Here is a 57,671-nt window from a genome sequence, read left to right on the forward strand (position 1 = left end):
GCAATGCGATTACATTTGGGCGTCAAGCTAATGGCGCTAACCCTGGTGCTTCCAAACAGCTTAGATTTTCTCAAATAAAAAATGGCGCTCAAATAGATAAAAACTACGATGACCCAGTGGCTCCTGCGGATATCTACTTGAAAATTGAAAAATCCGGAACCATTTACAAGGGCTATTATAGCAGCGACGGTACAAAGTGGACTCAGGTTGCCGATATGTTCGACATGGCGATAACGAATCCCAAAGTAGGCATTTTTACAAGAAAATTTAATATGGCTATTCCTGTAAAAACTGCGGAATTTACGAATTTTACTTTGAACGGCAGCACGATACCATTTGCATCTCCGAATTTAGTTGCCAACATAAACGTATCCGGAGCGGGCGGAGCATCAGCGATAACGACGAAAGGCGGCACACTGCAAATGTCTGCAGATGTATGGCCTGCAAATGCCGTTGATAAAACATTCACTTGGTCCGTCGTCAACGCGGACGGAACGGCAACGGATAAAGCGACCATCAGTGCTGGAGGCTTGTTAACCGCTGTTAAGGAGGGAGTGGTGAAAGTCATCGCGACAGCCCATGACAGCTCAGGTGTTAAAGGAGAAGCGAATATCACCATCAGCGGACAAATTGAAAATGTAACTGCAGCTACATTAATCGGTCCGAATGCAGTCTATCAGCAACAGCAATTCGATTTGACTGTTGGCGTGAGCAGCTTGGTCTCCAGCTTCACTACGGTCGATGTCATTCTGAATTATGATCCGAACTTGCTGGAGTTCGACACAGTAATCAATAGCAACGGTTCTCTCTCCTTGACTGACGGTGCCCTGAGCTCACTAAGAAATCATTTCAACGTGTTGGGGACCGCGATCAAGGCCGATAAAGGCCAGATTCTAATCATTATGGCCAGCGAGGGAAATGACACCGCGATAAGTACGATCGGAAATCTGTTAACCATACACGCCAAAACGAAAGCGGGGGTTGCAGCAGGGGAAACAACGGTGTCGTTATCCGACTTTATGGTTTCCCTCGCGGGTTCGGGTACGCCAGTTACCGGAGCATCTCTCAGCATTCAAATTAAAGATGTGGATAAAGCGGAATTGAACGCTGCGATTATTGCCGCGCAGAACAAGCATGATGCAGCGACGGAAGGAAACAATATCGGCCAGTATTCGAACGGATCGAAAGCGATATTACAATCAGTAATTAACAACGTCAAAGCGGTACGCGATAACGCAGCATCAACCCAAACGGAAGTCGCGGATGCAATGAGTGCTCTAAATGCGGCGTTGACAACGTTCAATAATTCAGTACACACCGATCCTGGTACTGTAGATAAATCTGCATTGAGCAAAGCAATTAGTGCTGCGCAAAGCAAGCATGATGCAGTGACTGAAGGCACCAAAATCGGTCAATACCCGGCGGCTGCGAGAACGGCATTGCAAGCGGCTATAACAAGCGCTAACGCAGTATTAAGCAGCTCGGCAGCAACGCAGACGCAAGTGAACACGGCGACAACAGATGTGAATACGGCACTGCAAACATTCCTGACGAAGATTGTTACGCTAGTTCCGGGTCAAACGAGTGTCACCATCAATGATCTGTCCGTCATCTCCAAGTATTATGGAACGAAGTCAACAGATGCCAACTGGATTGAAATCGAAGCAGCCGATATCTTTAATAGTGGCAAAATCGATATTCAAGTCCTTGCGGCAGTAGCAAGAATGCTTCTTGACGACTGGCTTTCGGAAAATTAATTCTTAATTCGGTTGTGGAAGCAGTTTGAATCAGCAATCATTTTACTAACAGTAAGATGGTAGTTAAAATATAAGCTGTCAGTCAGTACCCGCCTAGCCACGCGTTGACGCTGACCGCGATCACAATTTCGCTTATGGCGAAGCCATCGAAATTGTGATCGCAAGTAATCAGGCGAAGGCCGAGACGCAGCGCATGCTGCGCGCGGTGCAGCATGCGCTGCTGATTCTTCACCCGCCAGAGGAGGCAGGCGAAGAGGTGCGCAAGCTGACTCCGCTCGTGCAAGACAAGCTGCAGCTTGGAGGGCGGGCCACAGCGTATGTGTGCCAGAACTTCGCGTGTCAGGCGCCGACACAAGACATCGCGGACCTTGAAAATCTCTCCACACAACACTGATAATAATTATCATTATTGGTTACAATAAAGGTAGAACAGAAAAAGAGGCCATAAAGGCCTCTTTTCTAACTCACTCATTCATGTTTAGTTAGGTACTAGATCTTGGACTCGAATGTACGACAATCCGTTTCCTCTGGATTACGAGCTTGATTGCCACCGTGGTGACTCACGATCGAAATCGAGCTAGAGCTTCATAGGGTGGGCGAAAGGGACCTTTTTTTATACATGGAGCTAAAAATCTGTTTGCACTGCTTTTTGACTACTTAGAATCTCGGTCATTAGGGAAAATCCACTTAAGTAAATGAGGTTTATTGTGATCGATATGACACTAATCTCAAGATGAGAAAAATACAATTACAGAAGTTCAAAGGACAAGTGAAAGCACCTGATTAGGGTCGCGCTCACTCTGTCCGTTTTTTCATTTCTGGGGGTATGGGTAAGAGAAGGCCAAGCGAATAACTGGATTTTCTGCAGCTAATTCAAGCGAAATCACGGCATTTCGCAAAATAACTGGATTTCCTCCCGTTATTTCAGGCCGGTTTTGCCAATCTGGACATTTCGAGCAAAATTAGATGTAGAAAATCCAGTTAAACTCCCTAAAGGCTAGTTTTACCAGTTAATCCCCAAAAGCTACCCAGCCTGGGAAAGATAAGTTGGCTATATTTCTTGAGAAACGCTACCGTCCAATAAGGACGGCGTTAGACGTTTTTTTCATGCCAATTGTATTGGCATTCTCCATGGACCGACTACTTAATATCTTGTAAGAAATTCTAGAAATCACAGAAATTTATCCGATAGGCGGATGCTATTATACAAATATAAATAAAGACGAGGTGATGATATGCAAGCAAAACTGGCAACGGACGCCCTTCCCACCCCGAAAAAGCGGGATTCATGGATAAGAACGATAAGCAGATATAAAGTGATGTATGCGCTCTTATTTCCGGCATTAGTGTACTTTGCCGTATTCAAATATATTCCTATGGCAGGAATCATTATTGCTTTTAAAAACTATAACCTCGCCTTGGGACTATGGGATAGCCCGTGGGTGGGATTGAAAAATTTCAAAGATTTTATCAATGGCGTTTATTTCTGGGACATTATGAGAAATACGATTATCATATCGCTGTATAAGCTATTGTTCGGTTTCTCCGCTCCTATCGTACTTGCTTTACTTCTCAATGAAGTGTATACCCAATGGTTTAAGAAAATCGTGCAAACGATCACGTATTTGCCCCATTTTCTGTCATGGGTCATTGTTTATGGACTGATGGTGGCGTTATTAGCACCAGGGGATGGCCTTTTTAACATGATTTTTAAGGAAAATGGGATTCAGCCTATCTCCTTTCTAACGGAACCTGCCTGGGGTAGACTGCTGATCATCCTATCTGAAATATGGAAGGATATTGGCTGGGGAGCGATCTTATACCTTGCCGCATTAGCGGGCATTGATCCAAGTTTATATGAAGCAGCTCGAATTGATGGGGCTTCCAAGTCGAGACAGCTATGGCATGTCACATTACCCGGCATTCGAGGCGTCATTATTCTGATGCTGATCCTGAAATTAAGTCATATTCTGGACGCTGGTTTTGACCAGATATTCATGTTTGCGAATAGTTTTAACCAAGAGAAAATCGACATTATCGACACATGGGTATACCGTGAAGGGTTGGAGCGTCTGAAGATTGGTTTGGCTACGGCTGTGGGATTGTTTAAAGCTATCATCGGATTTGCTTTAGTTTTGGCTGCGAACAAGATTGCCAAAAAATTCGATGGGCAAATTTGGTGAGGTGGTTTTATACATGATTAATTTGACAGTCGGGGAAAAAATATGGCAAGTAGTCGTATATTCTATTCTTATTATACTAGCCCTACTTTGCTTACTTCCCTTTTTATATGTCGTTGCTGTATCAGTGACGCCAGAATCGGAAGTAGTAAGAAAAGGAATTGTGATTATTCCAGAAACCTTTACGTTCCTAGCCTATAAAGAAGTGTTCATTTCTCATGGTATAGGGCAGGCGTATAAAATTACGTTGTTTCGAACGATCGTAGGCACGGCGCTAAATGTGCTTTTTACGGTACTAGCTGCTTATCCGTTGTCCAAAAAATATTTGCCGGGGCGCAGCACGTTTTTAATATTCATTGTGTTTACCATGATGTTCAGCGGAGGTTTAATTCCGACATATTTGTTAATCCGCTCTCTAGGATTGCTAAACAGTCCGTGGGTATTGATTATCCCGCATCTCATTAGTGCATTTAATCTGGTCATTATTAAAGGCTTTTTCGAGCAATTGCCTGCTGAAATCGAGGAATCGGCGAGGGTCGACGGCGCAAGTGAACTTCAAGCGCTTTGGAGGATCATTTTACCACTCTCTATGCCTGTGCTTGCTACGATTTCCTTATTTTACGCCGTGGGGCATTGGAACAGTTATTTCGATGCCATTGTTTACTTGAATGATGCGAACTTAATGCCGCTTCAAGTTGTCTTGCGCAACATTCTGCTTAACATTGCATCAGAAAGCGCTGAATCGATGGCCAATTCCGGAACGGTTAGCAAATTCGCTGTGCAAATGGCTGCTGTCGTCGTGACGACGGTTCCGATCTTAATCGTGTATCCATTTATGCAAAAGCATTTTACAAAAGGTGTGCTTATGGGATCGATTAAAGGTTAAAAGGCAATTCTTACCTAGGTTGTTACGGGGACACCGTGATAATATATATACAAGCAAAAGGAGAGGTCAATATGGAACGTAAAAAGATTACATTTACTGTTCTGGCTGCTGTCGTAGGGCTGGGAACGCTATTGTCAGCATGTGGGAATCAAGAAGAAGCTAAGCCTGCAGCTTCGAGCAGCCCTCAAACCGAGGCTAACAAGTTTGCGACCAAAATGAAAATCTCGATGTTTAACCAAGGGACTTTCAATGCTGCTGCTCCGATACCTCCACGTGAAGAAGATATTCAACGCCAAATGTTGGAAAAGGCGATGAACATCGATTTGGATATGACGATTCCTCAAGCTGGGCAGGCAACAACCAAACTGAATACGTTGATTGCAGGAGGAGATATTCCCGATTTGCTCTTCTTGAAGAGTCGATCCGATCTCGCACAATATTATGATCAAGGTGTGCTTGCGGATCTGACGCCATACTTGGATCAATTTCCGGAATTGAAGAAGCGTTTTGCTAAAGACTCCTGGGAGGCGACGTCCTATCTGGGCAAAACGATTGGAGTTCCAGGTTATGATAATGTAAACGGTATCAGTCGAAGCTACTTTATCCGGAACGATTGGTTAAAAAAGCTAGGCATGAAAGTGCCGACAACCCCTGACGAGTTGTTCGAAGTGATGAAAGCCTTTACGGAGAAAGACCCTGATGGCAACGGCAAGAATGATACGTACGGATTCATTGGCGGTATGAATAAAGAAGGCAATCTGCAAACCTACGGCTTCGATAGCTTGATGTGGATGTTTGGCGTCAATCCTCCCTCCGCCATTGATGTGAAAGATAACAAACCGGTGTACTTATTTATTGATCCTAAAATGAAGGAAGCACTCGCTTACATCAATAAAATGATGACAGCGAAAGTTGTGGATCCAGACTGGGTGACGATGAATACGCCTGATTTGTTGGACCAAAAGTTATTTAAAGGTAAAGTTGGCTTCATGATCAGAGATGCCCGCAGACTAGAACCGGATTATCAGCAGAAAATGAAAGAAATCGGCGGAGAAGTACCGGAATGGATCGTTATTCCTCCAATGAAAGGGCCATACGGCGATCAAATCGTAGAGAGAAAATCGTTCCAAGGCAATTCATGGGCCATTTCCAAGAAAGCGGATAAGGAGAAAATCATTCGGATCCTGTCTATGCTGGAATATATGTTTACGGACAAAGAAGCCTACCCGAATTTCGCATACGGAATTAAAGGAATTCATTGGGATGTCGTAGACGGCAAGATCAAAAATAAAAACTCTGAATTATCCAAGGAAGTGAAAGAAAAGTACCTATGGGTTGATCATTATAGAATGCCGCGTCGTGGCGATGATGCCGAGTACTTCAGCTTCCAGAATCCGAAGACAGCAGAAGCTTTCACGAACAATCAGAAATATGTGGGTCTTACTTTACCTGGTAACTTGTTGACGGCAGATCCGAGTGATAGCTTAGCAGCAGACCGCACACGTTTTATTAATGAAAGCTTAGTCAAATTTATGTCTGGTAAAGATCCTCTAACCAACTGGGATAATTTCCTCCAAACATTGGATACCAAGTTCGACATGCAGAAATACAAGGATACAGCAGTTAAACAATTTAAAGAAGCAGGCTTAATTAAGTAATCGACGAAGAGAGTGGCGATAAATCGCCCCTCTCTTTGTTGTCCTATACTATGCTATGCTTAGTTTAATCCAGATTTAAAAGGAAGATGACCGATGCGAAGAAGAATCAGCTTGCCTATAAAACTATTTATGATTGTATTTGCGTTTGTATTAAGCTGCATCATCTTGATAAGCCAATTGTCCTATCGCTATGTACAGAAGGAAATAAGAACCAATGACATTTATTACACAAACCAAATACTGGACAAAGTTGACCAGTATCTAACGGTTAACTTTTCTTCCTTCCAGACGATTTTGTTCTCGGTCGAGACTTCGGTGAAAGCAAACATTGCCAATACGGAAGTGATTAAAAAGCAATTAAGAGAGCTCTATGAACTAAACAGTAATTACGTGAGTAACATTTACTTGATCAATAGTGATTTATCTATTCTAGGCGGAAGTACGACTACGCGAATTTTCGATGAACCTTTATCGGACAGAAAACCCTTATTTGATGCGGCCGACAAGAACAAACGAACTACATTTGTCAGTGATCCTTATAAATCGAAGTATTCCGGTTGGACCGTTACGATGGTGCGATATCTGAACGTCACTCCGACTCCTATGGCTATTGCTGTAGATTTGGATCTAAATGCGATTGAAGAAACCTTGTTTAAGATTAATAAAAAAGAACGAATGAATCTAGCTTTGATTACCACATCGGGTAAAATTATTGCTGGATTTTCGGAAAATAGAGGCCCCCTAAGTATTCAAGATCATACGTTTTCAATCGGGGAAATGTCGGCAGAACAAATTCTTGATACGACAGGAACAAGCTTACAACTCCATACCAAAGATGGCTTGCCGGTCTCCATTCTGAAGAAACCGACGGAGAAATTCAATTGGTTCCTCATCTCGATGAATGATGAATCTCGCATGGAAGCTGCGTTGTCCAGATTGGAAAACTATTATCTCGGACTTCTTGTTGCAGGCTTGCTACTAAGTTTGTTCATTTCCTTCTTTATTGCCAAATATATAAGGAATCCGCTCTATGCACTCAAAACAAAAATGAAGCGGGTAGAGCAAGGCGATTTGACAACGACAGTTACCATTAACAGAAACGATGAATTCGGTGACCTTTCCCTAGCCTTCGACCGTATGCTGCAGCAAATTGTGGAACTGATACGGCGAGCAGAGCTTCATAATGAACTGGAGCGGAAACTGGAAATCCAAGTGCTGCAATCTCAAATAAACCCTCATTTTCTCTATAATACGCTTGGATCAATCAGCAATGTCATACGTCTCGGACAAATAGAGAAAGTAGATGTGGTCATCGGGTCTCTAATTGCCATATTGGAATACGGGATCGCCGACGCTTCGGAGAAGGTTTCACTACGTCAGGAGTTGCGCAATGTATCGGACTATATCGCGATCCAGAACATCCGTTATAATAGGCACTTTCATCTGATTGAGCATATCGAAGAGGGGCTAATGGATTTTCCGGTTTTTCGTATGCTGCTGCAGCCCATTGTGGAAAATAGTATCTTCCATGGCTATAACGGCGGTGGAATCGAAGGCTCGATTACGATTCATGCGTACAGGAAGGGCGGCTTCGTCATGGTCGAAGTCATTGATCAAGGCGAAGGCATTCCAGCGGATCGCATACAGCATATTTTAATCGCAGACCCGAGTGATCTGGAAGTAAAAAGGAAAAGAATCGGGTTAAACAATATTCATGGTCGAATAAGACTTCACTATGGGGAGCAGTTCGGGCTCCAAATTATAAGCACGCCTCAGGAGATGACATGTGTTCGCGCTGTATTCCCTGTAGGTTCGTTTAAAGGAGATGTATGACGGTGAGAGACTACACCTGCTTCATTGTTGACGATGAAGATCTAATCATTCAACGCTTGGAATTATATTTTAGCGAGCTCTCCCATAAGGAAACGCGATTCCATTTAATCGGGAAAGCGAATAATGGGCTGAAGGGGATCGAGGAGATTTTAAAGCTCAAACCGGACATCGTCATCTCCGATATCGTAATGCCGCGAATGGATGGGATCGCCATGATTGAGCAGTTAAAGTTGGAGCTGCCTCAGACCCAATTCATTCTTCTGACCGCCTATTCGACGTTTGAATATGCACAGCGAGCTATCCATGCCAACGTCATGGAGTACATTGTTAAGGTTCCCTTGAATGAAGCAGATTTGGATCGAGCTTTGGGTAAGGCAGCTGGCATTTTGGATGAGGTTAAGAAAAAAGAAGAGGAATTTCAATCTTTAAACGTGTCCGTTCTTGAAAATAAATACAGGGTCCGCAAGCAATTTTTTAACGAACTGATTAGAGGCGAAATACCTTCTCATCGCGTATCGAATTTTGCCAATCGTATGGAGTCCCAGTTCTTTCAAGCCAACTACTGTTGCTTTATTGTTGAAATGAATCTGTATGAAAGTTTCCGAAATGAATATTCAGCGGTTGATCAAAACATTTTGAAATATGCGATTACGAATGTCATCGAAGAAACGGTGATGAATAGTGGCAGAGGTGTAGCTACAGATCTGTCCGATAATCGTTTTATTGGCTTTCTTTCGTGGGAACATAATCGCAGTGAAATGGATACGGAATTTGCTTGCCAGGAATTAGGAAGTCAGATCGTCACTCATTTACAGCAGTATTTGAATCAAAGGGTATCCGTAGCTTTTGGCGGTCCGCATCGAGGTTGGGAATCCATCAGACAAGCTTACACGGAAGCTCAAAATGTGAGTGAGGATTTCTATTATCATGCAGAAAAAGTAGTCAAAACACCCGCGCATCGGTTCCATTACCGGAATGACAAAAGAGAGGAATTCCAGCAGAAACTTGCTGATTTTCTTGTAGGGGTACAAAGACAAGTTTCCAAAGAAGAGCTGGAGAAAGAATTTGCTGAGTTAAACCAATTTGCTACGGATCATAAAATTCATAGGTCCATCATGGCACCTATGCTTCGAGACTTGTACAGAGACATCATTATGAAATTTAAATCGGGGAACACGTCGACCACGGATATAGCCGAGTTTCCTATAGAATTTATGGCATTTCGAGAGCAACTTGCCTATATTAGTGACTTCACATTCCAATATGTACACGCCGGTCAACTTTTACATCGGGCAGAAATCATGAGAGCCATGCGCTTTATTGAGAAAAATCTGAAACAGCGTTTAACCTTGGAGGCGATTGCTGAGGATGTAAACTTAGCGCCATCGTATTTTAGCAGCCTATTTAAGAAAACAATGAACGAAGGTGTAATCAGCTACATCAACCGTAAAAAAATCCAACTGGCGCTCGAACTGTTAAATGTTCAAGATTATTCGTTATTGGAATTGTGCGAGGAAGTAGGCATTGTCAATGAAGGATATTTCTGCAAACTATTTAAAGAATATACGGGTGACACACCTAAGCAATATCGGATCAAAATGACACGGTATGAATCTAAATAAAATATGATTTTTTCTTGAAATCATGTAAATAAACAGCGAACAAAAGGCTTACCATGATAGATGTATCTAATCATGGAGGTAATCAATATGGAGCTTATTAAAGCAGATGTAACCGTCGTAGGCGGGGGGATTGCTGGGCTATGCGCTGCGATTGCTGCTGCTCGTCAAGGGCTGCAAGTGTCGCTTATTAATGATCGGCCAGTTCTTGGGGGAAATGCCAGCAGCGAGGTTAGGGTTCATATCAATGGGTCGGCCTATCTTGGCAAAAGTCCATCCTATTATGCACGTGAGGGCGGATTGATAGAAGAGCTCAAATTGAAGATTTTCCACTATAATCCGTTATATAACAAAAAGCTTATGCTTTCGCTTTCAGATACGGTCTTGTTGGATATGGTTTATGCTGAGCCTAACATTTCTCTATTTCTGAATACGTGCGTGCATGAAACGGGGATGGAGAATGGCAGAATCAAATGGGTGGAGGGCCTCCAACTGGCTTCCGAAAGAAAATACCGATTTGAAAGCCGAACCTACATCGATTGCTCCGGGGACGGGGTTGTCGGATTTCAGGCAGGTGCTCACTTCCGATGGGGGAGAGAAGCGAAGCATGAATACAAGGAAGACTTGGCTCCAGAAGTGGCTGACCATTACACCATGGGAGACACGATCCTTTTCCAAGCACGCAACGTAGAATATTCGGTTCCTTACAGGAGGCCGGGCTTTGCGTATGACATTACGAAGTTGCCCTTTTTTGAAAGTATCAAAAAAGGTTTGAACCATCGTGCTTTTCCTAGAAAAATCAACGGACTCGGCGGCTTGTGGTGGCTGGAATACGGCGGGCATATGGATGTTATCGCTAATAATGAAGACATCGCATTGGAACTGCGGAAATTGGTTTACGGGATTTGGGATTATATCAAAAATAGCGGCGAATTTGATGATGTGGACAATCTCATCTTGGATTATGTTTGCCCAATTCCAGGAAAACGGGAATCAAGGCGCTTTATTGGGAACCACATGTTGTCTCAGACCGATCTTACAGAAAAGCCGCATTTCGATGATGCAGTATCCGTCGGGGGATGGTATATGGACTTACATGCTGCGAAGGGCATCTACGATGAGGGACCGGCTACAGCCTGGAATTTCGTGCCTGGCTTATACAATATTCCTTTTCGGAGTTTGTTCTCCCAAAATGTACCTAACCTCATGTTCGCTGGTCGCAATATAAGTGCTACCCATGTTGCTTTCGGATCGACAAGGGTAATGGCCACCTGCGGTTGTATGGGGCAGGCGGTTGGAACGGCCGCTTCGCTATGCCTGAAATATGAAGTAGACCCCGCAGATCTCGTCGAAGCGCATATGGGAGAGCTGCAGTCGTTGCTGCTTCGAGACGGGCAAACGATTGTAGGGCTGAAAGAGGAATTGGATCCTTACTTTGCTGACGGATTACAGATTCGTGCCTCTTCGCAGCGCAGCTATGACAATCTTCATCCAACCGAAGCGATTCCCTTGGAGCAAGGGTTATGCTTGGTTGTGCCGATTGAGACATCTGTGGCGGAAAGCGTACGGGTCAAAATTAAAAATAGTTCCGAGCATTCGGAAACGCTGCATGTGAAGTTGTTTGGCGGGGATCGGAAGGAAAACTATATTCCAACCAGTCAGTTGAAAGACTATAGCTTAGCTATTGCAGCGGGTCATGACGACTGGATTACGCTGGACTTGGGCTTAGAGAAGCCGGCAGATGATAAAATTTACATCGTGCTGGAAGGAACGGAGAGCCTTGCCGTATACGGCAATGAAGAGAAACTGACAGGAGCGGTCAGCTTCCATTATAGGCCGGAAGAGCCGTCTAAGCTAAAGAAATTCAATAAGAGCATTTGCTTTCAGGACCTACTGCCATCGCAGAATATGTATAAACCCGAGAATGTCGTTAACGGCTACTCTAGACCTTATGGTCTGCCGAACGGCTGGATTTCCGAACGTACAGAAGGACAGGAGTGGTTGGAACTCATCTTTGCAAGTCCTAAACATCTGGATGAAATTCATCTCGTTTTCAACTCACAGCTGGATTTGGAACATTTCGATGATCCGATTGAGCCGCTTATCCAAGATTATGATGTGACCTTGACCTTAGAAGATGGAACAGAGAATGAAATCAGTATCCGTGGCAATTATCACACGTTGAATAAACATAAGGTGGATGCAAAGGGTGTTACCCAAATCCGGATTCATTTCAGCGCAACTTACGGTTCGCCTTATCATGAAGTGTTTGCTGTAAAATTGTTTGCTCCTAAAACGATCAGTGAGGTCAGGTGAAGTCGTGATGCAGGAATTATTCCCTCGAAGAGGGTTACCTAATGTCATTCAGAAGTTGGAAAATGGGGAAACGGTGACAATCGTCTATTTTGGCGGCAGTAATACGCGTTCTGCAGGATATCGAGTCATGACGGCGGACTGGCTTCGTAAGCAATATCCCGAGGCGGATATCCGCAGTGTGAATGCAGGCATTGACGGAACTGGCTCGGATTTGGGCTGTGCCCGTTTGGAGACGGATGTGCTTCGTCATGAGCCTGATCTCGTGTTTGTTGAGTTTGTCGGTAACGATGGCGGAGTGCCCGAGTCGAAGGCGCGGATCGAAGGAATCGTCCGTCAAATCCGTAAGATGAGCCGGTTTATCGATATCCTATTCGTTTATACGGTGAAAGAGCGAGACGTGGTAGGATTTCAGGCTGGGGAATACCAGAAGGGAGCCCTCATGCAAGAGGAAGTAGCCGACTATTATGGTATTCCTTCGATTCATCTGGGCGTAGCGGTCAGTCAATTGGTGACGGAGGGCAAGCTCGTTTTCACTTCAAAGGCAGGAGAGTCCATTCCCGGGGCTATTGTTTTTACGCATGATGCGATCCATCCGATCATTCCAGAAGGACACCAGATTTATACGGATACGATCACTCGGTCATTTGAGCGGATTCGTGATCTTGGGGTTAGTTCGGGAAGCGTTGAACATAACCTGCCTCAAGCCACCTTGGTCCCGTCCAATCCGTGGGAGTACGCATCGATGCAGCCGCTGGATGGTCTTGCCCATTTTTCGGCAGGATGGTCTTACGTGACGCCCGATGATTTTGAACTGGCCCGCAAGTACGATTGGTTGTTCCCCGGCCTATGGCGAGCAGTCGATCCTGGAGAGGCGATCACCGTGCAGTTCGAAGGCACGCACATCGGGCTGTTCGATATCGGAGGACCTGATTCCGGTAGATTGAAGGTGACGGTGGATGGTGGAGAGCCCTTCTTGGTCGACCGGTTCACCCTCTACAACGATCATAATCGAAATCAGTTTGTTTACTTACCAGAGCTTCCGAATGGAAGACATACGGTTCGCTTCGAAATCGATAACGAGAAGACAGACAAAGCGGCTGTGTTTGAAGCATCCGGCAACGAGCGAAGCAGGCAGCATGTTATGGAGCATCCGGATTGGTACGATCAAACGGTGATCCAGCTTGGGAAGTTGTTGTTGGTGCAGCCGCCTGTATAATGGATAGGAGAGGCTTTGCTGCTTGGAAAACCTGCATGGTACCTGACTGCTGCCCAGCAGTCTATAACCATGTAGGTTTTTTACCTTTTTGCGCAGGGGGGATCCTAGATGCCTTATTTAGCTGAAGTCGGCTTAAATCGAATTCGAGGGGAACGTAGATGCGCTAATTGGATGAATTGAAGTCATTTATCGTGTTTTTCGGCAAAATAGGGCATTGTAGTTCCTCTTCGATTATGATTTCGCCTATTTATTCGCAATTAGGACATCCTAGTTCCCTTTCGGGGGAGGACGTAAGCGTATGGGACAGTCTCATCTTTCTAATTGGCGATAAAAGCAACATCTAAAACGCGGTTGCTCCTCCTCAAAGTACTGCAATAGAAGCTTTTTCACTTAAAATCTTATAAGAAATTCTAGAAATCGAAGAAATTTCACAGCTAGGTTACATGCTATGCTACAAAAGACGAAGGCGATTACCAAAAGGATACGGTAAATCGCTTCGTAACGATCATTCTAACAAAGGGGGGTATTATTGTTTGTGTTGAAAGCGCTGTCAATATAGGGAGAGGATGTGAGTGATATGTTAAAAAGGAAGCTGCCTTTAATCGTTTTAATGATGACGATGATAGTGCCACTGAACTTTCTCGGAGTAAGCTCCACTAATGCGGAGTCCTTACCGAATAAGACGATCATCATCGATGATGGGAGCATCACGATTAATGGTGTTGTGACACCTGATGTGGATAACATGAATAACGGATACTCGGCTCCGAATTGGACCACAAGTACAGGTGTGAAGGGGTATGATAACTCCAGTTCCAAATATACAAGTACAGTAGGCAGAACCATAACGTGGAATCCACGATTGGACGCAGGAACGGCGAGAATATCGTTCTACAAGCTTGATTGGGCGGATAAAGCAGATAGCAATGTGAAAATCGAAATCGTTCATAATGGCACGACGGATGTTCAATTTATAGATTTGAGACCTTCATTCGGGGCGGCTGTGGGTTGGGTTGATTTGGGGGAGTACTATTTTTCCGGGATTGGTGAAGAATTCGTTAAATTGACCCGCTCTACCGGCAGCACCAGCACAATACTTACGCGTGCGGATGCGGTTAAATTCGAAGGGAATATTCAGCAAAAAGAGCCCCATAAGACGATTATTATTGATAATGGAAGCATTACGACGGATGGTGTCGTTACCGTTGATGTGGATAACAAGAATAACGGATACTCAGCTCCTTATTGGAGCACGAGCACGGGGGTGAAAGGGTATAATAATTCCAGTTCCAACTATACAGATGCTGTAGGAAGAAGCATTACATGGAATCCGCGATTGGAAGCAGGGACGGCGAAAATATCGTTCTACAAGCTGGATTGGGCGGATAAAGCAGATAGTAATGTGAAAATCGAGATTGTTCATAATGGGATTACGGATGTCATGTTTATGGATCTAAGGCCCTCATCAGGACCATCCGTCGGTTGGGTTGATTTGGGGACCTATTATTTCAGTGGTGCTGATACGGAGTTTGTCAGGCTGACACGAACACAACCTACGACCGGAACAATCATTACGCGTGCGGATGCAGTTAAGTTCGAAGGGAATATCCGGCAGCAAGCGCCACCTCTACCTCCGCTGCGCAGCCGCACATTGGCGAATCTCAGCTATACGGAGAAAGGCAGCATTGAAAACGCAAACTATAAGGCGACTTTCTATGAAGCCGCTTGGGATGGCGGCAAATCCATCGTTCGTGATCTGTTCTACAAGGACACGGTGACAGGGAACTGGGTGCCAATGAATACGGTGCCGGAAAGACTTGAAGAACAATGGGTCTTATTGGATGGGAATGCGGGAAGTCGAACCAATTACTACGATACGATGAACAAACGCTGGATTACATTCGACGGGATCCATTTCCCTGATAGCCATACGGCCGTATTAACCGATTCTTTGCATGGAAGCGATTACGATTTACAAGTAAACTGGTCATTGGCAGGGGACAAACCTGATGTTTCCTTTGCTTTTACACCTCGCCGGAACGGGAATTATGTGATTGGCTATCAATCTTTCACAACAGAGCTAGTCTCAGGCATCAATGAAGTGTTAAGTGGTTTCAGGTCGCATGCGAAAATGGTAGGATCAGTTGAATCAACTAGCTTGAGGGAGTTAAGTGCTCCGATGAGTCTAGTTGAGAAGAATGATGGAGCTGGAAATGCGATATCGTATGGTATATTTGCACCATCTGAGGAACTGCCGGTCGAGTTTGAACCGACGGGGGGCGTTTCCCAGCAACGGCTTGGCATGAGTCTTGTCAACAACGAAGGCAGCGTGCAGCCGATCCTATATGCGCCTCAACTAGGGACTTATTCACAAATGACCGCGGAAAGCACCTATCAGTTTCATATGGGGCTAATCGCTCAGAGAAGCAAACTGTATGAAGCCTACGAGGATATTCTCCGCACTGAATACGACTATTCGGCATACCGGGAAAATGTCGCGGATCAGTCGCTTACGGACGCGATGTTTAATATGATCGATCTGCTCAAGATCGAACCGCAGGGGGATGACTCTGTTAATTATGTCCCATCACCAAGCGGGTGGTGGAACCGGGCCAAGGGCTTCATCGATATTGAGAACGAGGATAGCGTTCGAACAACATCGAATGCGGCTCTTCTGGGGGCTTATTATTTGACTGGGGACGACCAGCTTTACAATACGAGGGCGTTGCCGTTAATTCAGTACGGGGTATCGCGAAATGGTATCGGTTGGTCGCCGACACAGAAGCCCGTATACAGCGTACCATCGTTATGGAAAATGGCAACCTTGCCATTCGACGTTTCAAGCGTTGCCGCTGTCAATCAATTGCTGGGTACTTCGGCAGGCATTGGGGCGCTAGGGCAGGAAGAGTATCTTGTGCGAGATCCGGATCAGAAAGATCGGGGACCTGTTATTCAGCCCCTTATGATGTATCGTATGACGGGTGATGCGCAGTATTTGCAGGCTGCCAAGGATGCAGCCGACAGCTATATCGCTCAAAATATCGATACGCCTGCATCCGTGAATGTGAGTAAAAATGAGTTTATTTATTATTATGGCAAGCTGTGGATGGAGATCTTGGAGCTGTACGAGGAAACGAAAGATTCCAAATATTTGAATGCCGCGTACAAGGAAGCCAAACAGTACGCCACCATGTTCGTTGCTCGTCCGGTTCCTGAAGGCACCGTTACGATTCCACAGCCGGAGACGTATAATTACGCGGAATCGTTCCATTGGCCGGAAAGTGGCAAATACGCCTATCCTAGGAGCAAGCTCCCTGAAGATGTAGCCGGTGGCGTACAAGCGGACAGTTGGCTTGTTTCTCCCAATGGGTTGACGTTTGAAGCGGGAAGTACAACCGGCTATTATCGGATGAACGCGCAGGAAGCGCCATTCATGATGAGATTATCGCTCTATACTGGCGATAAATTATTGCAGGATATCGCGCATAATGCGGTTATCGGACGATATTCCAACTATCCAGGGTATTACTATAAAGGCTTCGCGGTTAGTCAACTCCAACCGGATTTTCCTCTGCAAGGTCCAAGCGGGGCAACATCCATCTATTATCACCATATGCCGGCACAGCTCGGGCAAACGATGGATTATCTCATCAGCGAACAATCGCTGAAATCGAATGGAAGTATTACTTTCCCTTCCGTATTTGAAACTAATTTCTTATGGTTCAAATATCATCTCTATGGGAATAAGCCAGGACAATTTTACGGCAATTCTAATGTGTGGCTCTGGATGCCCAAAGGGATTATCGAAACCAACCATCCGCAATTGAACTGGATAACGGGAGAAAGCGGAAATAAATTCTACATCAGTTTAAGTAACGAATCGACGGCTGAGGTACAGACTCCGATCGAATTGAATGCGCAAATGATCGGGTTCAACCCAGCACTAGATTATAACGTAACCATCATCCGCGATAACGGGACACCAGAGCAAGCGGTGATGAGAGGCGGAATCATTCAGGCCACGGTTTCAGGCAAGGGGATAACTGCTATCATTGTGGAGGGACTTAATATTAATGTGCCGCTGCATCAGGTTAGAACTGCTGATACATCGGATGCGAGCTATTTCTTCGATGTCCACAGTCCAATCGATGCTGTTAAAGGCATGCTCATCGTCAAGCCCGACAAAACGTCCTACGATGCTTATGTGGAGGCAAAAACGACAAAGCCAGCGACGATCCATTACTCCTTGGATGGCGGGGCCACGTACACGACGGTTCCAGATACGATCTATCCGATGGAGTGGTCGATACGGGTAAATGATTTGTCCCAAACATTCACCTATTATGTGGAATCGGACGGAAAACAGACCCGCAAGCGGACGCTATATCTGCCAGATCACGTAGCAGTAACGCCAGTCCAACCAGAGTGGCAGGAGGAAGCATCCATTATTGTAGATAATACAGAGGCGGATACAGAAGGCGTCTGGATACGAGATACAACCGCCAATGACTACTACTATGATAACTATGTGTATGCGAAATCGACTGCGGGAACAGCAACAAGCACAATTAAATGGCGACCTGACCTACCAGAAAGCGTCACATATAATGTGTATTACAAGCTTCCGCAAATAACTGCCACTAGCGAAAATTGGGCAACCAACGCCTCCTTTACCGTTTATTATAGCGGAGGCTCCGAGACGGTTACCGTTGATCAGTCCATAGCCAATGGGACGTGGGTATTCCTAGGAGCCTATCCTTTTGCAGCAGGGGATAGTGGGTATGTCGAATTAACGAATAAAGCCAACAAGTCACGGGTAGTTGCTGATGCCATGATGTGGGTGGACCCTAATCGAACGCTCCAATTGGAGTCGGTGATCATCAAGTCGGATAGGGACGAATTACAGATGACGCAAGCTGCTCAACTGAGTGTAACTGGCTACTTGGACAACGGATTGATCGGTGATTTGACCCAGGCCAATGTGCAGTATTTCGTTGACAGAACCGATCTGGCAACAGTGGACAGTAACGGTTTGGTGACCCTTCAAAACCTAGATGGCGTAACGGATCACATCGAAGTGTGGGCCACGGTAACGATGGACGGAGTGACTTTAACTACACCACATTTGACCATAGCGATTAGGGATCTGACGATAATCGTCGACAGTACGAATACGTCCGGGTTATACACGACAGTAGGGTCTTGGAGCCAAAGTAATTTAGCCGGCTACAAAATTGGCGTGAAGTCCCGTTACTCTACGGTTCAAGGTTCATCGGCGACATGGAAGGCGCAATTCCCAGAAGGGAGATATGCGGTCTATATCTACAAGCTCGTCCATACAACGGCAAACGATAATCATGTCAAAGTCGAAGTGAAGCATCAGTCGGTCACCGAGGTGACCTATATGGATGCGACAGTTGGCTCATCGGGTTGGGTTAATCTTGGCACGTTCGACTTTACAGGAGACGGCAGCGAGTATGTTCGTTTAACTAGGGACACTCCGACTACGGTAGATCCGCCGACCCTTCCTGCTGATATGATTTATACGAGGGCCGACGCCGTTAAGTTCGAACGGCAATCCTTCAGTCCGGCATTGCATGCGAACGAGGTGCCAGGTAAACCGATACTATCGAATAATAGTGGTTATGCGTCAGGCTTATATGATGGCAATTATGAGGTTACGATGAATATGTGGTGGGGAAACAATGGCTCACTGTATAAGTTGTACGAGAATGGCCAATTGATTCAAACGAAGTCACTGGCCGATGCATCACCAGCAGCCCAGACTTCCATTATTCCAATTCAAGGTAAGCCAAACGGAACCTATGTGTATACATGTGTGTTATCGAATTTGTATGGAACGACTTCATGTGATCCACATACCGTCATCGTGAGTGATGCGAATCCCGGCAAACCTGTGTTGTCCAGTGACAACTGGGATCAAGATGGGAACTATACCATTACTGCTAATATGTGGTGGGGGACGAACGCAGTAGCATATCGATTATACGAAAATGGCGAACTTATTGAAACGCAAGCTTTATCTTCACACACACCAAGTGCACAATCAGCAATTACACAAATTTCGGGGAAAGCTCCTGGCAATTATCAGTATCGTGGCGAGTTTATAAATGGAAGTGGAACAACAGTAAGTGATGTTATACAAATTGTTGTAAAATAATCCTAAGAGCTGAGTGGATGAGAACGATCCATTCGGCTCTTTTATTACCGGCGTTCGCCCGGTCACATCCTTGAACATTCGAAAAACGGAGAACGCTTATTGGCGATATAAACAACCTTGAAAACGCGGTCGCTCATCCTCGAAGGACTTCAATCTTATATTAAATATAACCATGTATAAACATTAAACAGCACCTAGTTATAAAAGTAATCTGTGAGTTATAATACTACCTATATAAATCATTATGGCAACCGTTCAGTGGACGGTTGCCATTGCACATTGTTTTCGAAGGGGAGAGAGGAATGACAGTAAACAAAAGGCAGTTATTTTTCTCGCTTCGACTCAAGTTTTTACTTGTATTTACGTTGTTTATTGTGGTTCCTATTTTATTAATGTTGTATCTCTACTTCGTTCAATCTGACAAAATATTTATGAGACAAATGACCGACACTCAAACTCAGGTTCTAAAGCGGGTTACGGATCGAGCCAACGATATGCTGAATCGGACGTTAAATGTTTCGAATTTGCTCACGAACGACTATGATGTTTTGCAATTGCTAAGAAGTTCGGGGCAGTCGGATTTAGATGATTATCCAACCTTCCAGAGGGTAATTGGTCTACAGAGCAAGATGGACAACCTGATCTCCTATATTTTGGACAACCATGCCATTGTTGCGGTTTATGGATTTAATGGCAGCATCTATGCGACCAATCAAACCGAAGAGATTCTTAAAGTGATGCCGGATTATGTGAAACAAGCCAAAGAAAAAAATGGTGCTCCTGCTTGGGATGTGAACCCTTCTTTGAAAGTGAAAGGCCTTGAAGGGAACCAAGAAGGTGGTTTTATTACCATGGTCCGGTTAATTAAAGGTGAGACGACAAAGGGATATGGTTTAGTCTTTATCGCATTTCCAATCAAGGAAATGTTTCTTGTTTCCAATGGCACAGAGGAGGATTCCCCTGCCCAATTCCTGATATCCGATAATACCCGCCTGCTTTGGGGACAGGAGGAATTGTGGAACAAGATTGAATCGGGAGAGGAACGATCCATATTTGCACAAACCTTAAAAGCAACTGGCTGGCAATTGCGATGGATCCCCATGCAAGAACAATGGGTGCAGCAGTTGAAAAACGTACGTTCCACAACGACATGGAGTGTCATCGTTTTATTCGCATTCTTTCTTCTCATCTATGTCTTCTTTACTTTACGTTTGATGAAGCCAATTCGTTCACTCGTGCAGGCAATGGGTAAAGCATCATCCGGAAATTTCGAAAAGCCTGCGTTGGCGGGAGGAAACGATGAAATTGGACTGCTGAGCCATCACTTCAACCGTATGCTGTCAAGCTTGAAGGAGATGGTTAAGACGCTTCGAGAAGAGCAGCAGCTTAAAGAGGAAGCAAGATTTCATGCTCTCCAGGCCCAAATTTCTCCCCATTTCTTGTTTAATGCACTCAATTCTATTAAGTGGCTGGCTTTATTCTCGGGTGCTAAAAACGTTGGGGATATGATTACTTCCTTAGGTATTATGCTCAGCTACAGTATGAAGCAGGAGAGCGAAGTTGTCACACTGCGAGATGAGCTTGATTTTATACAGCACTATTTTTCACTGCAAAAAATTCGGTTTAACGATAATATAGATTTGTTCATTCAGGTCGATGAAAGTTTGTTGTCTGCGCGCATGCTTAAATTCACCCTTCAACCTATTGTGGAAAACAGCATTATCCATGGTAACCGTATGCCTTTAATCATCCAAATTGGGGCTTATCAGGAAGACGGTTTGTTGTTTGTCACGATTTCAGATAATGGTCAAGGGCTGTCTGAGAGAAAGCTTGCAGACGATGCTCTTGAGAAATCCGATCCCATCAGGCAAGGGAAATATAGTGGAATCGGACTTGAAAATGTTCAAAGTCGAATTCGCATGCATTTCGGGGAACCTCATGGGCTATTTATGCACAATGGCATGGAAGCCGGCGTGGAGACGGTTATCAAGCTGCCTTGGAACAGGATGGAGGATCCAGCATGACCAAGCTTTTATTAGTGGAAGATGAATTTCTGGTGAGACTCGGACTCAAGACGTTTATTCCTTGGGAGGAATTCGGTTTTGAATTGATTGGCGAGGCTGTGGATGGATTAGATGCCCTTACCATTCTTGCTGAAAAGCCATGTGACCTGTTGATCACCGACATTTCTATGCCGAATATGGATGGAATCTCGCTAATGGAACGGGTGAGGGAGCTATATCCGCACATCAAAATTTTAATTTTATCCAATTATAATGATTTTGGGTATGTAAGGCGGGCCTTGCAGCTTGGCGCTTCCGACTATATATTGAAGCTGACTATGAGACCGGAAGATCTTCAATCCAAGCTGCAGCAAATGCAAGCGGAAATCGAGAACGAGCGTAAGAAGCAGGAGGAAACGGTACTTCTTAATCGGAAATCTGTTCAATTTCGCCAAGAAATAACCATTGAAAAGCATTTGCATGATCTCTTAACCATGCAATACTCGAAGAGGGAAGCGGATGATCTCTCAGAGGAATATGCGGATCTGCTTCCGCCATTTCCATGGACGGTTTCTGTGATGAGAATCGACCGATACGAGTCTGTTGTAGATGAGAATCGCTTTAAGAGTGAAAAGCTGCTGCGCTTTTCCGTAATGAATATACTTAGGGAAATTATGCGCAAATATAAGGCAGGACATATTGTGGAATTGAGTGGGGGACGTTTCGGTATGATATCCGGTACGGGGGAGGAGCCGATGCTTGAGGAGATGAGGGAATGTATACAACGCTATCTCAAAATGTCTGTCTATTTCGGTACTTATTCCCCTGTTGAACGAGCATACGACCTGCATGAAGCATGTAAGTTTGCTGAAGAAGCGCTTTTGGAGAGATTTTACAATGACTCGAATCGTGTCATTCGCTATAGAGAACAACTGTTCGTGAATCATGCTTTGCCCATTTCGTCACAGGATGAATGGCTCGATTTGATGGCTCGGCAAGACAAAGAAGCGCTTCAGAATGCTGTAAGGAATATGGCTGACGCCTATTTAGAAAACGGAGTACCCAAACCTTATCCAGATCTAGCAAGAGAACGTTGGCTGCATATTGTGCATCAATTCGAGGTGTTCCTTCAACATAAAGGTGGGGACCTTTACTCGATTGAGCCCTACGAAGGGAAGTATCCTCATCATGTCGTGAGGACATCTGAGTCTATCCAAGAAATAAGCGAGTGGTTGATTGGTTGGATTTCCGTCTTCTTCGAGCATTTGCGCGCAAGCACGGTTCATCAGCCTCGACCCGAAATTAGAGCCGTTCAAAGAATGATCGAAGAAAAGTACAGCACTTCCTTTAAAATGTCTGACTTAGCAAAAGAAGTTAATTTTACGGAACCGTATTTAAGCTCCTTATTCAAGAAAGAAACAGGCGAAACGATGATCGATTACATGATCCGTATACGAATGAAGAAAGCCAGGGAAATGCTCAAGGATCCCAATGTTAAAATTTATGAAGTCGCGGACGCGATCGGCTATTCGGACCCTAATTATTTCGCTAAGTTGTTTAAAAAAATTGAAGGCATATACCCGCAAGAATATCGTAAGCGCTATATTCACTAAAAGTGGATAAAATAAGACAGGTAAGATCTTAAATGAATTCATTACGCAGGAATGATCACTTTGCTATGCTAATGATGTTCCAAACGGATGAAAACAAGTAAGAGAGGGGTTTTACCTGTATGAAGAAATCGATATATTCCACACTATCACTAACAATGGCATTTAGTTTGATGCTTTCCGGCTGTGCAAAAGGCGACAATCAAACAAGCTCATCTCCCGCTGCAGCGACGACTGCAAGCTCCGCTGTTCCTACGAAAGCCGTCAAACTTAAGATGTGGGGCGGCATTCCTGAAGAGAGCGGACCCAAGGATGTAGTCACGAAGTGGAACAGCTCACATCCCGATATCCAAGTGGAGTATACACGCTATGTTAACGACGATAGCGGTAACACGAAGCTCGATACGGCGCTTATCAGCAACTCCGATGCTCCGGACATTTTCTTTAGCTATGGAGAAACGAATTATAATCGCCGAGCGAATGCTGGCGTCACCTATCCGTTGGATGATTTGATTAGCAAATATAAGCTTAATGTAGATGATATTATTGGTAAAGATAATGTCGTCCCATTCAAAGGGAAAACGCATTATTTACCTGCCATGAAGCTGTTATCTTCCGTTTTGATTAATCAAACGGCCTTGGAGAAAACGGGAGAGAAAATCCCGGCTCAAGGATGGACATGGGATGACTACATGGCGCTTGCTGAGAAGCTGCATACACCGGATCAGAAGGGCAGTTTTATTCAGGCTCCACAGGATAATATGGTACGTTTTGCCATTCTTGAGAATAAGCCAGTGGATTCCTATTATACCGCGGATGGATTGTCCACCTTCGACAGTCCTGCCGTCAAGAAGGGCTTGGAATATCAAAAAGCGCTGCAGGACAAAGGATTATCGGTTAAGTGGCCGGAAATTATCGCCAACAAGCTGCTTCCTCCCAATGAGCTGCTGACCGGTAAAGCGGCAATGATCTTCGGAGGCACACATTTGCTAAGGAATGTGAAGGATACCAAGAGCTTCCCGCATGAGTTCAAAACTATATTTGCCCCTGTGCCCCAGTTGGAGAAGGGCGGCAAAGTGAATACGGCAGGTTTCAACGACTTTATGTCGATAAACAATACGTCCTCGAACAAAGACGAAGCCTTTCAATTTATCTCGTGGTACTTAACTGAAGGCAATCTTCTCATGATTCCAGGTGGACGTTTGCCATCTTCCAAAAAAATTGATGTGGATAAAGTGGCTGAGCTTATGGTCGGAGATGCAGCAAACCTAATAAACGTGGATTCTCTGAAATCGCTAATCAAGGGCGATTATTCGTTCCCAGTTCAAACGATTTCCACCGCTTTACCGGAAATGACCAAAATTATTAACGAGGAAACAGAGAAATATGTCATGGGTGTACAGCCTTTGGACAAAGCTATACAGAATATGAAAACAAGAGCGGATCAAGCGATTAAGGCTGAGAAAAAATAACGGTTGTGTTAGAAAAGGGACCTGGCGGACTTCAATTTGAAGTCTGCCAGGTCCTTTTCTGAGTCAGAACGTAATACGTCGATTCACCAACCCCTAAGAATTGTTATATGAATGTACAAGTTTTGAATCTACTGGCACCGTCTCTTCGTGTGATACAATCGAATTCAATAACCCAAAACTGGCGATGGTTTTGGGCAAAGCGCCTCTTGTTCATGACAGAGGCGTTTTTGCTTGTTCGAGAAATCCGGCGATTCTTTTGGAGAACGTATACATGCCTCCGTCAAGTTTCGTATATTGAAGACATCCGATTACGTTTAGGGGAGTGAATCATTACGATGACAATCTGGCGCTACTTGCTTCCGAACACCTTGAAGTTCAGGCTTATCATGGCTTATATCACCCTGCTGATGGTTCCTTTGTGCGTTGCCATTTTTTATTTGTTCCAGCATTTCGAATCCATTCGCCAGAAGGACATGATGGACCAAATGTCCGAGCGTATGCAGCAGGTTCATGTGTCCTTGACGGATATGATGGCTTTCGCCTATAAGACGAACATCATGCTGAGCCAGGACGAGAGTCTGATCCAGATTATGGACAATCCGGACAAGTATGATCCCCTTGAGCGAAAGAAAGTGATTGAAAGCAAAATGTTTGGCATCAACAACAGTTTTTTCTTCCATCAGACGGAGTTGTATTTTAGATTCATCGACCGGAAGGGCAATGTATACACCTCCTATGCTCCCAACGGCAAGTTGTCCAATGGGCTGAAAGAAATGCAAGATTGGCAAAATAAGCTGAAAAGCGGTTCTCATCCATACCGCTGGGTGGCAGATGATTGGAATGATGTGAACGGCAGCCAAGGGAGCAAGCTTCTGAGCCTGTACACTATCCTGGACGACCAACTACGGGGAAATTTCGGACTGGCGCGCATCAGCATCAATATCAAAGAATGGTTCCGCAGCACGTTAAAGGATAGCCCGGCCAACCAGGATCTGACTATCTTTACCGGCCAAGGAGAGGTTGTTCTGCAAAATAAGGAACCAGCTATCAGCAGAGACATGATGCAAAGGATCATGTCTGCACGGGCGCAGGAAGGACATTTCGAGGACGAACGCGCCTTGTCTCTTGTCAATTACAGCTACCTGGAGGAACTGGACTGGTATGTGGTCAGTCAAATGCCTTTAAACGAGCTGCAGCAGGAGATCCAGCGGTTAAGGCTTATCGTTTTCCTCTTTCTGACGATTCTGGTCATCGCCTTCGTGCTTGTAACCATCTTCCTGTCGGCTCGCATGACGGGGCCGCTGTATGTCTTGGAGCGGAGCATGGAGGAAGCATCGGACAAGAAGCTGAATGTCAAAATATCCGTCGGCAAGGGTGCAACGGACGAGGTGCGCTCCCTTGGCGAAAGCTTCAACCGGATGATTGATGATGTCGTCGTACTCATAAACAAGCTTAAGCTGGAGGAGCGGCAAAAGCAGGCGGTTCGATTCCAAATGCTGCTCTCCCAAATGAACCCGCATTTTCTGTTGAACACCTTGAACACGGTCAAATGGATGGCCAGAAGAGAAAAACAGGAAGCGATCGCGGGCATCTGTACCTCTTTGGGGTTCATTCTGGAGGCAAGCCTCAGCTCGGAAATTGAGCTGGTCACCCTTAAAGAAGAAATCAAACTATTGCGCTCCTACGAATCCATACAGGCGTTTCGCTTCAGGGATCATTTCACCATCCATTATGAAATGGATGAGTCGGTTCAATACGCTCTGGTTCCAAGGTTTAGTCTGCAGCCTCTGGTGGAGAATTCCATCGTCCATGGCTTTGACGCAGCCAAAGGCTGCTGCACCATCTGGGTCAGGGCCAAGGCGGAGGGAAGCGAACTTATTCTGGAGGTGGAAGATAACGGCATCGGCATGGAAGAGGCCGCCCGCAGGCCGGTAAGGCGAAGCGGACACGGGATCGGACTAAGCAATCTGAAAGAAAGGCTGCAACTGCTTTTTAAGCGGGAGGGCGCCATAGAATTTGTATCCGGCGCGGAAGGGACCCTGGTCCGGGTCCAGCTGCCATTGTTGATTGCGACACCTTATTCACAGGAAGGAGATAGTGGGCATGTGGACGGTTTTGCTGGTGGAAGATGAAGGTTATGTTCGGGAGGCCATCCGGGAAACGGTGGACTGGGAACGCCACGGCTTTTGTGTTGCGGGTGAGGCGGGTAACGGAAGGGAGGCTTTGGCGGCTATCCTGGAGTTTAGGCCCGATGTCGTGATTGCCGATATTGTCATGCCGGGCATGGACGGGATTGAACTGCTGAAGGAAACGCGGAAGGCGGGAATTCGCAGCCGGTTTATTATGCTGACGGCCATGAGCCACTTTGATTACGCCCGGGACGCCCTTCAATACGGCGCCTTCAATTATCTATTAAAGCTGTCTTTAAATGATGATGTGCTGTTGGAAAACCTGGCGCGGATCAAGGGGGAATTGCTTGAAGAGCTTCGAGATGCGGGAGAGGCGCTTTATCCTCTGTATCACCGCACCTGGTCGGGCATCCGGGGAACAGGCGCATTGGTTCATGAGGATCAGGCCGGAACGGCAGCGGCAGCGGAGAAATTCCGTAGTCTGAGGCTTGATATTATTGCCGTGCTGAACGGAGCCGTTCCCGCTGCTGCGGATCAGGCGGGTATCCGGACGGAAGCGTATCTGTTGGTCCAATCCTTCTATGAAGGGGGACAGACAACCTTCTTTTGCTGGAGCTTTCAGAAGAAGGCAGACCATGCCCGTTGGAACAAGCCGAACTGTCCGGCTGGACTGGCAGCCGGCAGCAGTCTGGCCCGTCTGTCCCAGGATTGGCGCTCTGCGCTGAATCAGTTGAATGGCGATTGGTACGGCCGTGAGGCAAGCCCGATGAAGGATCGGCATGAGCTGCCGCCCGTCGCGGAGCTGGAAGCCGAGCTGATCCGCTGCTTTGAAGAACGCAATGAAACCAAATGCGCCGAGGTGGCAACTCGTATATGGGATATCATGGAATATTCCTCATTCTCTCATATGGAAGTGAAAATGCTGGCGTCCCATCTTCTTCATATGGTGGCGATGCTGGCAGGACGGAAATCGGAGGATCATGAGGGAATCAACTCGGCTATAAGCCATGAATCGTTGCTGGCGCATGTGCTGCAAACCATTCGGGAGCATATCCGGCAGCTGAAAAAGGAACATGTCAGCTTTACGGACCATCCCGAGGTGAACCGGGTGATTCAATATATGCTGGAGCATTACAAGGAAAATATCAGGGTTGCGGATTTAGCCAAACTGGTAGCTATCAATGTGGACTACTTAAGCACCGTGTTTGGCAAAAAAACCGGATTGACGCCTATCGCTTATTTGCAAAATATCCGGATCGAACAGGCGAAACGCTTGCTGCTGCATGCCAAGCTGAGTGTGGAGGAGATCGCCTTTCAAACGGGCTTTGCCGACGATGCCTACTTCATCAAGGTATTTAAGCGCTTGGTTGGACAAACGCCCAGCTCCTTCAGGCGGGAGAACAATATCTAAGTTTTGTACTATTAACCTGCAAGTTTCGCCTCTTAGAAGCAAAGGCGTAGCTTGGTATAGTTGAGATGAATCAAACATCCGATTACAGGGAGGTTACAGGTAAGATGAGAAACAGAAAATGGATGACAGCAGGGCTGGCAGCACTTGTGGCAGTACCTTTAGCACTTGCAGGCTGCGGTGTAAACGGGGGCAGCAATCAAGCGGAGGGGACGGCCTCGCCTACGGCAAGCACGGCGCCTAGCGCTGCAGCGAATAAGGATCCAATTAAGCTTACCATGTGGGGAGGCGTGCCGCCTGAGAATGGTCCTCAAGCTGTTGTAGACAACTGGAACAAGCAAAATCCGGATATCCAAGTGGAGTATGTGCGGTTCGTCAATGACGATGCCGGAAATCTAAAGCTGGATACTGCGCTTATTTCCAGCCAGCCCGTGGACATGTATATGAACTATGATTTCAGCCTCTATGAGAAGCGGATCAAATCGGGCAACGCTCTTGATCTGAGCAAATTCACCGACTACAATGTCGACGAAAAAATGGGCACAGGCGCCTCCTTGTGGAAGGTGGATGGTAAGTATTACGGTGTTCCTACCCAGAAAGGCATGTCCTTTGTCTGGTTGAACAAGGATATGCTGGATGCCAAGGGTCTTAAGGTTCCCACGGACTGGGGTATGGATGAATTCAGGGATTATGCCAATAAGCTGAAGGGGGACAAGGTGTGGGGAGCGGCGCAATCCGATTATTACTTTAATGTGCCCATCAATGGCTCCATGGTGAAACAAGATTTACAGCTGACTAAACCGGACGGCACCTCGGCCTTCGATAATCCGCTGACGGTCAAGGACCTTCAGGTGTATTCGGACATGATGTTCAAAGACAAGAGCATTATGCCGCATACGGAGCAGATCACCTCGAAGCCGGCTCTGGATCAGATGTTTGTGAAAGGGGAAGCGGCAATGCTGTTCTCCACCAACCAGATTTTCAGGACCACTAACAATGTGAAGGATTATCCCCGTACCTTTAAGGTAGCTGCAGCACCGGCTCCCAAGGTAAACAAGGATCAGAAAGACTATATCAACGCTGGAGGGCTGGGCGATGTGCTCTCCATTAATCCCCGTACCAAGAAGCCGGAAGCAGCCTGGAAATTTATGAAGTGGTATTCGGATATGGGGATGCTGCCGATGGCGGCAGGCGGAAGAGTGCCATCATCCAAGGACTTTCCCGCAGATGAGGCAATCGCTCTCATGTTCAAAGGCGTGGAGAATACCTATGACATTGATTCCATCAAGCGGGTTATGTTCGGAAGTCTTCCGCTTGGATTAAGCCGTCTGGACAAGAAAACGGGAATCGAGCAGCAGGTCATCTATGACAAGGTTTTCACTCAGAAGCTGACTCCCGAAGAAGGTGCGAAGGAACTGGCCCGGGTGCATAACGAGAATTTGCAAGCGGCCAAAAAGTAGAGAATCTGAAAACCAAGGGAGAGGCAGGGACATCCGTGCCGCGCTTCTCCTTTACCATAAGCCCATATTATAGAGAAAGGTGGTGACCGATCGTGAACTGGATGAAACGGCAGAGGCTGCTCGGCTATGTATTCATCGCCCCTAATCTTATCGGAATGATGATTTTCATGCTGATTCCAGCCCTGTTCTCCTTTTATTTGATGTTTACGGATTGGGTATTCGCTAGCGGGAAACCACCGCATTTTATCGGATTGGACAATTTCAAGATGATGGTGAGAGACGACTTATTTACTGTTTCGGTCAAAAACACCCTTTTGGTGTTAATCCCTGTGCCAATTTCGATTATGCTGGGTTTTTTGATCGCAGTCATGTTAAACAATCGCGTCTATCTCCAGAAGACGCTGCGGGCCTTCTTCTTCGCCCCCTATTTTACAAGCGGTATCGCAATTGCGTTCGTCTGGATGGTGCTGTTCCAGCCTGCAAACGGTCCCATTAATGCCTTCTTAAGATCCGTCGGTATAGCGGAGCCTCCCAAATGGTTCGCTTCTCCCGATACAGCGATGTATGCGGTGCTCATTATGATGATCGCAGGCGGCATCGGATACAACATGATTATTTATTTGGCCGCCCTGCAGGAAATATCCTCGGAGCAGCTGGAAGCCGCCAAGATGGATGGAGCGACGTTCGGGCAATTGCTGCGTCTTATTATTTTACCATTGGTCAGTCCGACGACGCTTTTCCTGATGATTACCGGTTGTATCGGATCCATCAAGGGCTTTGGCATGATCTATGCCATTACTCAGGGGGGGCCCGCCAACAGTACGACGGTTTTCTCCATTTTCGCCTACAAGAAAGCATTCAATTTTTATGAAATGGGGTATGCGTCCGCCGTTTCGTGGAGCATGTTTCTGCTTATCTTATGCATTACGCTTATTCAGTGGGCAGGTCAGAAAAAATGGGTCCATTACTAGGGAAGGGGGAAAGACGCAACATGAATGCAAGAAGTACCAGAATGATCAAGGAGCGGCTGGGCAAAGGCTTGAATACAATCATCATGGCTCTCGTCAGCCTACTTTTGCTGTTGCCCATGATCTGGATGATCAGCACCTCGTTTAAGAAACCTAAGGACGTCTTCACCTACCCTATCCAGTGGATTCCGTTTGACCCGGTGTTGATCAATCACATCAAGGTCTGGACCACTGGAGACGGATTTCTCCTCTTTTATCTAAACTCTCTGAAGATATCCGTGTTTCTGATGATTGGAGCACCGTTGCTCGCCGCATTGGCCGCATATGGATTCAGCCGCATTGAGTTCAAGGGCAGGAACGCTATTTTCCTGCTGTACCTGTGTCTGATGATGATTCCGCAGCAAGTGCTGTTTGTCCCTAAATTCATCATGTTTGAGTGGATGCATATTTACAATACCCATTGGGCGCTGATTCTCCCGGGCTTGTTTACGGTATTCGGCGTATTTATGATCCGGCAATTTTTCATGAGCATTCCGCATGAAATATCCGAAGCTGCCTTCATTGACGGGGCAGGGCATTTCCGGATTTTCGTGCAATTGTTCCTGCCACTCTCCAAACCCGTATTGGCCACCTTCGCGATCATTGATTTTACATGGACGTGGAACGATTATGAGAACGCGCTGATTTTCCTGCTGGACAAGAAGCTATACACGGTTCCGCTTGGCATGCAGAACTTCATGCTGGAAGCAGGCGTGGATTACAACTTGATGATGGCTGCCGCCACAGCAGGCGTCGTGCCTCTGCTCATCGTATTTTTTCTAGGTCAGAAATATATTATTCAAGGCTTCTCAAGCTCGGCAGTTAAGGGATAAAAGGCTTCAGCAAGCAAAAGTCTAGTATGAAATGAACGATGATGATGGAGGTGCGAAATGAGGATAAGCAGAAGGGCAATTCGTGTATGGTTCATCATGCTATCAGTTTTATTGGTATCTGGAGGACTTATTCCTCCAGGGGGGGATTCGGCATCCGCTGCTGCGTCGGACGTAATTTACGCTCGCTTAGGAAACGATTCGATTTTTAACGGATTGACGGTACTGCCCGGGGATACTTCAACAACCCCGCAAGTGGCCGTGAAAGGCGGCGAGCAAAGTTGGGGGACGAACAAAAGCGGAGGCGTTCAGTTTATGTATTTGAATGCGGCTCCTGGCTTTTTCGTCGAAGGGCAGAGCCGGGTAGAGGTTTCGGTCGATTATTATGACGGCGGGACCGGCAAATTCAATCTGATGTATGTAAAACAAGGCGCGTGGCAGGAAGAGAAATATGTTCAGCTAACCGGAAGCAACACTTGGAAGACGCATCGGTTCTTCGTTTCCGATGGCGCTCTGATTACGAAAATGCGTCTAGGCCTGTATGGACCCAAGATGGGGAGCAGCCAAGAGGATGTTTTCATTAAATCGGTGACCCTGACCAAACTGCCGGATTATAGCACGGCAAGTTCGGTGCGGGCTGTGTTGAAAAGCAACAGAACCTATGAGGGCATTAAAGTGAGGCTGGGCGGCAATGAAAAGTATGCTGAGCCGATAGTCTCCTATGGTTCCAGGGAGGGGTGGTCTACGCAAATCAGCAATAATTACGCCTACATGTACTTTGATATCGACAGTTCATATGGAAGCGGGAAAAATCAAAAAGTGGCAGTCGACTACTTCGATCGCGGCACAGGTAAATTTAATTTGCGTTTCTCCGCAGCAAATGGCAGTACTGATTCAGAGATGGTGCAACTGACGGGGACAAATGAGTGGAAAACACGCGTCTTTCAGCCAGTGGACGCCGATTATACGTCGATTCGATTGGCAGTGAGCGGGGAAGATGTCGTCATCGGCTCTATTAAGGTTTCGAAAGCGGACGATCCGGAGCAAAGTCATGAGGTTGTTACGGCGACATTAGGTGCGAATCCCGTATTCAGCGGCTTGAATTTGTTTCCCGGGGACCCGCAATTGCGCGACCAGAGCGGCAAGGCCGAAGTCATCGGGGGCAAGGACAGCTGGCGCACGGATAAAAGCAATTCCCGCAACTTTCTTTATATGGAAGTGACCGATGAGGAATTTGTCTCTAGAGGAGATCGTCGCGTCGAAGTGACGGTCGAATATTTTGACGGACCTGTTGGGAAGTTCGCCTTGTCATATCTGAATGACACCGGCTGGCATGATATGAAGCATATTCGACTGACGGGTACGAACAGCTGGAAAAAGGAGCGGTTTATCGTGCTGCAGGCCGACTTGAGGCGAGTTATGCGCCTCGGCATTTGGTCGGGTGAAATGGGTACCACCAGCGAGAAGGACGTTAATTTCCGCGAGGTTTCAATCCGGCCTTTGGACAACTACAGTGACGCGCAGTCGGTGAAAGCTCAGTTAAATAGCGACTGGAAGTACGAGGGAATTAATGTGTTCCCAGGAGACAATGCCAAAAATAAAGCGCCGATCGTTACAAGATCAGAAAAGGAAGGCTGGTCGACGGATACGGCGAATGGCGCGAAATACCTCTATTTCAATGTAGATGATACGTATGTTTACGATGTGGATATGCCGATCGAAGTTGAGTTGACTTATCTCGACGTTGGCAAAGGCACGATCGTTACCGAGTATGATGCCGTAAATGGCGGGTTTACGAAAGTAAAACCGATTCCATTGACGGACTCGGGAACATGGAAGACGATTACCATCTCTCTGCCTCACGCTAAGTTTTCCAATCGTGCCAACGGCACGGATTATCGTTTTTCTTATGCAAAAGCATCCGTAGATACGGCTCAGGATGTCGTGATCTCGGCGGTCACCGTGAACAAATACGTGCCTGAGACGCGGGATATGAAGATCATTCCGACGACAACGGGAAATGTATTTCTTGTGGGAGAATCGATCAGCATTGACTTGAAAACGGTTGCAAAACGGGTCGATTGGAAACTGGAAAATTATTGGGGTGCGTCTTTCGGCAACGGATCGGCTTCCGTCGGCGTAGACGGGAACCTGACCCTCCCGCTGCCGTCGTTGGATAAAGGTTACTATAAACTGCAATTAACGGCCAAAGACGGAGAAAAAATCGTTAAGAACGCGACGACATCGGTTACAGTACTCGCTCCCAACGCGGATCTCGCCGACCAACCTTCGCCATTCGGCGTTGCGACCCATTTCGGCCAGAATTGGGACCCTATTCTGATTCCGCTCGTTTCCAGACTGGGTGTCAGCATGGTACGCGACGAGATTGGTTGGGGTGCGATTGAGAAGGAAAAGGGCGTTTATCAATTCCCGGAGAAGTACGAATCGTATATGGCAGCCTTAAAGCAGCACCGAATCTCGCCGTTTATCGTGCTGACCTACAACAATAACCTATATCCCGGCGGCTTTCATATTAAAGACCCTGCGGGGGTAGCAGGCTTTGCGAATTACGCGCGTGCCGTTTTGAATCATTACGGTGATCAGATCAAGAAGGTTGAAGTATGGAACGAATATAACGCCTTTGGCGGCGGAGCATCTGCGTCGTATTATTTCCCGCTGTTGAAAGAGACGTACAATGCTATAAAGGAGCTTCGCGAGGATGTGCGCGTAATCGGACCTGCTGGAGTGACCATTCCTTACGACTGGATTGAAGAATTGTTTGCGCTGGGCGGTCTGAACTATCTGGACGGCGTCTCCGTTCACCCGTACCGTTTTCCTGAAATCCCGGAGGGCGGCGATCTAGCTTTAGACAAGCTGAACAAGCTGATTGCAAAATATAATACTTCTGGCAAGGAAATACCGCTTTGGCTGACAGAGATGGGCTGGCATACTAAGTTGGGCGGGGATGGCGTCTCGGTGGATAAACAAGCGGAATACCTTGCCCGTTATAATGTCCTAGCGATCTCCGAAGGCGCGGAAAATATCACCTGGTACGATTTGAAAAATGACGGTACAGACGCAGAGAACCGGGAGCATAACTTCGGTATTATCGTAAACGAGGAAGATGAACGGGGCGCATATACGGCCAAGCCGGCTTTTGCAACTTACGCGGTTCAGACGAGGCAGTTGACCGGAGCGGAATATATAGGGCAGGAGCAGGCTTATGGCAACGTAAGAAGCTATATGTTCCGCAAGAACGGCGAAGATCTGCGCGTTCTATGGTCGCTTACTCCGCAGAAAGTGGTCTTGTCGACGAATAGTCCCGTGATCGTAACCGATTTCACTGGAGAAGAGCAGACGCTTATGCCTTTGAATGGCAAAGTCTATTTAAAGCTTGGCAATCAGGTGTTCTATGTAAAAGGCAACATTTCCGGCATTCAGGCTGGCGGCTTATTCTCTGCGGATGACGTTGTTGCGGCCGTGAACGATCATGTTCGCATACGTGTAAAGCTCGATAATACGGGCAGCACTACAGCGATGGTAGCTGAGGTTGAAGTGGCCGGCGTCACGCAGACTGTATCCGTCCCTGCGAACGGGCAGCTTGACGTACCGATCTCTCTGCCTGCGGTTCCAGAGATTGGGAGCCGGACTTATATTGCCAATGTGAAAGTAGACGGCAAGCTCAGCGCTCACTTGCTTGTGAACGCCAGAATCGAGGAGCCGTTCGGCATGGCGGTCGAGCCGCATATCGTATCTATGGACGATCGGACGGGCCAGTTGAAAATCTCTTATATGAACAATTCAGCCGTATCCGCTTATACGCTAACGAGCTTAGATTGGCAGATGGGCGAGCTTTCCGGTTCGCAAACGTATAACGAAGTGATACCGCCCGCTTCCGTGTGGCGGGGCAGCGTCGAAGTGCCGATTCCCGCTTACGGTAAACCTTATGCTTACCAAGTGAAGCTGAATTTTAAAGAAACGGCGCCCATAACGTTGGATGGCTCTACCGAGTTCAATCCGATCATCAAGAAAACGGCTTCCGGCGAACGTTTGCAGGAAGTCCAGGTTCCCGGATACGCTCTGAATTTAATTGCGACGGGCAACAATAGGGTGAGAAGCTGGAAGGGGCCGGATGATTTAAGCGGCGATTTCTGGTTGAACTGGGATGAGGAGCATTTCTATTTGACCGCCAAGATTAAAGACGACATCCATTATCAGGATCAATGCGGTTCCTCATCCTGGACCGGCGACGGGATCCAGTTTGCCCTCTTCTCGGGCGTTGCGGGCAAGGAGATACCCGATAAGTACGAGTATGGGTTTGCGCTTTGCCCGAACGGGCAAACCGTTGTTCACCGCTGGAGCACTCCGCAGGGCGTCGAAGTGGGAGACGTGACGAATGTGGAAGCAAAAGTGATCCGCGATGAAGAAACGAAATATACGTATTACTATATTGCCCTTCCGTGGAGCGAGCTTGCTCCGATCCATCCAAATAAGGAAATGATGAGCTTCAGCTTGTTGTTCAACGAGAACGACGGAGCAGGCCGGAGAGATTTCTTCGAATGGGGCGGCGGAATCGGCTCTTCGAAAGATTATAAGGAGCTGCGTCCGATGCAGTTTATGGGGGCAGCAACCGTCAGCGTCGTAGGAATTACAGCACCAGCACCTGTTACAGGGATTGCAAACGGAGCGGCTAAGACAGCGGAAGCTCTCGGCTTGCCAGTGACAGTTGAATTGGTCAGCGATAAGGGAAGCTTGAATGCCAGCGTGGCATGGGATGTGGATGCCGCAAGCTATGATCCGGCCCAGAAGACGGCACAGACCTTTACTATAAACGGAACTGTAACATTGCCCGCAGATGTAGTAAATCCACACAACATAGCATTGACAACGAGCATCAGCGTGAGTGTGCTGCCAGCGTCAATGATGCCTCAGTCTACTTTGGCAGGTGTACAGCAGGTGAACCAGGGCGAAACCTTAGATGTAACGATGGGATTGACTAGCGTTACGCAAAGTGCATACCAGCAAGTATACGCGCAAGATTTGACTATTCATTATGATCCAGTGTATTTGCAATTCGATTCGGTTGCTTCACTGAAAGACGGATTTCAAGTCATCAAGCAAAAGGAGGCCGTGCCAGGGCAAGTCCGGATTTTGGTTGCCAGTGTAGGCACGAACCAAGGGGTGTTGGCTCAAGGCGATTTGTTGACTATCAAATTTACGGCGAAATCTGTCACTCAGGCAACCTCTTCGACAATTTCTGTGGGTGATGTCATTATTGCCAATGGACAGGGGAATGAATTGCAAGTAGGCGGAGCCTCTCGCGAGATACAAATAAATATTCCTAGTGTATCTATAGATAAGTCGCTCTTGAATGCGTTGATCGCAAGCGCACAGGCTATGTACAATGCTGCAGTGGAAGGCAATGGGGACGGGCTGTATGCGAGCGGCGCCAAAGCGCAACTGCAGTCTGCTATCGATGCAGCCACTGCGACAGCCAACAATACGAACGCCACGCAGCAGCAGGTAGATAGTGCGAAAGCCGCATTGGAAGCTGCCATTCAAGTGTTTAACACGAAGAGAATAACGGCAGATGTCAATGGAGATGGAAGTATTTCTATTGGAGACTTGGCTATTGTAGCAGGGACTTATGGCAAGCAGCAAGGTCAAGCGGGTTGGAATGAGAAAGCGGATATCAATCATGACGGTAAGGTTGATATTGAAGACCTGGCAATCGTGGCCAGAGCGATTTTACGATAAAAACACGCACAATGTGTACTGGAACGGATTCTTACTCGTATTAGCGAAGATAGGATTGAGGGGGGAGAGCTGAATAGGCTCTCCCTCCAATTATTCAGAAATATGTACCGAAAGGGCGTACTTCATCGATGTTAAAAAAACTACTCGTATTCAGTCTGACGTTACTTTTGACTATGTTCTTACTTCCTCAAATCGTTATACATGCAAACTCCGGACCAACCTTTTTACTTTCCATCACGAACCAAAGTATTTCTGAAGGAAATGACTTCCAGGTGACGGTAAGCGGAAAACAAGTAAGCGATATGTACGCATATGAGGTTAATTTAACTTTTGATTCCAGCCATTTAAAGTTTGTAAAGAGCGTTAGTAAAAGTGAAGGCTATACGGTTAATCCGATTGTAAACGGGAATAAGATTCAAATCGCACATACGCAAATCGGCAATAAACCAGGCGAGAACGGGGATGTAGCACTGGCTACACTGACATTTCAAGCGGTTATTCAGGGTTCAGCCGATATTGAACTGGACAGTGTGAAACTAATGAATTCGCAATTAGTGCCTAATATGGTTTCGATAAAAAGCAAGCTATCGGTTCTTGTAAAGCGATCGGGTAACAGCGGCAAACCTGCGGTGGATATATTCAATAGTGATATTGTCAATGTAATAAACTTAGTTCGTTCTATCGAGTCCAAAGTAACGGAAGCCAAGAAGTCTACTGCCAAGATTGAACTGGCTGACATTGAAGGGCACTGGGCTGAAAAGACCATCGATACGTTCGTTAAACTGCACGTTATCGACGGGTATGAAGATGGAACTTTTCAACCGGATGGCAAAATTACACGCGCGGAGTTTGCAGTGATGATCTCCCGTGTATTCGATATCAGCGGCGACATGAATCATTTACTTGTTCTGAACGATATTGATCGCCATTGGGCTAAAAACGAAATTGAGAAACTTGCTAGCGCAGGGGTGATTGCCGGTTACGGAGACGGAACCTTCCAACCGGACAAAACCATCAGCCGGGAAGAAATGGTCGTTATGTTGTCCCGAATTGTCAACTTGAGTAAAGCGGACAAGGATACTTCCAAGGGCAACTTTGCCGATATGGCAAGTGCAAGCTCCTATGCCATGGATCAAATCAAAGATGCAGCAGAGGCAGGCATCATCAGCGGGAAGAATGACGGGATATTCGATCCGCAAGGCAACTCCACACGCGCAGAGGCACTTACAATCATTCTGAATGCATTGAACCTTGATCCTCAAGTGAAAGTGCTTTTGGACAGTTTGAACTAATCCAAGCCAAATTTCGGAAGACTATCAGGAAAATTCCTGAAATATGGTTGAAATGAAGTAGATGCTATATTGTACTGGCTGATATGTTAGAACCATACAGACTATGTTTATCCGGTGTTGAAAGTAAGATGTGATCTAGCAGACGTACCTCTACGATTTTGGAAAAATGGAAGATCAACTGCTATATCGTTTTACCTTTAAAGCAATCGGTATCTCCGAGCTCAATATGGAAGAGACCTAGCCACAGGCTAGGTTTTTTTTTGCTCATATTTTTTCATTCGTTTCCCTACATCTTAAAATCAACGTTGTAACAACCTAAATCACGCCATTCCACTCTGATTCGCTACTGTTTATGATACGGGTATGGGTTGAATATAGCTAAATGAGGTGGCATCATGCGACGAGTGTCCAAACATAACATGAAGGAACAATTGGCGGGTTATTTGTTTATTTTGCCGAACTTTCTCGGCGTTTTTTTCTTCGTCATTCTACCTCTGCTTTTCAGTTTTATGCTGATATTTGCAGATTGGGATTACTTAAAGGGCTTTGCTGGGCTGAGTTTCGCTGGATTAGGAAATCTTGAAAAATTAGTGAATGACGTTTACTTATGGCATGCACTTAAGAACAATTTTATTTTGACAGGCGTAACGGTGCCCAGTGCAATGGCGATAGGTTTGGTTGTAGCTGTCTTGCTTAATCGACATGTCTATGCCAAAGGTTTATTACGAACTTTGTTTTTCCTGCCTTATGTCAGCAGCTTGGTTGCTGTCTCTGTGGTATGGAGCGTGCTTTACAATGCCCAGGATGGTCCCATCAATGCCTTCCTAAGATCACTAGGGGTTGCCAATCCTCCTGAGTGGTTGGGGAGTACAGCGTGGGCATTGCCAGCTATCATCATTATGGTCGTGTGGACTTACATCGGATACACGATGGTGCTGTATATGGCGGGATTGCAGGGGATTCCGAAAGATTTATATGAAGCGGCTTCGATTGACGGGGCCACAGGGATGAGGCAGTTTTTCAGTATCACAGTACCTATGCTGAAACCAACGACCTTTTTGATTGCTATTACACTGATTATTTCCACCTTCCAGGTTTTTGCGGTTGTGAATGTGATGACACAAGGCGGACCGGTCAACTCTACGATGGTTATTGCTTATCATATTTATCTCACTGCCTTCCAGAATTATAAAATGGGTTATGCGGCAGCAATGTCATGGGTTTTGTTCGTCATCATCTTTTCGATTACTTTGATTCAATGGCGCAGTCAGAAGAAGTGGCAGCAGCACTTTTAATGGAGGAGTGGGTTCGTAGTGGTATCTTTGCGAAAATTAAGCGTAACGCTTGTCATGTTGGTTTTGGGTGTATTGGTCTTGATCCCGTTTATCTGGATGATTTCTTCATCTTTCAAAATCCAAGCTGATTTATTCAAATACCCGATCAATTGGATTCCCAAAAATCCGATTCTCTCGAATTATGAAGAGGTTTGGGGTGGCAAATATAAATTTGCTCTGTTTTATTGGAACTCGGCCAAAATCACTTTCTTTACGGTTGTTGGCTCCATCATCACCAGCTCATTGGCTGGGTTCGCGTTCGCTAAATTGAACTTCAAGGGAAGAGATCTAATCTTCCTGATGTACTTGGCCACGATGATCATACCTGCTCAGGTACTGCTTGTCCCTAGGTTTATCCTGTTCGATCGCGTTGGCTTGGTGAATACCCATTGGGCCGTCATTTTACCGGGAATTTTCACCGTATTCGGAACGTTTCTGATGCGGCAATTTTTCAGTACAATTCCGAATGAGCTGCTTGAAGCAGCAAAAGCGGATGGAGCGGGATTCTTCCGGATCTATTGGCAAATTTGCTTGCCATTAACGAAGCCTGCCATCGTGACACTTCTCATACTGACCTTTACATGGCACTGGAATGAATATGAGAATCCGTTGATCTTCCTGCGTTCGAGTGAATTGTTCACACTACCGATAGGTCTTTCCAGTTTTGTAGATGAGTACGGTGCAAATTATTCGCTGATTATGGCTGCTTCGGTATCGGCGCTGCTTCCTCTCATCATCGTCGTAGCCATCTTCCAAAGATTCTTTGTTGAAGGCATTGCCAGCAGCGGCCTGAAAGGGTAACAGCAGCGAAATTTAATAAAGGAGTGATATCCGTGAATGAATTTACAAACGATTTTGATATTGTGATTGTTGGGGCAGGAGTAGGTGGCATTTGTGCAGCTTTAGCTGCTTCTAGATTAAACAGTAAAGTGCTCCTTATTGAAAAAATGAGTGAGATTGGCGGAACAGGCGTCCATGCCGCTATAGCTTTAGTATGCAAGTTTCGTGATCATGATGGAAGATGTGTGAACACGGGGATTCATAAGGAATTATTCCCGCAGGCCTACCAGAATACGGGCTTGACCTTTGATGAGGAAACGGTATCCAGCTATGATGAACAGGAATTAAAAGAAACCTATCATCGATTAATTCAAAAAGAGAAAAATCTGACTGTATGGACGGACTGCGAAGTGGACGCTGTACAGGTGGAAGATGGGAATATTCGTTCAGTGACGATCACTGGTTCTAAGCAAACGCGTGTATGTGGTCGCGTGTTCCTGGACGGGACGGCTGATGGGAATTTATCTGCATTGGCAGGAGCTGAGTTTCAAAAGGGGCGAGATAAAGATGGAAAGATGCAGATGGCGACGGTTACTTTCAAGCTGACTGGATTCGACCCCTCGCTGTTCAAAGTAAAGGATGTCACAAGCTGGGGCTGCTTTTTTTGGCTGGAAGAGACGCTCAAGCCCTATTATGTTGCGATGAAACAGAGAACGAACAGCACGAATATGCGTCAGGGCGTATTAGCATTTCCTTATCCAGATGGGAAGGCATTCCTGTTTAATTCGACTGCGATAAGCGATGTTGATCCCACGATTCCAGGATCCGTTGAACGTGCCTTTGAAATTGGCAAAGTTCAAGTGTATGAATTAGTTGAAGCGATCAGGGAGCACCCAGCATTTCGGGATGCGAAGATTGAGACTATTTTTACGAAGCTAGGGGTACGTGAAGGCCGCAGAGTTGTCGGCGACTACATGTTAACCGGAGAAGACTGTCTGCAAGTTCGCAAGTTTGATGATATGGTGGCGGCGTGTGCTTATGATGTGGATGTCCATGATCCAGATGGAAATAAAAATCACCAGGAGTATATGACGATTTTGCCGAGCCCAGGGTATTATCATATTCCTTATCGCAGTCTTATTGCGAAAGGATTTGGCAATCTGCTATTAAGCTCGCGCTGTATTAGTGGTTCTTTTGAGGCCCACGCTTCTTACCGTGTCATGTCAGGAATTAGCGCTATTGGCGAAGCAGCAGGCACTGCAGCAGCCTTAACCGTCAAATCTGGCTTCAGCGATGTTCGTATGATTTCTGCCGAAGAGATACGTTATATCCTGCAAACGCGAGGCCAATTCGTAGAAGGTCCTGTTAAGGAAACACATGTGTTGAATCAGTAATGAAAAAAGGTATATACGTGGCGCTAAATAAGGAAGGAGGTGACTTTATAGACGAGGTGTCGAGTGTTTTTTGAAAACGATTTACATTTGAAGGGAGATGCAAGGCAATGAAAAGAGTGATAAGTCGTCTAAGTTCTGCATGTGTGGTGTTTGCTCTACTAGCAACGTATGGGTTCACCCTGATCTCAGGAAATCAAGTGGCCCATGCAGCATCATTAACCATCGAACAAACTACAGTTGGGAACATTTTTTATGAAAGCGATGCCAAAACGTTTAAAATCAATACAGATGGGGACTCGATTGATTGGGTTTATTCCGATTATTGGAATAACACCGTACAGTCTGGAAGCCAAGCGGTAAGCGATGGAACAACCCTGCTAACCGTTAATCCTGGGAAAAAGGGATGGTTCAACTTAGTTATTACAGCCAAGCAGAACGGGAACGCTATTGCTTCCAAAGATACCTCGTTTGCGGTCGTTTCCAGTTTCGATCTGAGCCAAGTGGCGGATTCGCATTTTTCTGTACAAACGCATGCTGCTCGAACCGATCTTATTGCTCAAGATTCTGCTGCGCTGATACCGATTGCCAAGAAAATGGGAGTTAAGTATGTCAGAGATGCCTTGCGCTGGGGGGACATCGAGGATACGACGAAGGGGATTTATAACTTCAAATCTTTCCATGATGATTTCATGTCGCGTGTGGCGGCGAATGATCTCAAACCTTATATCACTCTGGCGTTATATAATAATTTCTATGACGAAGGAAATGCACCCACAAGTTTGGAGGGGAGAATGGCATTTGCTGAATATGGGAAGCAAGTATTGAGCAGATATCCCCAGATCGGACAGGTGGAGATTTGGAACGAACCGGATATTCCTTCGTTTGGGAAGGGGCTTAGTACTGAGGCAGAGAAAGCGGATTTTTACTTCAATTTGTTAAAAACCTCCTACGAACAAATTCATCCCCTTTTTCCGAATGTGAAAATAACAGGATTTGTCTTTGGTGAACTGGGATCAGACTCATTTTTGGAAGCGCTTTATCAAAAGGGTGCGCTGAATTATATGGATGAGTATTCGTTTCATTCGTATACGAGGAATCCTGAGGATTTTGTTAAAGATATCAACAGGCACAGAAATATGATGAAAACCTATAACAACAATCAAACCATACCTATCAATCTTTCGGAGACAGGATTTAGCAACTTTAATTTCGATGAGCATGTCCAAGCCAACTATGTGGCTCGAAGAATTGTCACTGCCTTGGCAAATGGGATCGAAAAAATTAATATTTATAATTTGCAAAATAAATCTACGGTTCCGAATGAATTTGAGGGAACGTTCGGCTTGATTCGGAATCCTGACGATGCCAAAGGTGCTTATGTTCCTAAGCCAGCCTATGCCGCTTATGCGACCATGACCCGTGAATTAACGGGAGCGGATTTCTTAACCACGGAGGATGTTGGACCTGGCATTTATAGTCATAAGTTTCATAATGCAACAGAAGATATTAGGGTCATGTACGCTCCTGCGGGAGCAGACCTCAAGCTGTATACTCACAGCAACCTTCATGTCACGGACATCATGGGGAATACGGTGACATATACGCCAACGAATGGTTATGTACGGCTGCGGCTGGATGAAAATCCGATTTATGTAATGGGTGAGTTGGAGGCTCCTTATATCGAAGAGATTCCGCCGACGATTACCAATCCGATCACTCTATATAGTGGTTACAGCATGGGAGGCTATGCGGAAGTCAATGGGCCGCTTGGAACAGCGACTAATAAATGGGTAACCTCTTCCGTACTCAAAGGCTATAACGGCGGCATTTCGCGAGCAATTACGAACCCAACGGGCGCATCGGCCAAATGGACACCGAATGTGTCTGCGTCCGGACGGTATCGGGTTTCAACGTATCTTCCTGGAACGCCCGCCACTCCGGTGAATACCACGAAGATGGCTGCGTATTCAATCTATATCAACGGATTAAAACAGGAAACGAAAGCTGTTGATCAATTCTCTCAGCAGGGATCTTGGCAGGTATTGGGTACCTATGAGTTTCCAAGGGGAACAAGCAGTTATATCCTACTCGAAGACACAAGCACCGCACACGATCGACCTCTTCGGGCGGATGTCATCAAGCTAGAAGCCATTCCTGCAACAGGAATCGCTATGGATACCGATTCACTTAACATGAGTGTAGGAGATACGCATGCCTTCACGGCTGTGTTTACGCCTGCTGGGGCTACTGACCAAACGCTGGTTTGGAGCAGTTCGAACAGTCAAGTCGTGACTGTCGATGCCGAGGGGCATGCGAATGCGACAGGAGTTGGAGAAGCGGTGATTCGTGCCACGAATCCGTTAACTTCCCTGTATGCCGAAGCGAAGATCCAAGTAACGATGCCCGTCATACAGCAGGTTACAATCTATAGTAGCTATGGCACAAACGGAGGATACACAGAAGTGAGCGGGCCTCTGGGAACCGCTACGAATAAATGGGTGACGTCTACGGTTCTCCAAGGTTATAACGGCGGCATTTCGCGAGCGATTACGAATCCAACGGGCGCGTCGGCCAAATGGACGCCGACAATCACCCAGCCCGGACGATATAGGGTATCGGTTTATTTGCCAGGAACGCCTGAGACTCCGGCGTATACGACGAAAGCAGCCGAATATTCGATTTATACGGATGGCGTAAAGAGCGATTCTAAGATCGTCGATCAATCTACACTGCAAGGCTCATGGCAGGTATTGGGCAGCTATGATTTGCCGCGAGGAAGTGCCAGCTACATCACGGTCGAGGATGCGAATTCAGCTCATGACAGACCGCTTCGTGCGGATGTGGCCAAGTTCGAGTTTATTCCCCCTACGGGCATCAGCTTGAATACCAAGGCGCTTGATTTGCAAATAGGAGATACGCATCTATTTACGGCGGGGATAACGCCGAGCGATGCAACGGATCGAAATCTGCTTTGGAGCAGCACGAACAGCGATGTGGCAGCCATTGATGCCCAAGGACAGCTGCATGCTCTGACTGTTGGCAGTGCCGTGATCCGTGTCACGAATCCATTGACGTCCCTTTATGCTGAGACTGAGGTGAAAGTGACGTCGAATGATAAGACAGCTCCAACAGAAGCAACCTTATCGGCAGATGTGATGTCACCAACCAATACCGATGTCATCGTAACGATCAGTTATCCGGCTGATGCAGTGGCGAATGAATACAAAATAGGAACAAACGGCACATGGACAGTGTACACAGACCCTGTTGTTGTTTCCGCAAATAACACGGTGTACGCAAGAGGAACCGATGCCGCAGGCAACGTATCCAATGTAACTCATTATGTAGTCAGTAATATCGATCATGCATCACCAACTGCAACAGTGGCATATAGCGTGGTAAACGCACAAAGTGTGATTGCCACAATAACACCGAGTGAAGCGGTAACGATTACGAATAATGGTGGTTCAAACAGCTATACGTTCAACTTTAACGGCAGCTTTACCTTCGAATTCGTCGATGCAGCAGGAAATCATGGCACGGCAACGGCAATTGTGAACAATATTGCAGCAAAAAGTAAAGCTAAACCGGGTACAGTGGTACTATCCGATGACAATGGGTATGATACCGGACTTCTGGACGGTACTTACAATGTTACGATGAACATGCGGTATGGAGATAACGGTAGAATTTATAAACTTTACGAGAATGATGTTTTAATTGATACGCAAATTCTCACGGATAATTCACCAAACGCACAAACGGTAGTAACCGCAGTTTACGGCAAAAAGAATGGGACCTATCGTTACTTTGCGGAACTTACTAATGCATTCGGCACAACGACGAGCAGTACGCACGTTGTAACAGTTACGAAAGCAGCGCCGGATAAACCAGTTCTATCCCACGATAACTGGGATGGTGATGGCAATTTCAAAGTCAGCATGAACATGTGGTGGGGAACAAATGGCGGGGTGTATCATTTATATGAGAACGGTGTTCTTATCTATACAGAAGCACTGACCAATCATACACCTAATGCCCAATCATCAGTAATGACCGTGACAAATAGAGCAATAGGCAACTATGAGTATCGAGCTGAGCTTGTCAACTATGCCGGAGCCACATCCAGTGATACGATGATTGTAAAAGTAACGAAGTAAGCTTGATATAGGAACATAAGAGCTGAGTGGATGAGAACGATCCATTCGGCTCTATTATTTCTTTTTGCTAAGAAAATATTGACAATTAGCACGCAAGTGGTATTATATTCCAGCTAGTGTCAATTTATATGAATTTGGGAGGTATGTATTTGCAAGAACAACTGTCAACGGCGAACAAAATGGCATGGGAAACGAAAGCTTATCAGGCATGGGTTCATACTTATGGAACACCAGAAGAACTTGCAGAAAAATTGAAGCTAGAACACAAGCATTATTTGCGTTACTGGTTAAAGTACATGGGTGATCCAGCGGGAAAGCGTATGATTAACCTGCTTGGCTCACACGGTCGAAAGGCAATTTCTTTAGCATTGTTAGGTGCGGAAGTGACGGTGGTGGACATATCGGAAGAAAATCGATTGTATGCGATGCAGGTTGCTGCTGCTACGGGTGTCAAAATTGACTATATCTGTTCAGATGTATTGGATATTCCCAACGAAGAATCGCTAGGCCAATTTGATATCGTGTTGATGGAGTTTGGTGTTTTGCATTATTTTACAGACCTTCATGCTATTTTCAGCGTTGTCAGTCGTAGACTAGGGAAAAATGGTCGGTTTATTTTGACTGACTTTCATCCTTTCGCACGTGCATGGCTGAACACATACAACTTGCCGCAGCCAACCGGTAACTACTTCGATGATCGTATTAAAGAGGGGGAAGTTGCCTTTGCGAAATTACTGCCTGAGGATGAGCGCTCTGATTTAGGCAAGGTTTTAGTACGAGGTTGGACAGTCGGTGAGATTATAACTGCGATTAGCGCAGCAGGACTATGTATACGAACATTTGAAGAGATCGCCAGTAAGGCAGATCCAAGATTTCCAGAGTTCTACACGCTAATTGCTGATAAATTGGATATGGAGTTATCTCCGTTGTATCGTTGAAACCCACAGCCTATTGCTGTGGGTTCCTTTACGTTATTAGTCATTATATTTTCACCACTAAACATGGTTGCTATTCGCAAAATATTCACGCGTATCTTTGCGGGATTGAGGAGTTAACACGCGATCAAGTTCTTCGTTTAACCAAGTAAGAGACTTGTTACGGAGAACATTGCGCATACTATCTTCAGCTTCGCGCATGGTTAAGTTAATCAAACAGGGAGAAGCTTTAGCACATGCGGCGTAGTCTTCATCACGGCAAAGATAGCTATTATTTTTGATGTTCTTGCATTGAAAAATCGGAGTAGCACCTTCAACAGCTTCAACTACATCCCAAAAAGAAATATCCGCAGGCGACTTGGCTAATTTATAGCCTCCTTTTACACCAGGGACAGAGATTACGATGCCAGCTTTGGTTAATTTGCTAAAAATCTTCGAAAGATAGGTTTCTGAAACGCCTTGAAAAGCGGACAGTTCTTTAATCCCAATGGTTGAATCAGGAGGAATATCAATGAGATATACCAAGCAATGCAGTCCATATTCGACGCCAATACTATACTGCATCCCAACACCTGCTTTCAGTTCTATATAAAAGTTGCTATTAAATATCTTAGGTTGATTTAAACCCCTTGTCAAATAGGGGGATTTGGTGTTTTCAGCTAAAAGACCCATGATTTATCGTTGACAGTCATACGCGAAATGGTTATATTGTAGATACAGTTAATCGACGATTAATATTATCGACGATATGATGAAGCCATATTTTATATCAACTAAAAATAAAGGAGTGTACTCACACATGGAAATCAGATTCGACTATACGAAAGCACGACCAGAGGCTTTTCAAACACTTTTAAAATTGGAAGGATACGTTAGGAAAAGTGGTCTTGACCACACATTGTTGGAATTGATTAAAATTCGCGCCTCGCAAATTAATGGATGTGCCTACTGCCTGGATATGCATACCAAAGATGCGCGTGCGATGGGGGAGACAGAGCAACGATTGTATATGCTCAATGCATGGCGTGAGGCTCCTTTCTATACAGAAGCAGAGCGGGCCGCGTTAGCATTAACGGAGGCTGTAACCAAAATTTCGGAGGCTGGCGTTCCGCAAGAATTGTATGCGCATGTCCGCAACCATTTCGATGAAGGCCAATTTACCAATTTAATTATGGCGATTAATGCGATCAACAGTTGGAATCGAATTGCCATTTCAACGGGCATGGTACCAGGAGATTATCAACCAGCGGCTCATAAATAATGAGTTACAAAATACTTCTATTTGATTTAGATGATACGTTGTTAGATTTTGGCGCTAATGAAAAAGATTCATTAAACAAATTGTTCCAGCAACACGGATATACGCTATCGGATGAGTTGTTTGGTATATATAATTCCGTCAACAAACAGCTATGGGCTGACTATGAAAATGGCAAGATTGCTCTAGATGATGTTCTTAATGCAAGATTTTCAGAAACGATGCTAAGACTGGGAAAAGTTGTGGATGGCGTTGAATGGGAAAATCAGTACAGAGAACTGTTAGGCAATGGAAATCAGCTTATGGAAGGTGCTTTAGAATTATGTCAGAGCCTATCCGCATCCCATAGACTGTTTATTATCACGAATGGCATCACCCAAACTCAGATAAAGCGATTGAAGCTGTCAGGCTTATATGAATTTTTTGAAGGCATTTATGATTCTCAAAGCATTGGATTTGCGAAGCCAGCAAAGGAATTCTTCGACTATGTGATGAGTCAGATTAAAGATTTTAATAAAAAGGATGCACTGATTATCGGAGATTCATTAAATACCGATATAAAAGGCGGAATTCTGTCAGGCATTGATACCTGTTGGATGAACACGAAGTCACAGAAATACTCTACAGAAATTCAAAGCACGTACACGATCAAAAGTTTAGTGGAATTATATGAGATATGCACCCTTGCCAAATGATTGGTTGTTACACTTTATAGATTAAAAAAGAAGCTTCCAAAACCACACGTTCTGTGGCTTTTGGAAGCTTTTGTATGTTAACAATGAGTAATCTCACAAATCTGTGTTAAGAAATGTTCAATGGAGAGCCACATCAGGAACAACCCTCCTGAAACAATAAACACAGCGCCCGCAATAGCGATCCATATATGCGACTTTGATCTTCCGATTTTGTTTTTATGACAGGTATCCCATTCATCCGCAGGTTTTATATAACTCCCTCCTTGTCCTCATCGACCGAACTCACCCCGTACCGCGCCAAAGCTTTCGTCGCCGACTCCAGCATACGTCTTTTCATAAAATCCCCCTCAATAACACGAACACGCTTTCCGAGAAAGCGGATTTTGGAGAGGAGATACTCCGTTTCATCGCCAAGAATAACTATCCTGACTCTATAGATATCATTCTCTGTATCATACGCAACGTCTTTTTCAAAACTGGAGAGGGCATATAGAATACGCGACAGCTCTCTATTGTAATCACGAACGACTTCAAGGACGGCTTCGCCTTTCCGGGCATCCAACGCATTTTTAATTTTCAAAAGGATGCTGTCTGCATCCATAGTCTGCAAAGCCTCTGCAGTGACACTTGTAATCTTATCTAGTTTAGTACGCATGATCATGTGATGCCGAAAATCATACCAGAGCAGGTACCATTCCCTTTTGACCATGGAATATTCTAATTTATAGGGCAGCCCGGATTGGTCTGCATGGATGCGTCCGCGTTTAATCTCATAAGTTAAGCGTATTCCACTTCTCTCCGTAATAAACCTACGTAAAGTTCGCAGGAGCGGGTGGTAGACCTGTTTCTCTCTACTGCGGGCTTTTTCAATGAGATGGTCAGAGGTATCCATGACCGGATCTTGTTGCAGGATAGCGCGCAGCTTACCCAACGTATCAGGTGTGAAAGCCTCATCCGCCGCAGGATGCCCGAGCATCGTCTTGAGCCACGCCCTCTCGTGCGAAGTGACCATGAACGTACCGGAATCCTCAAGCCGGGAAATAATCTGGTAATTAAAAATCTTCTCGAACAGATTCATAATAAGCCTGAATCTCCTTCCATTCGGCGATCATTTCCCTGCGGAACTGAACAGGCTCGAGTATTTCACAGCTAGACCCGAAGCTGCGCAGCCAAGGCTTAATTTCTGTTGTCCCGTTAACTAGGATCTCATAGATGAAAGAATGCTCATCCTCCTGCACGATTTGTCCCCATTGGCCCTGCAGCAGCACCCGCTCCCGAACAAAGTTAGGCGCAGAACCTTCTGGATTGTAAAATCGGGCACGAACCGTCACAGGTTGCCCCGTGTCAATCAGCCAGCTATACTGAATTTTCGCATGAAGCTCGTTCAACTTGTTCTCAAAGACATTTTCGTCAACGGATTCATCTTCTTCGATCTGTGTGATCCCTTCCAACCGATATTTCCGAATTCCCTCTCTGCCATTTGCAAGAAGATACCAGCGTCCGTATTGATGATCGTAGACGACCTTCAACGGGAGCGTTTTCTCCACTTTTCCGTTCGTATCCTTCTCGAATAACGGGTTGGTGTTCTTGGAGGCGTAGCTTTTTTCAGACTTGGGTGAAAAATATAAGAAACGAACTTTACGACGGTTACGGATCGCACTCAGGATCGTGAACAAATGCGCTTCATCTAAGATTCGGGAATAATAGTGATACTTATATAAAAAAGGCTCAATGGCCAGCTTCTCAGATTGTTGTCGAAGAATATGCTTCTTCAAGCCATCGCGCAGCAAATAGCCCTGAACAGAAGGGACCTGCGTGTTCGCCATGATATCTATGAAATCATAAACATCATAAAGCTCATCGTCCGTCAGCCCGTGGATCAAATCGTTTTGGATGCGGTAGCGATAGGGACGAACACCTGTTTTCCTTGAAATGACACCAACTTCTTCCAAATACTTGAGATCAGAACGAATCGTCTTCTCATCGGGCAAGGATAGATCGGAAGACTGACTGGTGCAACAGATGTCTAACAGTTCCATGGCTGTTAAAGCTTGTTCGTTCATCGCGGCCAGCAGCAATGAGATTCTCTGAGATTCCGATTCCTTCAGTGACTTGGCTCGAAACAAGAATAGGAGCATCGGATCGGTGGACTCGTAATAGCTGAAGCGAATCGTTTCGGCGAACTCCTTGCGCTCCTCCTGCGGTAAGTGCTGGTACGTGGAGCTTACGATTTCTTTTAACCGTCGGATCGTCTTGTCAAAAGTATGGATAGAAATGCCCAGTCTCTCTGAGAACTGCTGTCGGTTGTAGGCACCACTCGTCAGCACGAGCATGCGCAGAAACTGGATTTCTTTATCAAAGCTTTCCTTAGCCACGCTACTCCTCCGTTCAATTTACATCATATTTCCATTGTAACAGGGGACGGAATTGGGCGAAATGGTAAACTTTCTCTGTTGTCGTAATACTTTTGCCATGTTCGAAGGGGGAGAAATGAGCGAAAATAAGTACATAAGAGGGTTACATGTACCAAAGGAGGAAGTCAAATGTTAGATGTTCATCAACAAATCCTAGAAGAATTGAAATGGATCGAGAAGGAAGAAAGCGTCCGCATTTTGTATGCCTGTGAATCAGGCAGTCGAGCATGGGGATTCCCCTCTAAGGATAGCGATTATGACGTAAGATTTATATATATAAGACCCGTGGAGTGGTATCTGTCCATTTATGAAAAACGGGATGTCATCGAGCGACCGATTAGCGATATGTTGGATATCAATGGTTGGGACTTGAGGAAGGCTTTGAATTTGTTTCGTAAATCGAATCCGCCTTTACTAGAGTGGTTACAGTCTCCCATACCGTATATGGAGAATTTCACGATAGCGGAGCAAATCCGTGGCATTTCGCCACTCACTTTTTCGCCGAAATCTTGTATGCATCACTACCTACACATGGCGAAGGGGAATTATCGGGAATATTTGCAGGGTGATCATGTCAAAATCAAAAAGTATTTCTATGTCCTGCGCCCGATCTTGGCCTGTGAATGGATTGAGAGAAACAACACCATGCCGCCCATTGTGTTTCAGGAACTTGTCGATAGCCTAGTGCCGGCGGGCAGTCCGCTGAAGGCGGCTATTCAAGAGCTGCTTGTTCGTAAAATAGCAGGTGACGAGATGGATTATGAGCCAAGAATCAATCCGATCAATGAGTTTTTAGAGGCGAGAATCGCCTACTATGATCGTACCGCATCCACGATGCAGGTTGGTGAGGGTGGTCAGGATGGGCAGTTGGATGAGTTATTTCGTACGGCATTGAAGGAAGTATGGGGATAGGGGTTACAATCTTGGAATAGAGGAGCTGAACAACATGGCTTATCAAAATATTAACGGTGTACGCGTCTGGGGGCAGCCTGATGAGGGCGCTTTGTCACAAGCAAAAACATGTTCAGAAACAGGAAGAGTCGTTCAGACGCTTCTTATGGCTGATCATCATAAAGGGTATAGCCAGCCGATCGGCGGGGTTGTTGTTTACGACGGTCAATTATCGCCATCAGGCGTAGGTTATGATATTGCTTGCGGGAATAAAGCCGTAAGAACGAATCTAATGGCTACTGATATAAAGCGTCGCATGGCAGGCATGATGGATCAAATTGCACGCAAAATTTCCTTCGGTATCGGGCGTGTGAATAATGAAAAAGTTGATCATGAATTGTTCGATGACCCAGATTGGGATGTTTTTAAAGCAATCGGTAAACAGGAGCACGACAAGTTGAAGGCATTAGCTCGAGATCAACTCGGTACAGTCGGTAGTGGGAATCATTTCGTAGATGTATTTGAGGAAATGAGCACGGGCCGAGTGTGGGTGGCGAATCACTTTGGCAGCCGCGGGTTCGGTCATAAGACAGCGAGCGGTTTCATCAATCTGACGGCTGGCCGCGACTTTCTGGGTAACGCACCAGGTGAGAAGATGGATCAACCACCGATTCTTTTGGATTTGTCGAGCGAGCTGGGAGACATGTATTACAGAGCCATGAAGCTGGCAGGGCGCTATGCCTATGCGGGGCGAGACTATGTGATGGAGCAAGTGTTGGCTATTTTAGGAGCAGAAGCGGATTTCACGGTGCATAATCATCACAATTTTGCGTGGAAAGAGGAACATGGTGGTCAAGAGACGATAGTAGTACGTAAAGGGGCTACGCCATCTGCACCTGGGCAACTGGGTTTTATCGGTGGCAGCATGTGCGATATCTCGGTGATCGTCAGAGGGAAAGATACAGAGGAGAATCGGGATGCTTACTACAGCACGGTGCATGGCGCCGGCAGGGTGATGAGTCGGACGCAAGCTGCAGGCAAAATGAATTGGAGAAACCGCACCCGAAGCGGCGGACAAATTTCACCAGAGCGCATGATGGATGCGGTCAAAGATTACGGCGTGGAGCTCCGCGGAGCGGGTACGGACGAAAGTCCTTTTGTCTATCGGAAGCTGGAAGATGTGCTGGGCGCGCATAAGGAGACGATTGAGGTGCTGCACATGTTGAGGCCGATCGGTGTTTGTATGGCAGGAGCGGATGAGTTCGATCCGTATAAGGATTAGGAGGAAGGCCGGTGGGGAAACGGCTGAAATTCTCACTGTAACGATGAAAAACATCACTACAGCAGATTGAACGAGACGAATTCGACGCAAGTGGTGCTGTTAGTGATGAAAAACATCACTACAGTAGATGGAATGGGGCGAATCCGACGAAAGTGGTGCTGTTAGTGATGAAAAACATCACTACAGCAGATTGAACGAGACGAATTCGACGAAAGTGGTGCTGTTAGTGATGAAAAACATCACTACAGCAGGTGGAATGGGACGAATTCGACGAAAGTGGTGCTGTTAGTGATGGAAAACATCACTACAGCAGATAGAATGGAACGAATCGCCCTCTCACTAACGAAAAAAGGCAGTCCCCCAAGTAGCAACCTACTTCGGGGACTGCCTTTACTCATTCAACGCATCCTCTAATTCCCACGTATCACCAATACCGCTCACTTTGTAACAAGAACCCTCTAGCGAAATGCAAGCTTCCAGCTGGAGCTGCGGAAAGGTTAACAACCAGCTCTCCTCGTTGTTCTCATACTGAATAGGAAGCACCTCATGCAGGTGCCGGATGAAATCGAAGACATTCGTGTCATCGCCTGTCCCTCGCTTGAAATCAACCCAATGACCTGTGACCTTGCGATCGTTCACCGCGGTGAGGAGATCCATAAGCCAAGAAGGAGCAGAATCTGCTTCATCAAGCTCGTTCTCCGTAATGTGCTCTGCTAGAGCTTGCTTATTGATCTGCTGAGACTCGTCAGCAGTCAATGCAACTGCCAGCTCATTTAACACCTGACTCAATTTGTTCACTGCAGATGACTCCATGCCATATACCTCCTAACTTACTGGAAACATCGTATTGATTTTCAATTTGCCATTGTCTGGCTGAATATCTAATTGGACCTGATCACAAGTGACCTCTGTGCCATCGCGGAGATAACCGATCCCTGCACCTGGAACGCTGATGATGGTACCCATGCCGACGAGTTTTTGTTTCGGTGCATTTTTGCTCACCAAAGTACTGTAAGCACTGGTGAACGCGGCCTTATGTTTATCATCCGAAACGAATTTGGATGCTGCCTTGCCCGTTGGTACTTTACTCACCCGACCTGAAGGTGCGGTACCGCTTTTCAACCGTTCACGTTGCTGCTCTTCCGTAGTATGTGCGCCGTGATCGGCATAGGAATGCCCACCGCCAGCATCGTATGTACTCGGGTCATTGGCATCCAATCCGTCGTATAGGGTGGCAGCCACCTTTTGAATCGTATCCGAAGAGGTTGATGCTTCTCCACTTACTAAACTATCGTTGTCCGATCGCTGCATTTGCATACGTTCTCCGCCCAAATCAGATGCTTTCGCTCCCATACGATCGGCTTCGGATTCTAAGCCGTTATCATCATTAATGGCGACACCCCCAGCTTGCTGCGTAGGTGCGACTCTGCCTTGACGCTGTTGGACGACATGCCAAGCCTCATGCGGCAAATGCTGCTCTTGACCAGGTCCTACATGGATGTCATTCCCTTGCGCATAAGCTAAGGCTTGCAATTGAGCAGGTTTATCGGAATTGTAATGGACTTTAACGGAATCCATGGACATACCAGATAGGTTTTCAACACCTGATTTGAGCTGATCGGGCATGCCTGTATTATTTTTTTTAGTCTGAATAGTCTTCTCGGATGGTGTTGGAGATTGAGATTGAGACTGAGACCTAAATAATTGAGCGACGGCGCGATTTCCGATGGTTCTCTGTAGTTGTGCGATATGTGAAGTGGAAAAAGGGGACATGCGATCCGCTGATCCAGTTTGTTTAACGGAGCTGTTCGTTGTGGTCTGTTTATCGTGTTGTTCGGACGATTGGTTATTTTTCAATTGTGACAGATAACTCATGAATAAATTCACCGCCTCAGATAAATTACCTAACTTCCAACAAATTTCCTTTAGTTTCCTTTTTATTTTAAGGGAAAAGTTACCATTGGACAACAGTCCTAAAGTTGCGTTTATTCGAGCGACGATGTGCTGCTGCTCTCGGAAAACAAAAAAAGACTATCCTTTGGGGACGGCCAATTTCATTTAACAGGAAAGCAGGAGATGCTCTGCTTTGGGCAATTATATGTTGTTTTTTCGGCAAATTCAGACAGCGGACCTCTGGGAAAGAGCACAATTGTAGATATCTCAGAATTTTCAGAACTGAGCAAATACTCCCTTGAGCACCGCCTCGAACAGGCTAATATAAATATATTATGAAATAGTCCAAAAGAAGCAGGAATTTCTCAGAGAATGTCGAAAATTTAGTTGTTTTCACATTTACATCACACTTTTTTTACAATTCGTTCACAATTATGTTTACAGATATGGAGTTGTTAGCAGAGTGTATCTTATCGACCGAATTAATCGAATCTATCAGCGATACAAAGATTACGAATGGGTCTATATTCTCCCCCTTGTCCTGCTTTCACTAAAGAGGAAATTAGAGTACTTTTTCTTTATCCTGCACTCGGAGAAGGGACTTCCGAAATCGGAAGATTCGCAATGGTATCTGAATTACGCCCACTCCCTGTTAACAGATTTCAAGCTTGGCTTACATATGAATGATCTTCTTTACTTGGGCTATAACCTCATTCTCGCCATATTAATAGGTGTGTTTAAGGAAGAATATATCGTTGTTTTTATACAAGCTGTAACAACTGCATCGTGTGTGATCTTGGTTTACCTCATCTCACTGCGCTTATTTAACCGAATTACCGCAATTGTAGCTTCGTATTTCTATGCAACATCCTGGCACATTACGGTTTGGTCGATGTACATTCTTTCGGATAGTTTATTTATGAATTTAGTCCTGCTGAATGTTTTCCTTCTTCTAAAAGCACTTGAGAATAGCAATAAAATCGTGGGTTCGTTATTTCTCTTATCTTCGCTCCTCATGCTCGTATTCCGGCCAACGGGTGTCCTGACACTTGCATTTATTTTCATCTATATCGTGCTGAATATGAAGCGAGATCAGCATATCGCTTTCCTTAAGAGGCATAGATATAAGTTTGTATGCGCTTTACTATTCGTTTTTGCAGCTATTGGCTTTCTTATATTTGCAGACAAATTGAATCCACTTCTCACATCTCTTCAATATAATGCGAAGTTGGTTTTATACAATATTTATGCCAAAGGGTGGATTTATGATAACCCTTCAGGTCATGACTACGCCTATCGTCCCGATTATCGCATTGATATTTTCGGTAGTTTGATCCTGAGCTTTCTTATTCATAATTGGGATCATGTGTTGTTGTTATATGGCAGAAGAGCGATCGCGTTTATTGGCTGGTGGGTATGGAAGACGGATATACAGAGTCTGGCTGGGATGATTAAATTTTGCAAGGATATCGTCCCGACCCTTCTATTTCTATTCGGAACTTACGCTGCCATCAGGAACAACATATTCCGAAAAACATCGATTGTTTGGTTAGTTATTGCGTCGATATTCCTATTTTGTATGGTGTTATTCATAGATAGTATGTATCGCTATAAGCTGCCTGCGTTGCCCTTTATTTGTATCGTCTGCGGGTATGGTGTCGAGAGACTGATCCGCATAATCCTATTCTTCATTAACAAATTTGGGGGGAAGTTGCTTCAATGGAACAGAAACAAGCACTCATTGTGATCCCGGCCTATAATGAGCAGAACAATATTCTAAAAGTAATCAGGGATGTACGTGAGAATCTTCCTAGCTACGATATTCTCGTTATTAATGATTGCTCGAAGGACAACACGTCTGCGATTGCCAAGCAAGCAGGAGATGGCGTCAAAGTTGTGGACCTCTCCTATAATTTGGGGATTGGCGGCGCGGTGCAAACGGGCTTCAAATATGCCGAGAAGAACGGTTATTCCTATATGGTCCAAATTGACGGCGATGGTCAGCACCTTCCCAGCGAGGT

The 57,671-nt window shown here is 45.8% G+C and carries 36 protein-coding genes (1 of these 36 running past the window's edge); 31 read left to right on the plus strand and 5 right to left on the minus strand.

The window, feature by feature from the left end; translation table 11 throughout:
* The 25 genes from AC1DLM_RS20405 to AC1DLM_RS20525 form a co-directional block, all read left to right on the plus strand.
* A partial coding sequence (locus AC1DLM_RS20405) for an Ig-like domain-containing protein (protein ID WP_477570987.1) occupies nucleotides 1–1,757 on the plus strand: 1,757 nt, incomplete at its 5' end.
* A gap of 154 nt (nucleotides 1,758–1,911) precedes the next feature.
* Nucleotides 1,912–2,151, plus strand: a complete 240-nt coding sequence (locus tag AC1DLM_RS20410) for a hypothetical protein (RefSeq protein WP_441988741.1) — start codon at nucleotides 1,912–1,914, stop codon at nucleotides 2,149–2,151.
* An 841-nt stretch (nucleotides 2,152–2,992) separates the two neighbouring features.
* Entirely contained in the window at nucleotides 2,993–3,940 is a 948-nt protein-coding gene (locus AC1DLM_RS20415) for an ABC transporter permease (RefSeq protein WP_171632635.1), read from the plus strand.
* Between the two features lie 13 nt (nucleotides 3,941–3,953).
* Nucleotides 3,954–4,823 carry a carbohydrate ABC transporter permease gene (locus AC1DLM_RS20420; protein ID WP_477570988.1) on the plus strand — a complete coding sequence of 290 codons (870 nt, stop codon included), beginning with the start codon at nucleotides 3,954–3,956 and terminating at the stop codon, nucleotides 4,821–4,823.
* A 71-nt stretch (nucleotides 4,824–4,894) separates the two neighbouring features.
* On the plus strand, nucleotides 4,895–6,481 hold the full coding sequence (locus AC1DLM_RS20425; protein WP_477570989.1) for an extracellular solute-binding protein: 1,587 nt from the start codon (nucleotides 4,895–4,897) through the stop codon (nucleotides 6,479–6,481).
* Between the two features lie 93 nt (nucleotides 6,482–6,574).
* Nucleotides 6,575–8,314, plus strand: a complete 1,740-nt coding sequence (locus AC1DLM_RS20430) for a sensor histidine kinase (RefSeq protein WP_441988744.1) — start codon at nucleotides 6,575–6,577, stop codon at nucleotides 8,312–8,314.
* Nucleotides 8,311–9,936, plus strand: coding sequence for a response regulator transcription factor (locus AC1DLM_RS20435; protein WP_441988745.1), 1,626 nt, complete (start codon nucleotides 8,311–8,313; stop codon nucleotides 9,934–9,936). Before AC1DLM_RS20430 ends, AC1DLM_RS20435 begins: the two co-directional genes overlap by 4 nt.
* Nucleotides 9,937–10,023: 87 nt before the next feature.
* The gene (locus tag AC1DLM_RS20440) at nucleotides 10,024–12,249 is read left to right on the plus strand and encodes an FAD-dependent oxidoreductase (protein ID WP_477570990.1); all 2,226 of its coding nucleotides are present in this window, start codon (nucleotides 10,024–10,026) and stop codon (nucleotides 12,247–12,249) included.
* Between the two features lie 7 nt (nucleotides 12,250–12,256).
* Complete coding sequence (locus tag AC1DLM_RS20445; protein WP_477570991.1) at nucleotides 12,257–13,465, plus strand: SGNH/GDSL hydrolase family protein; 1,209 nt, start codon at nucleotides 12,257–12,259, stop codon at nucleotides 13,463–13,465.
* Between the two features lie 577 nt (nucleotides 13,466–14,042).
* Nucleotides 14,043–19,646, plus strand: a complete 5,604-nt coding sequence (locus tag AC1DLM_RS20450) for a golvesin C-terminal-like domain-containing protein (RefSeq protein WP_477570992.1) — start codon at nucleotides 14,043–14,045, stop codon at nucleotides 19,644–19,646.
* 302 nt (nucleotides 19,647–19,948) lie between these two features.
* A complete protein-coding gene (locus AC1DLM_RS20455) occupies nucleotides 19,949–21,670 on the plus strand; it encodes a histidine kinase (RefSeq protein WP_477570993.1) in 1,722 nt (573 codons plus the stop codon).
* Complete coding sequence (locus AC1DLM_RS20460; RefSeq protein ID WP_477570994.1) at nucleotides 21,667–23,262, plus strand: response regulator; 1,596 nt, start codon at nucleotides 21,667–21,669, stop codon at nucleotides 23,260–23,262. Before AC1DLM_RS20455 ends, AC1DLM_RS20460 begins: the two co-directional genes overlap by 4 nt.
* A 119-nt stretch (nucleotides 23,263–23,381) precedes the next feature.
* A complete protein-coding gene (locus AC1DLM_RS20465) occupies nucleotides 23,382–24,731 on the plus strand; it encodes an ABC transporter substrate-binding protein (protein WP_477570995.1) in 1,350 nt (449 codons plus the stop codon).
* Nucleotides 24,732–25,066: 335 nt separating this feature from the next.
* Nucleotides 25,067–26,863, plus strand: coding sequence for a cache domain-containing sensor histidine kinase (locus tag AC1DLM_RS20470; protein ID WP_477570996.1), 1,797 nt, complete (start codon nucleotides 25,067–25,069; stop codon nucleotides 26,861–26,863).
* Entirely contained in the window at nucleotides 26,835–28,271 is a 1,437-nt protein-coding gene (locus AC1DLM_RS20475; protein WP_441988753.1) for a response regulator, read from the plus strand. Before AC1DLM_RS20470 ends, AC1DLM_RS20475 begins: the two co-directional genes overlap by 29 nt.
* A 104-nt stretch (nucleotides 28,272–28,375) precedes the next feature.
* Nucleotides 28,376–29,728: an ABC transporter substrate-binding protein gene (locus AC1DLM_RS20480; protein ID WP_441988754.1), complete on the plus strand. Its 1,353-nt coding sequence runs from the start codon at nucleotides 28,376–28,378 to the stop codon at nucleotides 29,726–29,728.
* A gap of 101 nt (nucleotides 29,729–29,829) precedes the next feature.
* Entirely contained in the window at nucleotides 29,830–30,699 is an 870-nt protein-coding gene (locus AC1DLM_RS20485) for a carbohydrate ABC transporter permease (protein ID WP_441988936.1), read from the plus strand.
* Nucleotides 30,700–30,719: 20 nt separating this feature from the next.
* A complete protein-coding gene (locus AC1DLM_RS20490) occupies nucleotides 30,720–31,568 on the plus strand; it encodes a carbohydrate ABC transporter permease (protein ID WP_477570997.1) in 849 nt (282 codons plus the stop codon).
* A gap of 57 nt (nucleotides 31,569–31,625) precedes the next feature.
* Entirely contained in the window at nucleotides 31,626–37,322 is a 5,697-nt protein-coding gene (locus tag AC1DLM_RS20495) for a cohesin domain-containing protein (protein WP_477570998.1), read from the plus strand.
* Between the two features lie 128 nt (nucleotides 37,323–37,450).
* Entirely contained in the window at nucleotides 37,451–38,614 is a 1,164-nt protein-coding gene (locus AC1DLM_RS20500) for an S-layer homology domain-containing protein (RefSeq protein WP_477570999.1), read from the plus strand.
* Between the two features lie 404 nt (nucleotides 38,615–39,018).
* Complete coding sequence (locus AC1DLM_RS20505; protein WP_477571000.1) at nucleotides 39,019–39,909, plus strand: carbohydrate ABC transporter permease; 891 nt, start codon at nucleotides 39,019–39,021, stop codon at nucleotides 39,907–39,909.
* 18 nt (nucleotides 39,910–39,927) lie between these two features.
* Nucleotides 39,928–40,749 (plus strand): carbohydrate ABC transporter permease, encoded by an 822-nt coding sequence (locus AC1DLM_RS20510; RefSeq protein ID WP_441988759.1) that lies wholly within the window; start codon nucleotides 39,928–39,930, stop codon nucleotides 40,747–40,749.
* Nucleotides 40,750–40,781: 32 nt separating this feature from the next.
* Complete coding sequence (locus AC1DLM_RS20515) at nucleotides 40,782–42,122, plus strand: FAD-dependent oxidoreductase (protein ID WP_441988760.1); 1,341 nt, start codon at nucleotides 40,782–40,784, stop codon at nucleotides 42,120–42,122.
* 107 nt (nucleotides 42,123–42,229) lie between these two features.
* On the plus strand, nucleotides 42,230–46,282 hold the full coding sequence (locus tag AC1DLM_RS20520; protein WP_477571001.1) for a golvesin C-terminal-like domain-containing protein: 4,053 nt from the start codon (nucleotides 42,230–42,232) through the stop codon (nucleotides 46,280–46,282).
* Between the two features lie 149 nt (nucleotides 46,283–46,431).
* On the plus strand, nucleotides 46,432–47,220 hold the full coding sequence (locus tag AC1DLM_RS20525) for a class I SAM-dependent methyltransferase (protein ID WP_441988762.1): 789 nt from the start codon (nucleotides 46,432–46,434) through the stop codon (nucleotides 47,218–47,220).
* A 57-nt stretch (nucleotides 47,221–47,277) separates the two neighbouring features.
* On the opposite strand, the gene AC1DLM_RS20530 is transcribed toward AC1DLM_RS20525, so the two are convergent.
* Nucleotides 47,278–47,781, minus strand: a complete 504-nt coding sequence (locus AC1DLM_RS20530) for an Rrf2 family transcriptional regulator (protein ID WP_477571021.1) — start codon at nucleotides 47,779–47,781, stop codon at nucleotides 47,278–47,280.
* 235 nt (nucleotides 47,782–48,016) lie between these two features.
* Between AC1DLM_RS20530 and AC1DLM_RS20535 the strand changes: the two genes are divergently transcribed.
* Both AC1DLM_RS20535 and AC1DLM_RS20540 read left to right on the plus strand, forming a co-directional pair.
* Nucleotides 48,017–48,478 (plus strand): carboxymuconolactone decarboxylase family protein, encoded by a 462-nt coding sequence (locus tag AC1DLM_RS20535; protein WP_477571002.1) that lies wholly within the window; start codon nucleotides 48,017–48,019, stop codon nucleotides 48,476–48,478.
* Nucleotides 48,478–49,170, plus strand: a complete 693-nt coding sequence (locus AC1DLM_RS20540; protein WP_477571003.1) for a YjjG family noncanonical pyrimidine nucleotidase — start codon at nucleotides 48,478–48,480, stop codon at nucleotides 49,168–49,170. Before AC1DLM_RS20535 ends, AC1DLM_RS20540 begins: the two co-directional genes overlap by 1 nt.
* A gap of 247 nt (nucleotides 49,171–49,417) precedes the next feature.
* Here the strand turns inward: AC1DLM_RS20540 and AC1DLM_RS20545 are convergent, their stop codons facing one another.
* Nucleotides 49,418–50,248 (minus strand): WYL domain-containing protein, encoded by an 831-nt coding sequence (locus AC1DLM_RS20545; protein ID WP_477571004.1) that lies wholly within the window; start codon nucleotides 50,246–50,248, stop codon nucleotides 49,418–49,420.
* The gene (locus AC1DLM_RS20550) at nucleotides 50,223–51,545 is read right to left on the minus strand and encodes a helix-turn-helix transcriptional regulator (protein WP_477571005.1); all 1,323 of its coding nucleotides are present in this window, start codon (nucleotides 51,543–51,545) and stop codon (nucleotides 50,223–50,225) included. Before AC1DLM_RS20550 ends, AC1DLM_RS20545 begins: the two co-directional genes overlap by 26 nt.
* Before the next feature lie 168 nt (nucleotides 51,546–51,713).
* Here AC1DLM_RS20550 and AC1DLM_RS20555 point away from each other — a divergent pair, with 168 nt between their 5' ends.
* Together AC1DLM_RS20555 and AC1DLM_RS20560 are read left to right on the plus strand one after the other, a co-directional pair.
* On the plus strand, nucleotides 51,714–52,496 hold the full coding sequence (locus AC1DLM_RS20555) for a nucleotidyltransferase domain-containing protein (protein ID WP_477571006.1): 783 nt from the start codon (nucleotides 51,714–51,716) through the stop codon (nucleotides 52,494–52,496).
* Between the two features lie 34 nt (nucleotides 52,497–52,530).
* Complete coding sequence (locus tag AC1DLM_RS20560) at nucleotides 52,531–53,757, plus strand: RtcB family protein (RefSeq protein WP_477571007.1); 1,227 nt, start codon at nucleotides 52,531–52,533, stop codon at nucleotides 53,755–53,757.
* A gap of 390 nt (nucleotides 53,758–54,147) precedes the next feature.
* Here AC1DLM_RS20560 and AC1DLM_RS20565 read toward each other — a convergent pair whose 3' ends face one another.
* Nucleotides 54,148–54,570 carry a hypothetical protein gene (locus AC1DLM_RS20565; protein WP_477571008.1) on the minus strand — a complete coding sequence of 141 codons (423 nt, stop codon included), beginning with the start codon at nucleotides 54,568–54,570 and terminating at the stop codon, nucleotides 54,148–54,150.
* 12 nt (nucleotides 54,571–54,582) lie between these two features.
* A complete protein-coding gene (locus AC1DLM_RS20570; RefSeq protein ID WP_477571009.1) occupies nucleotides 54,583–55,632 on the minus strand; it encodes an eCIS core domain-containing protein in 1,050 nt (349 codons plus the stop codon).
* 481 nt (nucleotides 55,633–56,113) lie between these two features.
* On the opposite strand from AC1DLM_RS20570, the gene AC1DLM_RS20575 reads away from it, so the two are divergent.
* On the plus strand, nucleotides 56,114–57,397 hold the full coding sequence (locus AC1DLM_RS20575; RefSeq protein WP_477571010.1) for a glycosyltransferase family 39 protein: 1,284 nt from the start codon (nucleotides 56,114–56,116) through the stop codon (nucleotides 57,395–57,397).
* Nucleotides 57,370–57,671: the 5' portion of a glycosyltransferase family 2 protein gene (locus AC1DLM_RS20580; protein ID WP_441988772.1), read on the plus strand. 415 nt of this gene lie beyond the right edge of the window; only the first 302 of its 717 coding nucleotides appear in the window; its start codon is at nucleotides 57,370–57,372; its stop codon lies beyond the right edge, outside the window. The genes AC1DLM_RS20575 and AC1DLM_RS20580 overlap by 28 nt, the downstream gene beginning before the upstream one ends.

It is taken from the genome of Paenibacillus sp. 01T442 (assembly GCF_056398345.1).

Excerpts from the sequence above, each read along its gene's own strand:
- AC1DLM_RS20415 (WP_171632635.1), top strand. The coding sequence starts at position 2,993 with ATGCAAGCAAAACTGGCAACGGACGCCCTTCCCACCCCGAAAAAGCGG.
- AC1DLM_RS20420 (WP_477570988.1), top strand. The coding sequence starts at position 3,954 with ATGATTAATTTGACAGTCGGGGAAAAAATATGGCAAGTAGTCGTATAT.
- AC1DLM_RS20425 (WP_477570989.1), top strand. The coding sequence starts at position 4,895 with ATGGAACGTAAAAAGATTACATTTACTGTTCTGGCTGCTGTCGTAGGG.
- AC1DLM_RS20430 (WP_441988744.1), top strand. The coding sequence starts at position 6,575 with ATGCGAAGAAGAATCAGCTTGCCTATAAAACTATTTATGATTGTATTT.
- AC1DLM_RS20435 (WP_441988745.1), top strand. The coding sequence starts at position 8,311 with ATGACGGTGAGAGACTACACCTGCTTCATTGTTGACGATGAAGATCTA.
- AC1DLM_RS20440 (WP_477570990.1), top strand. The coding sequence starts at position 10,024 with ATGGAGCTTATTAAAGCAGATGTAACCGTCGTAGGCGGGGGGATTGCT.
- AC1DLM_RS20445 (WP_477570991.1), top strand. The coding sequence starts at position 12,257 with ATGCAGGAATTATTCCCTCGAAGAGGGTTACCTAATGTCATTCAGAAG.
- AC1DLM_RS20450 (WP_477570992.1), top strand. The coding sequence starts at position 14,043 with ATGTTAAAAAGGAAGCTGCCTTTAATCGTTTTAATGATGACGATGATA.
- AC1DLM_RS20455 (WP_477570993.1), top strand. The coding sequence starts at position 19,949 with ATGACAGTAAACAAAAGGCAGTTATTTTTCTCGCTTCGACTCAAGTTT.
- AC1DLM_RS20460 (WP_477570994.1), top strand. The coding sequence starts at position 21,667 with ATGACCAAGCTTTTATTAGTGGAAGATGAATTTCTGGTGAGACTCGGA.
- AC1DLM_RS20465 (WP_477570995.1), top strand. The coding sequence starts at position 23,382 with ATGAAGAAATCGATATATTCCACACTATCACTAACAATGGCATTTAGT.
- AC1DLM_RS20470 (WP_477570996.1), top strand. The coding sequence starts at position 25,067 with ATGACAATCTGGCGCTACTTGCTTCCGAACACCTTGAAGTTCAGGCTT.
- AC1DLM_RS20475 (WP_441988753.1), top strand. The coding sequence starts at position 26,835 with ATGTGGACGGTTTTGCTGGTGGAAGATGAAGGTTATGTTCGGGAGGCC.
- AC1DLM_RS20480 (WP_441988754.1), top strand. The coding sequence starts at position 28,376 with ATGAGAAACAGAAAATGGATGACAGCAGGGCTGGCAGCACTTGTGGCA.
- AC1DLM_RS20485 (WP_441988936.1), top strand. The coding sequence starts at position 29,830 with ATGAAACGGCAGAGGCTGCTCGGCTATGTATTCATCGCCCCTAATCTT.
- AC1DLM_RS20490 (WP_477570997.1), top strand. The coding sequence starts at position 30,720 with ATGAATGCAAGAAGTACCAGAATGATCAAGGAGCGGCTGGGCAAAGGC.
- AC1DLM_RS20495 (WP_477570998.1), top strand. The coding sequence starts at position 31,626 with ATGAGGATAAGCAGAAGGGCAATTCGTGTATGGTTCATCATGCTATCA.
- AC1DLM_RS20500 (WP_477570999.1), top strand. The coding sequence starts at position 37,451 with ATGTTAAAAAAACTACTCGTATTCAGTCTGACGTTACTTTTGACTATG.
- AC1DLM_RS20520 (WP_477571001.1), top strand. The coding sequence starts at position 42,230 with ATGAAAAGAGTGATAAGTCGTCTAAGTTCTGCATGTGTGGTGTTTGCT.
- AC1DLM_RS20530 (WP_477571021.1), bottom strand. The coding sequence starts at position 47,781 with ATGCAGTATAGTATTGGCGTCGAATATGGACTGCATTGCTTGGTATAT.
- AC1DLM_RS20535 (WP_477571002.1), top strand. The coding sequence starts at position 48,017 with ATGGAAATCAGATTCGACTATACGAAAGCACGACCAGAGGCTTTTCAA.
- AC1DLM_RS20540 (WP_477571003.1), top strand. The coding sequence starts at position 48,478 with ATGAGTTACAAAATACTTCTATTTGATTTAGATGATACGTTGTTAGAT.
- AC1DLM_RS20545 (WP_477571004.1), bottom strand. The coding sequence starts at position 50,248 with ATGAATCTGTTCGAGAAGATTTTTAATTACCAGATTATTTCCCGGCTT.
- AC1DLM_RS20555 (WP_477571006.1), top strand. The coding sequence starts at position 51,714 with ATGTTAGATGTTCATCAACAAATCCTAGAAGAATTGAAATGGATCGAG.
- AC1DLM_RS20560 (WP_477571007.1), top strand. The coding sequence starts at position 52,531 with ATGGCTTATCAAAATATTAACGGTGTACGCGTCTGGGGGCAGCCTGAT.
- AC1DLM_RS20565 (WP_477571008.1), bottom strand. The coding sequence starts at position 54,570 with ATGGAGTCATCTGCAGTGAACAAATTGAGTCAGGTGTTAAATGAGCTG.
- AC1DLM_RS20570 (WP_477571009.1), bottom strand. The coding sequence starts at position 55,632 with ATGAGTTATCTGTCACAATTGAAAAATAACCAATCGTCCGAACAACAC.